A 54482-nucleotide genomic window follows, 5' to 3' on the forward strand; every position below is an offset into this window, starting at 1 on the left:
CACGGCCGACACCGGCCGTCTTAAGAGGGGTTACGAGCCCCAAGACCGGCCCGTTACGTCCGGTCTCGATGCAACCATAGGGCAAGTGGGGGCGAGAGGAAATTGCTATTTTTAGCATGTGGCGCTTCTGCTACAGCCAGCGCCCGAGCGACTGACGAGCTGCTCAGAGACGGACATTGATGCCTGTGGCACAAGGGATCAACGCCTGTGGCATGAAGGGTAAGCCCGAGCGGCAATGACGATATTGTGAGCGCCATGCTCCGCTTGCAACTGGACGAGGGCCGACCCTTGACGCATCCTGCGCGCACTCGTCTCGTTCCCGGGAGTGGTGCTGATGCTTCGCATGTTCATGCTCGCATTATCGATGCTTTCGCTGGCCGCAGCCGCATCTGCCCAGCAAGCGCCGCCCCGTCCTTCCGCCAACCGCCCGCCGATCAGCCAGTGTCAGGCGGTTGCGCAGGCCGTGCCGGGTGTGACCTTTGCCCGCTTTGATCCTTCAGGCGTTCAACTGGCGCAGGCAAGTTCGAAGGAAGAGGTGCAGATACAATATATCGGGCATTCGACCTTTCTGATCACGTCGCCCGAAGGCGTAACCATCGCAACCGACTATAATGGCATTTATCGTCCGTCCATGACGCCTGACGTGGTAACGATGAACAACGCCCATTCCACCCATTATACTGCGCATCCCGACCCGGCGATCAAGCATGTGCTGCATGGCTGGAGCGATGTTCCCGGCGAAAAGGCTGACCACAAGATACAGGTAGGCGACGTCTATATCCGCAACGTTACATCCGATATCCGCAACCGCTGGGGAGGGGGCGGGCTGTTGCAGAAGGATGGCAATTCCATCTTTATCTTCGAGGTTGCCGGGCTGTGCATCGGGCATCTCGGCCATCTGCATTACGAGCTGACGGAAAGCCAATATGCCGAAATTGGCAGGCTCGATGTGCTGATGGTGCCGGTGGATGGTGGATTGACGATGGGGACGGACAGCATGAGCAGGATCGTCAAACGCCTGCGTTCTGCGCTGATCCTGCCAATGCACCAGCCCCATGCGCTTGAGCAGTTTCTGGTGGCCTTCGGGCCGCAATTCAAGATTGGCTATGCGTCTGACCCCGTCATCCGGGTGTCGATGAGAAACCTCCCCCGCCAGCCACAGATACTCGTGCCACAAGGCATGTAAGGGCTGACGGGGGAGGGGATAGGATCAGGCGAAAGACAGGTGCTGGCGCACGCCGACATCGGGCATCTTCTCGTCCGACATGTTGGCCTTGGCAATTTCCCAGCCAAACTTCAACGTGTTGTCGGTGGAGGCCCAGATTTCCGCATCATCCACATGCAGAGCCAGCATGGTCAGCTGCGGATCGCTCTTGCCGTGCTCGTACCATGCGGCGGTAACCGAGTTCCAGTATTCGTCGATCTTGGTCTTGTCATCGCGCACTTCGAGCTTGCCTGACAGGCAGGCGTGGTAATCGTGATCCTTGCCGATGACACAGAAATGGGCGCGCGAGCCCGACTTCAGCGTCTGGACCAGATGGGAATCCTTCTTCGAGAAAAACCAGATGGTGTTCGTCTTGGGATCGGCGTGAGGCGCCATCGGCTGCATATGAGCGTGCAAGCCTTCGAGGCCAAGCATGCCAGCGTGTACGGAATTGATTTCGTCCCAAAGCTGACGTGCGGGGGCATCGCGTGCTTCACTCAGACTGACCATGAATGTCTCTCCTTCGGTTGTCGTCTTCTTCCACGATAACCGGGCATGGATGCCCGCTTTCGCACTCGTACCCAAACGAAGACGACAGATTTCAGTTCCTTGATCAGTTGAGAGAAGAGTGTGTCTTGCGGGCTTGAACAGCCGGGCTATCGCACATATAAGGCCCCAATTCCGAACAAGAGATATGATCAGGGGTGCCATGGCTGGCCATTCACAGTTCAAGAACATCATGCATCGCAAGGGAAAACAGGATTCGATCCGTTCGAAGATGTTTTCCAAGCTCGCACGTGAAATCACCGTTGCCGCCAAATCCGGTCTGCCGGACCCGGCCATGAACGCTGCCTTGCGTCTGGCAATCCAGAACGCCAAGGCGCAGTCCATGCCGAAGGACAATATCGACCGCGCCATCAAGAAGGCGTCGGGAGCGGACGCGGAAAACTATGATTACGTGCGCTATGAAGGCTACGGCCCCGGCGGCACGGCAGTCATCGTTGAAGCGCTGACCGACAACCGCAACCGCACGGCCTCCAACGTTCGCTCCATCTTCACCAAGGCTGGCGGCGCGCTGGGCGAAACCGGATCGGTTTCCTTCTCCTTCGATCGCGTGGGTGAAATCACCTACAAGGCTTCCGTTGGCGACGCCGACAAGGTGATGGAAGCGGCAATCGAAGCCGGTGCCGACGACGTGGAAAGCAGCGAAGAAGGCCACACCGTCATCTGCGGTTTCGAAGAAATGAACGAGGTTTCCAAGGCGCTTGAAGCGGTTCTTGGTGAAGCCGACAGCGTCAAGTCGATCTGGAAGCCGCAAAACACGGTGCCTGTCGATGAAGAAAAGGCGCAATCGCTGATGAAGCTCATCGGCAACCTGGAAGACGATGACGACGTACAGAACGTCTATTCGAACTTCGAAGTCTCCGAAGAGATCATGGCCAAGCTTTCGGCTTGATATCCATATGAGCGATATCGTCACCCCGAGCCTCGATGCGGGCTTCGGGGTGATGACGAAAGACCCCAGCGCACCGCCGACGCGGTGCTGCGGGATCCGGCTCAGGGCCGGAATGACGGAGGGGGCTTGTGCAGAACCGGCTTCAGGCTCCGACTTACAGTTTAGCCCAATGTTTTACGTCGTCATCCCGGACTTGATCCGGGATCCAGTGTGATCAAGTCCTTGGTCACGAAAGAGTCTTGCGCACCGCAGACGCAGCGCTGCTGGATTCCGGCTCAAGGCCGGAATGACGGAGGGGGCGTTGGGGAGGCCGTGGCCCCGGCAGCGGATGCGCCGGGGCTTTTTGTTTTCCAACGATACCTCAACAGCGCCTTGCTCAAAGGCGGTTTTGCCCGCCAACACTAACCGTCATCCCGGACTTGATCCGGGATTTAGTGTGATCAAGTCCTTGATCACGAGAGAGTCTTGCGCACCGCAGACGCGGCGCTGCTGGATTCCGGCTCAAGGCCGGAATGACGGAGGGGGGCGTTCGGGAGGCTGTGGCCCCGGCAGCGGATGCGCCGGGGTTTCTATCGAGATCAGATCAAGCCGCGAGCTTCAGCCCACCACGGACATCGGCAAAGACTTCTACGGAGCGCAGACGCTTCTCGATGCTGTGGACGGGCATGGAAATGATCAGTTCATCTGCTCCGGTTTCCGACAGGAAATCCGCCAGTTTGCGCTCGACCGTGGCGTGAGAACCGACGACGGCGTATCTGAGCGTGTGATCTACCGTCATGCGCTCCATGTCGCTCCAGAGGCCATCCATGCTTTTTACCGGCAGGGGGAACTGGGTGCGGACATTCTTGCGCAGATTGACGAATTGCTGCTGGGCGGAGGTGAAGAGGTAATTGGCTTCCTCATCCGTATCCGCGCCCACGCCCATCACGCCGACCATGACATAGGGCTTTTGCAACGTGGCTGATGGCTGGAAGCGTTCGCGGTAAATGGCGATGGCGTCCATCAACATATCCGGCGCAAAATGCGAGGCGAAGGAATATGGCAGGCCAAGGGCTGCTGCCAGATGCGCGCTGTAGACGCTGGAGCCCAGCAGCCAGATCGGCACATTGCTGTCTATGCCGGGGACGGACAGGATGGCCTGATCCGGCTCCGGCGCGCCGAGATAGCGCTGCAATTCCACGATGTCATGCGGGAAGTTCTCTGCGCCTGAATCTAGGCTGCGGCGCAGGGCACGCGCGGTGCGCATATCTGTTCCCGGTGCGCGGCCAAGGCCAAGGTCTACACGGCCCGGCAAAAGGGCTGCCAGCGTGCCGAACTGTTCGGCAATGACAAGCGGCGAATGGTTGGGCAGCATGATGCCGCCCGAGCCAACGCGGATGTGTTTGGTTGCAGCGCCGACATGGGCAATGACGAGTGCGGTTGCGGCACTGGCGATGCCGGGCATACCGTGATGCTCTGCCAGCCAAATCCGTTCAAAGCCCTGTTCTTCTGCCTTCACCGCCATAAGGCGTGAATTCTCAAGAGCAGTGCTGACGCTCTCGCCTTCACCAATGGGCGACAGATCGAGTATGGAAAAAGGGATCATCGGACGCTCCTATTGGAATTTCAGCTTTTCCCCGATGTAAGTTCTGCAGCGACGTTTGCCAGTCCAGTCGCGTCGAATTGATGCAAGGATCAGAAAAACTGTAGCGACGCGCCATTGGCCGCAGACTGGCGCGGAGCGGGATAAATCTGTGATGTTGTCGTTTTGTTCACTTATCGCTGGCAGGTTTCGCTGCTCAAGGATAGGGTAAACCATGCAGAATGCGATTCGAATTATCGGGATTGATCCAGGGCTGAGGCGAATGGGCTGGGGCATCATAGAAACCATGGGCAATAGCCTGCGTTTCGTTGCCTCCGGCACTGTCACGTCAGACGGCGACATGGATCTGGCATCGCGGCTTTGCCAGCTGCATGACGGGCTTTCCGAGATCGTGCACTCCCACCAGCCGCATGAGGCCGCTGTCGAGCAGACCTTCGTCAATAAGGACGCCGTGGCGACGCTGAAACTCGGCCAGGCGCGCGGCATTGCCATGCTGGTTCCCGCGCGTGCCGGGCTGCCGGTTGCCGAATATGCGCCCAATGCCGTCAAGAAGGCGGTGATCGGTGTGGGACACGGCGAAAAGCAGCAAATCCACATGATGCTGAAGATTTTGATGCCGAAGGCCGAATTCAAGGGCAATGATGCGGCGGACGCTCTTGCCATTGCCATCTGCCACGCCCACAACCGGGCAGGCGAGCGTATGCGGCGCGTGCTGGCGGCGGGCTGATTTTCTCTTTTTACGGACGTTACGATGATCGGAAAACTCAAGGGCACCATCGATGAAATCGGCGATGACTATGTTCTCGTCGATGTGCATGGCGTGTGTTACGTGGCGCATTGCTCGGCCCGCACGCTGTCTCGGCTGGGATCGGTCGGCGAGGCGGTGGTTCTCTTTATCGAAACCTATGTGCGCGAGGACCAGCTGAAGCTTTTCGGCTTCATGAGCGCGCTGGAGCGGGAATGGTTCAACCTGCTGCAGAGCGTGCAGGGCGTGGGCTCCAAAGTGGCGCTGGCGGTGCTGTCGACCCTGTCCCCGTCAGAGCTTGCCAATGCGATCGCGCTTCAGGACAAGGTCGTCGTATCGCGCGCGCCGGGCGTGGGGCCAAAGGTGGCGGTGCGTATCGTCACCGAACTGCGCAACAAGGCGCCCGCCTTTGCCGGTGAAGCCTCCGCCTCCATCGGTCTCAAGCAGGAACTGGGCGAGGGCGTTGCATCAGCCCCCGTCGCCGATGCCGTTTCGGCGCTGACCAATCTTGGCTACTCGCGCGACCAGGCGGCCAATGCCGTTGCTGCGGCGCTGAAGAATGGCGGCGAGGGCGGTGATAGCGCCAAGCTCATCCGGCTGGGCCTGAAGGAGCTTTCACGGTGATGACGCCAATGCTATTTTCGACCGGATTTTAAAAGGTGAGAGCGCTTTTTCGCCATAGTGTTTCGGAAGACCGTGACGTCAAGGTGATCAGCAAGATGTCTGCAACGGCTGACACAATGGAATGCCACATGATGGAATGTCTGACATGAGCGACGCGGCACGGTTGATTTCTTCAGAAAAGCGCGGCGAGGATATCGACACGACGTTGCGGCCACAGACGCTGGATGATTTTACCGGCCAGGCTGAGGCGCGCGCCAATCTGAAGATTTTCATCGAAGCGGCAAAGAACCGTGGCGAGGCGCTGGACCATGTGCTGTTCGTCGGCCCGCCCGGTCTCGGAAAGACGACGCTGGCGCAGATCATGGCCAAGGAACTGGGCGTGAATTTCAAGTCCACGTCAGGGCCGGTCATCGCCAAGGCGGGAGATCTGGCCGCGCTTCTGACCAATCTGGAAGAGCGCGATGTTCTGTTCATCGACGAAATCCACCGGCTAAGCCCCGCCGTCGAGGAAATTCTCTACCCGGCAATGGAAGATTTCCAGCTGGACCTCATCATCGGTGAAGGCCCTGCGGCGCGCTCGGTGAAGATCGATCTGTCGAAATTCACGCTGGTTGCCGCCACCACGCGGCTTGGGCTTCTGACCAACCCGTTGCGGGACCGCTTCGGCATTCCGGTTCGACTGTCTTTCTACACCGTCGATGAGCTTGAGCTGATCGTGCGGCGCGGTGCGCGCATCATGGGCTTGCCGATGACGGAGGAGGGTGCGCGCGAAATCGCCCGTCGTTCGCGTGGCACGCCGCGCATCGCCGGACGGCTGTTGCGCCGGGTGCGCGACTTTGCCGAAGTGGCGAGGGCAGAATCGGTGACGCGCCAGATCGCGGATGAGGCGCTGACGCGCCTGCTGGTCGACAATATGGGGCTCGACCAGCTCGACATGCGCTATCTGATGATGATTGCCGTCAATTTCGGCGGTGGGCCGGTGGGTATCGAAACCATCGCGGCGGGTCTTTCGGAACCACGCGACGCCATCGAGGATATCATCGAGCCATACATGATCCAGCAGGGCTTCATCCAGCGCACACCGCGCGGACGCATCCTGACCGCAACGGCGTGGAAGCATCTTGGAATGCAGCCGCCGAAAGATATCGATGCTGCGCAGTTTCGCCTGACGCTTGAGGACGACTGACGTGATCACCCGGCGCGCACTGCTCAAGACAGCCGCGACCATGGCGGCGGGGCTGGTCTCTCTGGGTGCCTATGCCGGAGGTATCGAGCCGCTGGCGAGACTGTCCACCACGCGCTACCGCTTCAATCCGCCGGGCTGGCCCAGGGGGCAGAGCCTGCGTCTGGTGGTGCTGGCGGATTTTCATGCCTGCGAACCCTGGATGCCCGCCGCGCGGATCGCGCGGATCTGCGACTATGCCAATACGCTGGGCGGCGATGCGATCCTGCTGATGGGCGATTACATGTCCGGCATGAAGCTGGTGACGGGCGTCGTTCCACCCGCGGAATGGGCCAAGGCGCTGTCAGTCCTCAAGGCGCCCTACGGCGTTCATGCTGTCTGCGGCAATCATGACTGGTGGCAGGACCCGGAGGCCCAGCGATTGCGGCTCAAGGAAACCGTGGCGCACCAGGCCCTGCGCTCGGTGGGCATCGAGGTTCACTCGAACCGGGCCGTGCGCTGTGGCACCGACGCCCAGCCATTCTGGATCGCGGGTCTGGAAGACCAGTGGGCCTATCTGACGGGACGCCGCACGAGCGGGCTCGATGACCTCCCGGGAACGCTGGCACAGGTGACCGACGATGCCCCGGTCATCCTGCTCGCGCACGAGCCGGATATTTTCGTATCCGTGCCATCACGCGTTTCCCTCACGCTTTCGGGCCATACGCATGGCGGGCAGGTCAATCTGTTCGGTTGGCGCCCGGCCGTTCCGTCGCGCTTTGGGGAACGTTTCGTCTACGGTCATGTGGTGGAAGATGACCGGCACCTCATCGTTTCCGGCGGTCTTGGCTGCTCCATCGCACCGGTTCGCTTCATGTCGCCGCCCGAAGTCGTCGTCATCGAACTGGGGAGCGCCTAGGAACCATCCGCGCCGCCGCTCATTCCCCGTTTTTTCACGAGGAGAATGGAATGACGAAATTTCGCAAGGGTGCAAAGGTTCAGTGGAAATGGGGCTCCGGCAAGGGTGAGGGCAAGGTGGCCGAGAGCTTTACCGAGGATGTCGAGCGCAAGATCGATGGTTCCACCATCAAGCGCAAGGCAAGCGAGAGCGAACCGGCCTATCTGATCGAGCAGGAAGACGGCGGACGCGTTCTGAAAAGTCATTCCGAGCTTGAAAAGGCCGACTGAAGCAAGGAACATGGACCCCGCGCGCATTCGCAAAAGGGGTGAGACGATGGACTACGATTCGTGCCGCGTGTTCAGAAAGCTGGCGCGCAACAACCGTCTGGCCAATCTGAGACTGCACTCCGCCTGTCTTCAACTATCGCAGGCGGAGTTCGTAGCGCCCCGCAGCGGGTTCTTCCCAACCATCCGCGCAACTCTGAACCATATTTACACCGTCGATCTGTTCTATCTCGACGCCGTGAGAGGTGGAACACTGGGCTATGCCGCCTTTGCGGTGGAGGAGCCTTTTGCTGACATGCCTGCCTTGCAACAGGCCCAGGCAAAGCTTGACGAAGCGCTGATAGAATTCGTGGATGGCGTTCAACCTGAAGATCTTGCCGCCACCGTAGAGGTGCATCGTGATGGACGCATACAGCAAGACCGTTGCGACGATATTCTCAGCCACCTCTTTCAGCATCAGACCCATCACAGGGGGCAGGTGCACGCCATGCTGTCTGGAAGTTCGATCAAGCCACCACAACTGGACGAATTTATTGTCGGGGACGATGCTGGCGTTCGCAAAGTGGAGCTGGACGCGCTAGGCTGGTCGGAACGTGACCTCATGTTTCCGAAAGATAAATCCCATGACTGAAGACACCCGCATCCGCATGAAATTCAAGCCCAAGCGCATTTTCCAGATGCGCGTGGCAGGCATCGCCTTTCGGAATGGTCACGTGCTGGTGCACCGGGCAACGCACGAGAAATTCTGGAGTTTTCCCGGTGGCCGCGCTGAGATGGGCGAGCAATCCCGCGAAACGTTGGCCCGCGAAATGGTCGAGGAGCTCGGTGCCGAGGCTAAGGTGGGGCGGTTGCTGTGGGTGGTCGAGAACTTCTTTCATTACGAAGGCAAGGACTGGCACGAGCTTGGCTTCTATTACCTGATGGAGCTGCCCGAGACATTTCCATTCCATGAGGAAGACATCGTTCACCGGATGCAGGATGGCAAGCACCCGCTGGAGTTTCGCTGGGCAAGGGCGACCACGCAAGCCTTGACGGAGCTCGACATTCCACCCTATTTCATCGCCGGTGAGATCGAAAACCTTCCTGTTTCAACCCAGCATATCGTCTGGGATGATGGCAATCTGGACGACAAATGAACGAAATACTGCCTTTACGGCACATGATCCGGCTGGATCACAAGCCGCAGCTTTTCAACTTCCGTGTCGCGGGTCTTGTGATGCGGAACGACCATCTGCTGGTGCACCGGAGCCTGACCGACAGCTATTGGTCGCTGCCGGGCGGGCGCGCCGAGATCGGGGAAAGCTCGGAAGACACGATCCTGCGGGAGATCAGGGAAGAGCTTGATGTCGATGCGCGGATCGAGCGTCTGTTATGGACGGCGGAGAACTTCTTTTCCGATGATCGCTACGACATCCATGAACTCGGCTTCTATTACCTCATCCATCTCGAAGAGGATTTTCCGTTTCACGAGACTGAGATCGTTCACCGCGCCGTTGATGGTGTCGATATCGAATTCCGATGGATGAAGGCGAAGGCTACGGTGCTGAGCGAAAACGACTTAAGACCCGCCTTCATCGCCCAGCGGATTGAAACGCTGCCGCAGCATTCCGAGCATATCATCGTGCGTGAAGGACCGCGACGTCATGGATGACAGCAGAATATCGCTTTCCGGCGACCTAATAGAGCACGGGCATCGTCTGACGCAGCGTGTCTATTATGAGGACACGGATTTTTCCGGCCTCGTTTATCATGCCCGTTATCTTCATTTTCTTGAGCGCGGCCGCACGGATTATCTGCGCTGCCTAGGCTGCGAACAGAGCGCCCTGTTGACGGCAGATGAAGAGGGGCTGGTCTTTGTCGTTCATCGCATGGAGATCGACTTCAAGTCGCCCGCGCGCATGGACGATGTGTTGACGATATCAACGCTGACGGAGAAGGCGGGGGGCGCGAAGATGGTGCTCAATCAGGAAATCCGGCGAGGAGAAACGCTTCTTGTTGCCGCAAAAGTGATTATTGCCGTCATCAATGCCAAGGGAAGACCGCGACGCCTGCCCGATACCATTGCCGAAAAATTTCTAAAGTAAGAAAAGGCGAATTGCCGAGTGGCTTCTTAAAGTGTCCATTTCGTAACACTCTCTTAACCATAATGTAGTCTTACTTAACCATCCGGTATTTGTAAGCCACACGCCTTCCTTTTACCAAATTTACCGGCAAGTAAGGCGTAATGGCAATATCGGGGCATGGCTCAAGGGGTTTTCGGCGGTCGCTGCAGGATCCCAAGCGTTGATGCGCGTTTAAATCGCCCGGTCATGCACCGGGCGTTTGGATTCGGGGATTGAATATTTATGGAACAGGCAGGTTTGGCAGCGGCAACGCACGACGTAAGTCTCTGGGCTCTGTTCATGCAGGCTGGCCTCATCGTCAAGCTGGTCATGATCGGACTTCTTGCAGCGTCGGTCTGGACATGGGCTATCGTCATCGACAAATACGTCGCTTTCGGTAAGGCCCGGCGGAATTTCGACCAGTTCGAACAGGTTTTCTGGTCGGGTCAGTCGCTGGAAGAGCTGTACCGCACTCTGGCCGAGCGTCAGAACACCGGTCTTGCGGCCATCTTCGTTGCGGCAATGCGCGAATGGAAGAAGTCCTTCGAGCGTGGCGCCCGTTCTCCCATTGGTCTGCAGATGCGTATCGACCGGGCGATGGACGTGACCATGGCGCGTGAAAGCGAAGGTTACGAGGCACGCCTGGGCTCTCTGGCGACAATCGGTTCTGCCGGTCCGTTCATCGGTCTTTTCGGTACGGTCGTGGGTATCATGACGTCGTTCCAGGCCATTGCCGGTTCGAAGTCCACCAACCTTGCCGTCGTTGCACCGGGTATCGCCGAAGCGCTTCTGGCAACGGCCATCGGTCTGGTCGCGGCTATTCCGGCGGTTATCGCCTATAACAAGTTCACAGCCGATGCGGGCAAGCTCTCTTCACGCATGGAAGGCTTTGCGGATGAGTTCTCCGCGATCCTGTCGCGCCAGATTGACGAGAAGCTGCAAACCCGTCAGGCCGCGCAGTAAAAGCGCAGTCTGACCGAGTGGAGTAAATATTATGGGAATGTCAGCAGGTGGTGGCGGCGGCGGTGGTTCCGGTGGACGCCGGGGCCGTGGACGCCGCAAGGGCGGTGCAATCAGCGAAATCAACGTGACGCCGCTGGTCGACGTCATGCTGGTGCTGCTCATCATCTTCATGGTGGCCGCGCCAATGATGACGGTCGGCGTGCCCGTCGATCTTCCGCAGACCTCCGCCAACGCCCTCAATTCCGATACGCAGCCGATCACCATTTCCGTCAATGCGAATGGCGTGATCCATCTGCAGGAAACGCCTATCGAGGCTACGGAAGTGGCCGACAAGCTGCAGGCGATTTCGACCACGGGCTACAATGAACGCATCTTCGTGCGCGCAGACTCGGTTGCCGCCTACGGCATCGTGGCTGACGTCATGGCGCGTATTCAGGCCGCAGGCTTCAAGAATATTGGCCTTGTGACCCAACAGAAACAGGACAATTGATCTAGGCATGAAGGGCAGCGTCACCACATCTGCAATCGTGCACGCCTCGCTGCTGGCCTTTGCCCTCGTGTCTCTTGGGTCGCCGCCGCCGCTGGAGGTGACTGAGGCTGAGTCGATGCCTGTCGACCTCGTGTCGGTGGAAGAAATGACGCAGATCCAGCAGGGCGACAAGAATGCGCCCAAGGCTGAGAAGTCCGCGCCCGTACCAACCACACGCCCCGATATCGTGCCAAACGCCCAGAACATGGGTAACAACATGGCCGATCTGGACGCACCGCCGACGCCGACGGAAAAGCCAAATAACAATGACAGCGCTGCCGCCCCGCCCAAGCAGGAGAAGCCAGCCCCTGTCGTCGATACCAAGCCCAACGATGTGAAAGACATCGTCAAGGAAGAGACATCTGCGCCCAAGCCGCAGGAAACGGCTTCGCTGCCTGTTCCCAAGCCGGAAATCGTGACGCCGCCCAAGCCTGCCGAGCCGCCTGCCCAGCAACAGGCGCAGGAGCCGCCACCGCAAAACCAGGAGCCGGCCGAAATTCCCGTGCCGCCAAATGTGCCGCGCCCGAATTCACGCCCGCAGCCACCTGAGCCGAAGCCGGAGCCGCCAAAGCAGGCAGAGCAGAAGCCTGCCGAACAGAAGCCCGCTGAAAAGCCGGCGGAAAAGAAACCCGAACAGGCGAAGTCGACCGACAAGCCTTCCGACAAGAAACCGGCTGATCGCAAGCAGGAAACGGCAAAATCTGCCGCATCCCAGGCAAGCGAGTTCAATGCCGATGAAATCTCGGCTCTGCTGAACAAGCAGGCACCGTCCGGTGGTGGCGCGAAGCGTTCCACGGAAACGGCGTCGCTGGGCGGCAAGAAGACAATCGGCACGGGTTTGAGTGCCAGTGAAATCGACAGTGTCAGAGGTCAGATCCAGCAGAACTGGGCCATGGCTTCGGGCCTCACCGGCGTTGCCGAGGTTCGGGTGGTCGTTCGCGTGCAGCTGGATCAGTCCGGCAACATTGTCGGACAGCCCGAGGTTACGGCAACAGGTGGACCGGAAGGAACGCGCCGCGCCGTTGAAGGCAGCGCGCGCCGCGCGATCTTCAGGTCTGCCCCGCTGAAAAATCTGCCCGCTGAAAAATACGATGGCGAAAAAGGATGGAACACACTGGTTCTGAACTTTGACCCATCTGAATTTGCGCTTTGAACCGACAGTTTTGGGACCGATGACAACACCCCTACCCAATTCGATGTCCAATTTTTGTATGAAGCTGAAAGGCTTGTCTCAATGATCAAGTTCTCTCTCCTGCGTGCGGCAATGGTTGCCTCCGGCATTCTGTTTTCGTTCGTGGCAGTCACACCGGCCAGTGCTGAAGTCCAGATCAACATCAACAAGGGTAACGTTCAGCCGCTGCCCATCGCGATTACCGATTTCATGTCGAATGACGGCATCGGTGCGCAGGTCTCGCAGGTCATCGCGGCCGATCTCCAGAGGTCCGGGCTGTTTGCGCCGGTCAACAAGAGCGCCTTTATCGAAAAGATCAGCAATCCCGACCAGCAGCCACGTTTCGAGGACTGGAAGGTCATCAACGCGCAGGCGCTGGTGACGGGGCGTGTGACGAAGGAGGCAGATGGCCGTCTTCGCGCCGAGTTCCGCCTGTGGGATACATTTGCCGGTCAGCAGATGAGCGGACAGCAGTTCTTTACCCAGCCTGAAAACTGGCGCCGTGTCGCCCATATCATCGCCGATGCGATCTATGAACGCGTAACCGGTGAAAAGGGCTATTTCGACACCCGCGTCGTCTTCGTGTCCGAAAGCGGACCGAAGACCGCCCGCAAGCGCGCCCTGTCCATCATGGATCAGGACGGCTTCAACGTTCGCAACCTGACCAACACCAACGACCTCGTTCTGACGCCGCGCTTTTCGCCCAGCCGTCAGGAAGTGACCTACATGTCGTTCGAAGGTCAGCAGCCGCGCGTTTACCTGTTGCAGCTGGAAACCGGACAGCGCGAAGTTGTCGGCAATTTCCCCGGCATGACGTTCTCGCCACGCTTCTCGCCCGATGGTCAAAAGGTCATCATGAGCCTGCAGCAGGAAGGCAACGCCAACATCTACACCATGGATCTACGTTCGCGCACCACGACGCGTCTGACCAATACCGGCGCGATCGATACGGCTCCGTCCTATGCGCCGGATGGCCAGCGCATCGCCTTTGAAAGCGACCGCGGCGGACGTCAGCAGATCTACGTCATGAATGCCGATGGCTCCGGCCAGACGCGCATTTCCTTCGGCGATGGTTCCTATTCCACGCCGGTCTGGTCTCCGCGCGGCGATCTGATCGCCTTTACCAAGCAGTCTGGCGGCAAGTTCTCGATCGGCGTGATGAAGCCGGACGGTTCGGGCGAGCGCATTCTGACGACGGGCTTCCACAATGAAGGACCGACATGGGCGCCAAACGGCCGCGTGCTGATGTTCTTCCGCCAGAATGCAGGTTCCGGCGGCCCGCAGCTCTACTCCATCGATCTGACCGGCTATAACGAACAGCTGATCAAGACACCGACATTTGCATCCGACCCGGCTTGGTCGCCGCTGCTGGATTGACAAAACCATTATGGCGGCGCCTAAGAGCGTCGCCATATTTCTAAGCATGTCACATCGGGACTTGGCCTGTTTTCTTGCTGAATATGTAGTGAGGGAGCAAAAAGGCGGGACATTTCCTTTCTGTTAACCATAATTGTTTGGGGGCAATTAACTGCAATCGGTTATTGTCTGGCAACGTTACTGAAATTCTAAGGAGAGACCGGCGATGAGCCGTACACACACCTCGGCACTCGGCCCCATGCAGAAACTCGCCCGTAACCCGGCTATGATCGCTTTGACGCTGGCGCTTGCGCTGGCTGGTTGCGCCAACAAGAAGAACATGCCGAACAGTGCTGGCGAACTGGGCCTTGGCGGCGCAGGTTCTGCTACACCGGGTTCCGCACAGGACTTCACCGTCAATGTCGGCGACCGTATCTTCTTCGACACCGACAGCACATCGATCCGCGCAGACGCACAGCAGACCCTGCAGCGTCAGGCACAGTGGCTGGCTCGTTATCCAAACTACGCCATCACTGTTGAAGGTCACGCCGACGAGCGCGGCACACGTGAATACAACCTTGCTCTGGGCGCACGTCGTGCAGCCGCTACCAAGGAATTTCTCGCCTCGCAGGGCGTTCCTGCAAACCGGATGAAGACGATTTCCTACGGCAAGGAACGTCCGGTTGCCGTTTGCGACGACATTTCCTGCTGGTCGCAGAACCGCCGTGCAGTCACCGTTCTGGGTGGCGCAGGCATGTAATCGCCTCGCAGCGACGTGATGAGAATTGTAAGGCGGCCTCCGGGCCGCCTTTACTTTTTTCCATAGTTTGGCCGAACTTAAGTTGCTTTTTGACGCCAGATGGAAAAAATCCGGTTTTGCGTCGTTGGGGCGCAAATCAACCAGACAGGACGCAACATGAAGAAACTTGTCGTGGCGGGAATGCTGGGGCTTGCAGCCTGCACCGGCCTGAGCGGCACTGCCGTTTCAGGACCGTTGTTCGGCTGGGCGGGGGGCTCTAGTACAAGCAGCGGAAATCACCCACCTGTTGTCAACGTTCAGGCGAACGATACATATCGCGTGCAGCAACTCGAAGAACAGATCCGTCAGTTGAACGGACGTATCGAGGAAATGAGTTTCCAGCTGCTGCAGATGCAGGAAACCATTCGCAAGGCCCAGGAAGACAACGAGTTCCGTTTCCAGGAGCTTGAAGGCGGAAAGGCTGCCGCACCGGCTGCACCGAAGAAAAAGGCCGAGGCCGACATTCCTTCGGCAACGGGCGCCGAAGATGACGTCGCAACCATCATTGAAACGCCGTCCCAGGGCGGCGCTTCAATGGGCGGTGGCGCTACGGGCACCGGCCAGATGGCGACCGCGCCGCGCAGCAATGCTGCTCCCGGCGAAACGACGCTGGGCTCCATCGAGCTCGATTCCCGCGGTCTGCCCGTGGGCGGTTCGCTCAATCCGAACGTCAACAATTCCGCAGGAAGCCTGCCTGGCGTGGAAACCGGCCGGACATCCAGCCCGGACCCCGTCAACACGGCGGCACTGACCAGCGAGAACGACATCTATCAGGCGGCCTATGGCCACGTGCTCTCAGGCGATTACAAGGCTGCGGAAAAGGGTTTCGAGCAATATATCCAGGGATACCCCAAGGGCTCGAAGGCTGCAGACGCGAATTTCTGGCTGGGCGAAGCGCAGTATAGCCAGGGCAAGTTCACTGATGCCGCAAAGACATTCCTCAACGCCCACCAGAGCTACAGCAAATCGCCCAAGGCGCCTGAAATGCTGTTGAAGCTCGGCATGTCGCTTGCCGCACTCGACAACAAGGAAACCGCTTGCGCCACATTGCGCGAAGTGCCGAAGAGATATCCAAGCGCCTCCAAGACCGTTCTCGGCAAGGTGACGAGTGAACAGAAGCGCCTGAGCTGCTGACAGACGGGCTGGACGGCTATGACATCAGGTCGTTCCCGATGACGCCGCTTGCGCCCCTTGAGGCTGCGCGGCAATTTATCACAAGAATTTCAAAGCCCGCCCGGATCCTCGTCGCGATCTCCGGCGGCAGCGATTCCACCGGCCTGCTGCTGGCCCTGCACCGGGTTGTTGGAGAGTTAGGCAGAACTGATATCGCGCTTGCGGCGGTTACCATCGATCATGCGCTGCGCGCCGAATCTGCGCAGGAAGCGATTGGCGTTGCGGCCATGTGCCGCAAACTGGACATTCCCCACCATATACGCCGGTGGAATGAGGCAAAGCCCGCAACGGGTGTTTCCGCAGCAGCGCGGCTTGCGCGCTACGCCTTGATCTCGCAGGTCGCAGAGACGATGAAGGCCGACATGATCGTGGTCGGTCATACGCTTGGCGACCAGCAGGAGACCATTGCCATGCGGGGTGCGCGCAGCCTCAGGCCCGACAATCTGGGCCTTGCGGGCATGGCGGACGGCGTTCTCTACCGCTGTAATCACTGGTTCATGCGGCCTTTTCTAAACACGTCACGACAGGCCATCCGCGATTTCCTACAGGATGAAGGATGGAGCTGGTTCGATGATCCCAGCAATATCGACGCCCGATATGAGCGGGTGAGGGCGCGCAACGCCCTGGAACCGGCCTCCACGAAGTCCGGCGAAGGCTTGTCGTTGACTGACCGGTCGGGCGAGCGTGCGGCGCTCTCTGCTGCTGCTGCTGATTTTATCGATACCCATGTCCGGTGCTATCTCGATTGCCTGATCAGGATCAGCCCGGAGGGTCTGTTGCAGGAGCCGCCTGTCCTGCGCGCAGCCCTGTCCGCCATGGCCTGTGTGCTCGGTGGACGACGTTTTGCGATGGCGTCGGACAGCATGGACAGGATCATGGCGCTTGTTGCGTCAGGCCAGCCGGGCAGGGCGACGGCCAGCCGGGTCGTGTTTGATCGCCGCAGGCAAGGGCTCTATCTGATGCGGGAAAACCGCAACATGCCATCGATCACAATTGCCCATGGGCAAAAGGCGGTATGGGATGAGCGGTTCGAGATCGTAAATCTGTCGGAGCGTGAGCTTGTCGTCGGGCCGATGAGCACACACGCGGTTGCCGCGTTGGTGCCGACATTTGCAGCCGATATCCCGCAGGGCGTGGCAAAACGGGCGGCGCAATCCCTTGCCGCAATCTCGCTGGCAGGTCTTGATGAGCCGGTCGCGGCGGATGATCACTTCACCATCCGGCCTGTTCTTGCCCCTTACGATCTCTTTCTGCCACGGTTTGATCTGCCACTCGCCAATGCCATCGCCCGACTTTTTGGCCGCGAAGCCTATCCACAGCCTGCGGTTTAAGGCTGCTGGCTTTCTCAAATCGATTTTTCTCAGAGTTTTTACCGCAAAACGCATCTGATATCGGTCGCTGCCTTGGCAACGGCTGCTGTCCTCCTTATGTTAGGGGCAACATAATGGCGGACACCAATTTGTCCGTTGGAGTTCGGGGAGTTCGATGAACCCAAATTTTAGAAATTTCGCCTTGTGGGCAGTGATCGCTCTGTTGCTGATCGCCTTGTTCAGCATGTTCCAGACGTCGCCATCCCAATCGGCATCGCGTGAGATTCCCTATTCGCAATTCATTCGCGATGTTGATGCCGGTCGCGTCCGTGACGTGACCGTTACCGGCAACCGGGTTCTCGGCACCTATACGGAAAACGGCACGGCCTTCCAGACCTACTCGCCCGTCATTGACGACGCGCTGATGGAGCGTCTGCAGACCAAGAATGTCAGCATCGTTGCACGTCCCGAAAGCGATGGCTCCTCCGGTTTCCTGAGCTACCTTGGCACGCTGCTGCCGATGTTCCTCATCCTCGGTGTCTGGCTGTTCTTCATGCGCCAGATGCAGGGCGGTTCGCGTGGCGCAATGGGCTTTGGCAAATCCAAGGCAAAGCTTCTGACGGAAGCACATGGCCGCGTGACATTTGACGATGTGGCCGGCGTGGACGAAGCCAAGCAGGATCTGGAGGAAATCGTGGAATTCCTGCGTGATCCGCAGAAGTTCCAGCGCCTGGGCGGCAAGATCCCACGCGGTGTTCTGCTCGTTGGTCCTCCGGGCACTGGTAAGACATTGCTGGCGCGTTCCGTTGCCGGTGAAGCCAACGTTCCCTTCTTCACCATTTCCGGTTCCGACTTCGTTGAAATGTTCGTCGGTGTGGGCGCAAGCCGCGTTCGCGACATGTTCGAACAGGCCAAGAAGAACGCACCCTGCATCATCTTCATCGACGAAATCGACGCCGTTGGCCGCCATCGCGGTGCTGGTCTTGGCGGCGGCAACGATGAGCGTGAACAGACCTTGAACCAGTTGCTGGTCGAGATGGACGGTTTTGAAGCGAATGAGGGCATCATCCTCATTGCGGCCACCAACCGCCCTGATGTTCTTGACCCGGCACTTCTGCGTCCAGGCCGTTTTGACCGTCAGGTTGTCGTTCCGAACCCCGATATTGTCGGTCGCGAGCGCATCCTCAAGGTTCACGCCCGCAACGTGCCTCTGGCACCCAATGTCGACCTCAAGGTTCTGGCACGCGGTACGCCCGGTTTCTCCGGTGCTGACCTCATGAACCTCGTCAACGAAGCCGCCCTGATGGCTGCGCGCCGCAACAAGCGCGTCGTGACCATGGCAGAATTCGAAGACGCCAAGGACAAGATCATGATGGGTGCGGAGCGTCGCTCCTCGGCCATGACCGAAGCCGAAAAGAAGCTGACAGCCTATCACGAAGCCGGACATGCGATTACCGCGCTCAAGGTTGCGGTTGCCGATCCGCTTCACAAGGCAACGATCATTCCGCGCGGTCGTGCGCTTGGCATGGTGATGCAGCTGCCGGAAGGCGACCGCTACTCCATGAGCTACAAGTGGATGGTTTCGCGCCTCATCATTATGATGGGTGGTCGTGTTGCCGAAGAACTGACGTTCGGTAAGGAAAACATCACCTCCGGCGCGTCTTCCGACATCGAGCAGGCCACCAAGCTTGCCCGCGCAATGGTAACGCAGTGGGGCTTTTCAGATGCTCTCGGTCAGGTTTCCTACGGTGAAAACCAGCAGGAAGTCTTCCTTGGCCACTCCGTTTCGCAGTCCAAGAATGTTTCCGAAGCCACCGCACAGACGATCGATACCGAAGTTCGTCGCCTGATCGATGAAGCCTATACGGAAGCGCGGCGTATTCTGACCGAAAATCACGATGGCTTTGTCGCCATTGCCGAAGGTCTGCTGGAATATGAAACGCTGACCGGCGAAGAGATCAAGGCTTTGATCCGTGGTGAGAAGCCTGCCCGCGATCTCGGCGACGATTCGCCTAACAGCCGTGGCTCTGCTGTGCCAAAGGCTGGCACCAAGAAAGATGGCCCTAACGAAGCCAAGGGTGACGGTGAAGCAGAAGGTGGCATGGAGCCGCAGCCTCACTGACCCCACGACAAAATCTGACAAGAGGCCGTCCACTTCCCGGGCGGCCTTTTTGCATGTGTGGTTGCGTGCAAAGCGCGCCCTTGCAGGCCAACTGCCTGCTTCATTCCTCAGGGATAGTGGGCGATAGTAACAAGATATATTGCCTATTCGCGGTAATTTACGTGCCGTTTCATGTGTTTTATGGCATTTACCGTCTGGAGAGCCGTGGCCCGTCCGGGTAAGGACTTACCACGCGCGTTTAATTTCTGGAGTTCACATGACACGTCGCTATTTCGGAACAGATGGCATCCGCGGGCAATCCAACGTCTTTCCGATGACGCCGGACCTGGCGATGCGCGTCGGGATTGCCGTTGGCACAATTTTCCGTCGTGGCCACCATCGCCACCGCGTCGTCATCGGCAAGGATACGCGTCTTTCAGGCTACATGCTGGAAAATGCGCTGGTTGCCGGTTTTACCGCAGCGGGGCTCGACGTCTTCCTGCTGGGCCCCATTCCGACGCCCGCCGTTGCGATGCTGACGCGCTCACTGCGTGCCGATATTGGCGTGATGATTTCTGCCTCGCACAATCCCTTTGCCGATAATGGCATCAAGCTTTTCGGTCCCGATGGATACAAGCTGTCGGATGAGCTAGAGCTTGAGATCGAGGATCTTCTCGACAAGGACATCTATTCGCAGCTGGCCAAGCCGCATGAAATCGGACGGGCCAAGCGCGTCGATGGCGATATCTACCGCTATATCGAGTTCGTAAAGCGCACATTGCCGCGTGATGTAACGCTGAGCGGCCTGCGGATTGCCATCGATTGCGCCAATGGCGCGGCCTATAAAGTAGCGCCTGCGGCACTGTGGGAACTTGGCGCTGAGGTTGTGACCATCGGCAACGAGCCAAACGGCACCAACATCAATTTCGAGTGCGGCTCTACCCATCCGGATGCGCTTCAGAAAAAGGTGCATGAAGTGCGGGCCGATATCGGCATTGCGCTGGACGGCGACGCTGACCGCGTGATCATTGTGGACGAACGCGGCCAGATCGTCGATGGCGATCAGCTTATGGCAACGATTGCTGCCAGCTGGGCAGACGACAATCTGCTGCGCGGCGGCGGTATCGTGGCGACTGTCATGTCCAATCTCGGACTGGAGCGTTTTCTCGGTGACAAGGGTCTGACGCTTGCCCGCACCAAGGTCGGCGACCGCTATGTTGTCGAGCATATGCGCAACAATGATTTCAACGTTGGCGGCGAGCAATCCGGTCATATCGTCCTTTCGGACTACGGCACGACGGGCGACGGTCTGGTGGCGGCCCTTCAGGTTCTGGCGCGCGTCAAGCGGTCCGGTCGCACGGTGAGCGAAGTCTGCCGCAAGTTCGAGCCCGTGCCTCAGCTCTTGAAGAATGTCCGCATTTCCGGCGGCAAGCCGCTGGAAAATCCTGTCGTGAAACAGGCAATTGCCGATGCGGAAAGCGCCTTGGCCAATAATGGCCGCCTGGTCATCCGCCCATCGGGCACGGAGCCGCTGATCCGCGTGATGGCGGAGGGCGACGACAGCGCCCAGGTGGAGCGCATCGTCAATGATCTCGTTGGCGTGATTTCCAACGCCCGGACCGCAGCCTGAACCGAACCCGGCAGACCCTTTTATGGGTCCTGCTGTGCAATTCATTGTTCACGGGCTAAACGGCGTAAGAAGAGGCGGGGCGCTTAGCGGCACCCGCCTTTTTTATTGTCATGTAGCAGGCTCAGCCGTTTGAAAGCCTGGAGCCCAAGGCCTGCTCCTCATCCTGAAGGAACCGTAAAATGGCCGTCTCACCCATGGGGGGCGAGAAAAGATAGCCCTGGAAGAAGTTGCCGCCGAGCTGCGTGATGAGCGAAAGCTCCTGCTGTGTTTCAACGCCTTCGACAATGGCATCGAGACCCATTTCGCGGCCAAGGGTCAGGACTGAGCGGACAATCTTTTCGCTGGCGGGATTATCCTGGATCTGATTGACGAAACTCTGGTCGATCTTGATCTTTGTCAGCGGAAGCGAGTGCAGGGCCGTCAAGCTGGAATAGCCGGTGCCGAAATCATCGAGCGAAATGCCGCAGCCGATTTTTCGAAGCATCTCCACCGATTGTTTCGCTTGCCGCGTATCATGAATAAACGCCGTTTCTGTAATTTCGAGATCGAGCCGCTCAGCGTCGAATGGGCTGTTCTCGATGATGGCGATGACCGCCATGACAGCTTCGGGACTGTTCAGATCCTGTGCGGACAGATTGAATGAAAGCCTCATCTGGTCTGGCCAGGTGCCTGCGGCGTGCAGGGCCTTCTTGAGAAGTGTTCTTGTCAGGCCGCCAATGATCCCGGCACGTTCTGCGATGGGAATGAACTGGGCGGGGGACACGGGGCCGAGCGTCGGGCTGTTCCAGCGCGCAAGCGCCTCGAAGCCTACCGTGCGGTTCTGGAAGCCGTCCACGATCGGCTGAAAGACGACGGACATTTCGCTTGGAAAATCCGCCTGTTTCAACGTCTGCTCGATGCGCGCATCCCGATGAATTTCCTCGACATGATGGACCGTAAAAAGCGTGCTGTTTCCGCGCTTCTGGCGCTTGCCATGGTAGAGCGCATAATCTGCCCGGTCGAAGAGCTCTTCCTGTGACGAGGCCAGATCAGGATAAACGGCGATGCCGATGGAGCCTGAGATGATGATGGTGGCATCCGGCAGGATGAAGGGAGAATGCATATAGGCACACATGCGGTTGCCTTCAGCGACGACATCCCGCTGTGGCGCGACATTGGAAATGACGAAAGCGAACTCGTCTCCTCCAAGCCTTGCCAGAAACATTTCCTTGGACGCGAAATAGAGCGTGAGGCGATTGGCGACCTCCATCAACAGACGGTCGCCGGAGGAGTGGCCGTAGAGATCATTGACGGGTTTGAAGCCATCGAGATCGATGACCCCGACCGCCAGGCGGGTGCCCTGCAATGTCGCTGCTTCAAATGCCTCTGACAGGTGTTTGAAAAATGCGCGGCGATTCGGCAGGCCCGTCAGGCTGTCGATATTGGCGAGGCGAAGATTTTCGTTGCTGAGTGCTTCCGTCTGTTGCTGGGCAACGATCATGCGTTCGAAATTGCCATAATTGACCATCAGCACCGCCAACATGCCGAAGCTGACAAGCAGGATGTTGATGGCAATCGCAATGAATGTCGCATGGCCAGAGGCCATGAAGAAGACGACGAAGGCGCCGTTGACAATGATGGCCACGGCAAAGGCTGCCACTCGGACATGCATCATGCAAAAGATGCACGAGATGACTGTGATCGCCATGTAAAAGGCGATGTGGGATTGTTGATATGCATCCCCGTAAGGGTAGAGCATGAATGACCAGGCCGTGAACGCCACGGAAATCACCACGGCGAGACGTTGCGTTCGCTGCAGGGCCGAGAATGTCTCTTCTGCCGTGGGTGTGCGGTCTCGCGATTTCCACCAGAACACGACACGCACGGCGCTGATGACGGTAAACAGGCTGGGGACGATCAAAGTAAGCCACGCGGGCGCGACCGACATGTGTGTGGCAGCCAAAGCCCAGGTACTTGACATCAAGATGAAGTACATCACGGGCATCTGTCTGCAGAATGCGCGATACTTTGCCTTCAGCAGTTCCGGATTGTGAACTGGAATTCGGGTGAATTCGATAATTTTCTTCAACTCTAGGCCCAAGGAACACAAACCCTTGTCAAGTTTTTTGCCAAACTCCGGCATCTGCGCCAAGAGGTCGGGCGGGACTGGATTTCCCTTAAGACCAGCGCCTCATGGCTGATCGATATGCCATCTGCAGGTGTGCAGTTATCACCTATACTGACGTTACAAGAGGTCCGTTGAAATAAGGACAATAATATTAGCTAACAAAATATTATTATAGTCGGATATATTCTTGAAACGGGAAGAGCGGTCGCCGATATATACCCGCATATCGGGCGTTTACTGCAATATCACCGATTGCGCGAATATTATGCGTTTAACAGTGTTAACCAATTTTGTTAGTAAATTGCGCCAAGTATTTCCGATTTTAATCGCTGTTTAACCATTTTCCTTCAGGCTTCGTAAATGAAGAAGATCACGAGTATCTGCCGCTAATCGCGCACATACCGCTTATGGAGCCGCAATCATGAAAAAGAGCCTGATCGGTGTCGTTGCCGCTTTGATGGCAAGTCAAACCGCATTCGCAGCCGATGTATATCAGGCTGAACCACCAGCTTTTCCGGACCAGGCACCTGAGGTTCAGGTGCAGGAAGCAAGCGGTTGGTACCTGCGCGGCGATGTCGGATACTCGTTCAACAAATCGCGTGGCGTAAGCTTCGACCGCGCGGCCGCTGGTCCCTCGATCGAGGAGCTGAGCTTCACCACCACGAACCTGAAGGACAGCGTTCTCTTCGGCGGTGGTGTCGGTTACCAGATCAACAACTATCTGCGCACGGATCTGACGCTGGACTACATGGCGAAATCCAAGTTCAGTGGCGTTGCACCGCAGCTCAACGGTGCAAACTCTTCCATGCGCGCTTTCGCCGTGATGGCCAATGCCTATGTCGATCTGGGAACCTATGGCCGGATCACCCCGTATATCGGTGCGGGTATCGGTGGTGCTCACGTCAAGTGGAGCAAGCTGACGACCTGCGGCAACTGCGAAATCGAAGGTGAAGACAACTGGCGCTTTGCTTACGGCCTGATGGCCGGTGCCTCCATCGACGTGACCTGCAACCTGAAGGCCGATGTTGGCTATCGCTTCCGCCAGATTGGCAGCGGCTCCATGTTCGGCACCAGCGACTCAGGCCAGACCTCGGGCGGTCGTGACAAGGGCGTGACGTCGCATGAAGTGCGAGTCGGTGGCCGTTATGTCTTCAATGGCTGCGATACTGCGCAATATATTCCTCCAGCGGACATTCCGCTGCAGCCTGCCGTTTACAAGTAAGAATTGCCGGGTAACCGACTGGACACGCCCCCGCATCGATCATGCGGGGGCGTGTTTTGTATTTTAGAAGTGCTTCTTGAATAGCCATCTGTCCAGCGAGCAATACCCACCGCCAAAGGCCGCAAAAAGTGCTGCTCCACCTGTCCAGAACAGCGATGTGATCTCAGCCTTAGACTGGACCAGCTCCAGAAATGCCGTGCCCCCATCGGCGAGGCGGCGCACACCTGCCGGTGTAAACATGGTCTGATCCGCCGTTTTCAGCGCCTGAATGCCCGCCTCGGTCAGAAACGCGTGGCCGTAGGGATCGATGAAGTGGAACCACAGCGTAATGGCCAGCATGAAAGCATTGGCGAGCGCTACAGGCCGGGTGAACAATCCCAAAGCGATTAATATTCCGCCGAAGAACTGCATGGCAGCCAGCGTCGGAGACCACAGCCAGCCGGGGTGGAACCCGATCTTTTCAAGGAAACCGATCTGCGCGAAGGGAGCCATGATCTTCGGATAGCCCTCGAAGGCCAGCATGCCGCCGATGGCGACGCGAAAGGCCGTCCAGGCGAGGGGCTGAGCGAATTTCTCATAGAAGCCCGAGAGAAAAGGAAGGATCAAAACATTACGGTCGTTCGAAAAAGGTGCGTCGTTACTCATAATAACATCTCTTGCGGTTGATGATCATCAACCTGCACCGCGCCACGCGTGTTTGGTTTGACCTGCATCAAGAGGATGAGAAAAGCCTTTTTGGGGGCACCGGCAGGCCACCTGACCCCAGGGGAGCGATGACGCAATCCGACCAAAATTGTTTTTGCGTGCGACACATTCCGCTTGACTGCGACAGGCGAGAAGAATAGCAACGAGGGCAGGACACCTCTCCCTAACGAGAGGCGCCTATCTGAAAGGGTAGTCAAATGACAGATATAGTGAAGCCGGACACCCGTCCGGGCAATACGCATTTCTCTTCTGGTCCCTGCTCGAAGCGTCCCGGTTGGTCGCTTGAAGCTCTCGCCGATGCACCGCTCGGTCGCTCGCATCGCGCCAAGGTTGGCAAAGCCAAGCTGAAGCAGGCCATCGATCTTACCCGCGAAGTTCTTAACGTTCCCGCTGATTATCGCATCGGCATCGTTCCCGCATCCGACACAGGCGCCGTCGAAATGGCCCTATGGTCGCTGCTTGGTGAGCGTGGCGTCGATATGGTTGCCTGGGAAAGCTTCGGTGCCGGTTGGGTAACCGACGTCGTCAAGCAGCTCAAGCTGAAGGACGTTCGCAAAATTGAAGCCGATTACGGCCTTCTCCCAGACCTTTCCACCATCGATTTCGATCGTGACGTGGTCTTCACCTGGAACGGCACAACATCGGGTGTTCGCGTTCCAAACGCCGATTTCATTCCAACAGATCGCAAGGGCCTGACCATTTGCGATGCGACATCTGCCGCATTCGCGCAGGACATGGACTTCTCCAAGCTCGACGTCGTGACCTTCTCCTGGCAGAAGGTTCTGGGTGGCGAGGGCGGTCACGGTGTCATCATCCTGTCGCCACGCGCTGTCGAGCGTCTGACGAGCTACGTACCTGCGTGGCCGCTGCCAAAGATTTTCCGCATGACCTCGGGCGGCAAGCTGATTGAAGGTATCTTCACCGGCGAAACCATCAACACGCCATCCATGCTCTGCGTCGAAGACTATATCGATGCGCTGCTGTGGGCAAAGAACCTCGGCGGCCTCAAGGCCCTGATGGCGCGCGCCGATGCCAATGCCAAGGTCATCTTCGACTTCGTGGCTGAAAACAACTGGATTGCCAATCTGGCTGTTGTGGACGAGACGCGCTCCAACACCTCCGTCTGCCTCAAGATCGTGTGCAAAGACGTTTCCGCACTTGATGCCGCCGCGCAGGCCGATTTCGCCAAGGGCATGGTTGCCCTTCTCGAAAAGGAAAACGTGGCACTCGATATCGGTGCTTACCGCGATGCGCCATCCGGTCTTCGCATCTGGGCCGGTGCGACCATCGAGACGGCCGATATGAAGGCCGTCATGCCCTGGTTGAAGTGGGCATTTGAAACGCAGAAGGCTGCGACCTTCAAGGCTGCTGCCTGATCCATTCCGGCCCTGCCACGGCAGGGCCGCGCATTTTCGCTTTCAAGACTGAACCCTTTTCAAGGAGCCCACACAATGGCACCTCGCGTACTCGTATCTGACGAACTGTCGGAAACCGCCGTCCAGATTTTCCGCGATCGCGGCGTAGAAGTTGATTTCCAGCCAAAGCTTGGCAAGGACAAGGACAAGCTGGCCGAAATCATCGGCAATTATGATGGTCTGGCCATCCGTTCCGCCACCAAGGCAACGGAAAAGCTGATCGAAGCCGCCACCAACCTCAAGGTCATCGGTCGCGCCGGTATCGGCGTGGATAACGTTGACATTCCAGCGGCATCGCGTCGCGGTATCATCGTCATGAATACGCCTTTCGGCAACTCCATCACAACAGCCGAACATGCCATCGCGCTGATGTTTGCCGTTGCTCGCCAGCTGCCAGCTGCTGACGCCTCCACGCAGGCCGGGAAGTGGGAAAAATCCAAATTCATGGGCGTCGAAATCACCGGCAAGACGCTGGGTGTTATCGGTGCAGGCAACATTGGCGGCATCGTCTGCTCGCGCGCACTTGGCCTGAAGATGAATGTTCTGGCCTATGACCCCTTCCTTTCGCCAGAGCGTGCGCAGGAAATGGGCGTGACGAAGGTTGAACTGGATGAGTTGCTTGCTCAGTCCGATTTCATCACGCTGCATGTTCCTATGACGGACAAGACGCGCGGCATTCTGGGCGCTGAAAACCTTGCCAAGACCAAGCCCGGCGTTCGCATCATCAACTGTGCCCGTGGTGGTCTGGTGGATGAGGCGGCTCTTGCCGCCGCCATCAAGTCCGGCCATGTTGCCGGTGCCGGTTTCGATGTGTTCGAGGTTGAGCCCGCAACTGAAAGCCCGCTGTTTGGCCTGCCAAACGTTGTCTGCACGCCGCATCTGGGTGCATCCACCACGGAAGCGCAGGAGAATGTGGCCCTTCAGGTTGCCGAGCAGATGTCGGATTACCTCGTGAAGGGTGCCGTTTCCAACGCCATCAACATGCCGTCGATCACGGCTGACGAAGCGCCTCGCCTGAAGCCCTTCATCAAGCTGGCAGATGTTCTGGGTTCTTTCGTGGGTCAGGTGCAGGAAAGCGCGACCAAGGAAATCGAAATCCTTTATGACGGCGCAACCGCCAGCATGAACACCAAGGCTTTGACATCGGCGTTGCTGGCCGGTCTCATTCGCCCGCAGGTTTCCGATGTGAACATGGTTTCGGCCCCCATCATGATCAAGGAAAAGGGCATCATCCTTTCCGAAGTCAAGCGGGACAAGACCGGAGTTTACGACGGCTTCATCAAGCTGACGGTGAAGACTGAAAACCAGATCCGCTCTGTTGCAGGCACGGTTTTTTCGGACGGCAAGGCCCGTTTCATTCAGATCAAGAACATCAATATGGATGCCGATGTCGGTCAGCACATGATCTACATCACCAACACCGACGTTCCCGGCATGATCGGCTTTATGGGCACGACACTGGGTGAAGCGGGCGTTAACATCGCCAACTTCCAGCTCGGTCGCGAAAAGGAAAGCGGCGACGCTATTGCGCTGCTCTATGTCGACGGCCCCGTCTCTGAGGACGTTCTGGACAAGCTGCGTGCCAATCCGGCCATTCGTCAGGTCAAGTCGTTGTCGTTCAACATCGACTGATCCCGCGCAACCACGCGTGGATGATATTTCCGCCCGGCACAGGAGAAACCCTGTGCCGGGTTTTTGCTTTAGCAGCCAATCATTTATCTATGGTTGTATATCACGAAAAATTTTATGCCATGTCCCTAAAAATGATGATCCATAGTTGCTATATCGACATTCAAGAGCCGCTCAATGGGAGGGCGGCGCAACAGGAGATCACGATGTTTGCTGCCATCAGGCGCTTTAGGGGTTTGTTTGCGGTCGCCGCACTTGGAATTGCCGTATCCTTCATTGCCGTTGACATGGCTGAAGCCCGGCGCGCCAGCGGCGGTTTCGGTAGCCGTGGGACGAGAACCTTTTCGGCGCCGCCTGCCACCAGCACGACGCCTGGCCAGGCCGCACCCATTAATCGCGGCATGACGCCCAACACGAACCAGGCAACCCCTGGTGCAGCACAGCCCGCGCGCCCTGCCGCCGCACAGGCGCCACAGCAGAGCCGTGGCATGTTCGGTGGAATGATGGGCGGCCTTATGGGCGGTCTTTTGATGGGTGGCCTGTTTGGTATGCTGATGGGCGGTGGCTTCGGTGGCATGGCTGGCTTCTTCGGAATGCTGATGCAGATCCTGCTGATTGGCGGTCTCGTGATGCTAGCGATGCGCTTCTTCGCCTCGCGTCGTCAGGGTCAGCCCGCCTATGGTGGTGCCAATGCAGCCCGTAAAGACCATTCTGCGCCGCAGGGTGGCTCCAACATGACCGGTGGCTTCAAGATCCCGCAGATGGGCTCGAAGGCGGGCGGTTTTGGAGCCGCAGCGGGTGCTGCCGCAGCCGCGCCCGTTGCGCCCAAGCCGGTACCGCACGAAAATGCGATGTCTGAGGGCGATGAGATTGGCGTAACGCAGGCTGATCTTGAGACGTTCCAGTCCGCGCTTGAAAAGGTACAGGCGGCCTATGCCGCAGAGGATTACGGCACACTTCGCAAGCTGACGACACCGGAAGCCATGTCCTATCTTGCTGAAGAACTGAGCGACCATGCCACCAGCGGCGTGAAAAACGATGTTCGCGATGTCAAGCTTCTGCAGGGCGATGTTGCCGAAGCCTGGCATGAGGAAGGCAAGGACTACGCCACTGTCGCCATGCGCTATTCCGCAATCGATGTGATGCGCGACCGCAGCACCGGAAAGATCGTTGAAGGCAACGAAAATGAGCCGGAAGAATCAACCGAGTTGTGGACATTCGTTCGCCAGGGTGGCTCCGAATGGCAGGTTGCGGCTATTCAAGCGGCTGCCTGAACGCCTGAAAAATAGTGGATGGAAATGTGGCCGGTGTGGATGAAAATCCCGCCGGCCATTTTCGTTTGCATGGGCCGCAAAGACAGGGTCTACAAGCCCGTTGCGGGTTAAGCCATTGTTCCTGCTTGCCTCATTTCATTCACGCAATCGCCTTTTTTCATTCATCCGGCGTTCAGTCACCCGCCGCTAACCCTGTGCCGCACACACCAATGTGAAATCGACGCGGGTGGTAAAACGCTGCTTCCACCGGAACCGTACCGCCAAAACCGCGTTCACGATCCAAGTTTGGATGGTTGTAAAATACCCATCCTGTCATTCGGATCAGGCAGTCTTTGCTCAAGGGTGCCTGCGAGTATGGAGAGCAAGCAAGATGAAACGCTTCGACCTGATCGATGGAATGCGCGGGTATTTTCTCGTCTTCATGCTTATCAATCACCTCGTATTCGCGGGCGGTCTGTGGCTGATGGAAATCAACCACAGACAGTTTGCATTTGTCGAGGATGCGCAGGGCTTCGTCTTCCTGTCCGGCCTCTTGATCGGCATGGTCTATGCACGCAAGATGCTGAAATATGGCTATGAAGCTGGCCGTGACATGATCTGGAGCCGCGCGCTCGAGCTCTACAAATATGCCATGGGCCTTGTCATCGCGGTGCTGTTCTTCCGAATGGTCATCCCGCACGCGCCCTATATCTGGTACAACTGGCTGGGCATGACGTCCTTTGATGACCCGCTGCGCCTCGCTGCTATCGCGACCTTCCTGTTCCAGCCGACTTTCATGGACATTCTGCCGCAATACATCGTCTACATGGTGTTTGCGCCAATCCTGGTCAAATTGTGCCTGGACGGCAAGTGGGCCTATGTCATGGCCGGTTCGCTTCTGGTGTGGATGGCCGGTCAGCTTGGCTTGCAGCAACTGTTTACCGCCCCAGTCAATGAACTGGTAAAGGGTGCAGACGAACAGGGTATCCGTGTCAGCTTCAACCTGTTTGGCTGGCAGCTGGTGTTCTATTCAGCGCTTGTGATGGGTGCCATGACGGCGCAGAACAAGATTGCGTGGACGAAGATCTTTTCGCCGGAGCGCAGCTGGATTGCCAAGGCGGCGCTTCTGGTCTGCCTGTTCTTCGTGCCTCTGCGCATTGCCACAGCCTGGAACCTGATGCCCGAATTCATGCTGGGCAAGTTTTCGACCATGGAAATCAGGGCGGATTTCGGTCCGGTCTATCTCATCAACTTCCTGGCCGTTGGCGTTGGTCTGACATGGCTGATCATTGCTGGCCCCAAGCATCACAATCCGCTGGTGCAGAAGGCGGCGGCAGGCGTAATCTGGGTTCTGTCTCTGAAGTTCCTGCAGCTTCTTGGTCGCCATTCGCTGCAGGTCTATGTCTGGCACGTCGCAATCGTCTACAGCATCTACTATCTGGATGGCCGCACGGCCGAGCTGAACCAGCTGGAGAAGACGCTGATTGCCCTTGCTGGCGTCGCACTTCTCTCCCTGCCTGCGCTGTGGCGTGAACGGGACAAGTGGATCGGCGATCGCCAGAAGACCGCTGGGGCCTGACGCTTACACAATCTGCATACCGCCGTAAACGGGGTGGCCTTGCCGCCCCGTCTTGCGTGTGAAAGCATTTCTTTCTATATGCACACTTCGAAAATACGACAGGCGGCGGGGCCTTGACCCCCGGTATGACTGACGATTGGAAAAGCTTTGAACACGCTCGACTTTGATAAGAGGCCGGAAGACACCCGGATTGTCGTCGCCATGTCCGGCGGCGTGGACTCCTCCGTGGTGGCGGGAATCCTCAAGCAGGAGGGCTATGACGTCCTCGGCATCACGCTTCAGCTCTACGACCACGGTGCAGCCGTGCATCGCGCCGGATCCTGCTGTGCAGGGCAGGATATCGATGACGCCCGCCGGGTCTGCGAAACGCTCGGCATCCCGCATTACGTGCTGGATTACGAGGCCCGGTTTCGCGAGACGGTCATTAACCCCTTTGCGGAAGCCTATGCGATGGGCGAGACGCCCGTTCCCTGCGTGGCCTGCAACCAGACCGTCAAGTTTGCCGATCTTCTGGCCACGGCACAGGAGCTGGGGGCGGACGCGCTGGCGACCGGCCACTATATCCGTTCACGGCTGAATCCTGTTCCCGGGCATCCCAACCGGCGCGCTCTCTATCGCCCGATCGATAGTGACCGGGACCAGAGCTGGTTTCTGTTTGCGACGACCCAGGAGCAGATCGATTATCTGCGCTTTCCGCTTGGTGGCCTTTCCAAGGCCGAGACACGCCAGCTGGCGGAAGAGATGGGCCTGGTCGTTGCCAAGAAGGCCGACAGCCAGGATATCTGTTTCGTGCCGCAGGGCAAATATACCGATATCATCAACAAGCTGAAGCCGAACGCGGCGCTGGTGGGCGATATCGTTCACCTCGACGGGCGTGTGCTCGGGCGTCATGATGGCATCGTGCACTACACCATCGGCCAGCGCAGGGGCATTGGCGTTGCAACGGGCGAGCCGCTTTATGTGGTGCATCTGGATGCCCGTGGCCGCCGTGTCATCGTCGGCCCTCGCGAGGCGCTGGAAACGCACCGCGTCTATCTGCGCGATGTGAACTGGCTGGGTGATGGCAATCTTGCTGATGACGCGCGCAACGGCTTTAGCTGCTTCGCCAAGGTCCGCTCCACGCGCCCTCCGGGCGAGGCCACACTCCACGCCGATGAGAAGGGCGTCTATGTCGATCTCGCCATTGGTGAGGCCGGTGTGGCGCCAGGACAGGCCTGCGTGCTCTATTCCGCTCCCGGCGCTGACGCACGCGTCTACGGCGGCGGCTTTATCGAGCGGTCGGAACGTTCAAGCGATGCAGAAGCCTCGTTGAAGGCGCTGTTGGAAAAGCCGGTTGCGGCCTGAAAGCATTGAGCTTTTCGATAGCTGACAGAAAGCAACGTTTTTGCGCATCTTGCGCTTGACACTTTGGGGAGCGGCACCTTATAAGCCGCTCATCCTGATGGAACGGGCGGTCACATCGCTGTCACGTTTCCCTGTGGCGGGGTAGCTCAGGTGGTTAGAGCAGCGGAATCATAATCCGCGTGTCGGGGGTTCAAGTCCCTCTCCCGCTACCAAAAAATCTTCAATAAAATCAGATGTTTACTGAGGTAGATGAATTCCGTAGGATGATCCAGATTCTGACAGATTTGCATTTATACCCTGGCCATACCCCGGTTATAGAAAACTCAGGCTATTCCTGGCTTTGTCCACAAATTTTAGAGAGATCATTGGTTGCGGTTGTTGCGCGTCTTCCTGAACACGCGATCTTGCCTGTCTGAGATCGATTGATGCGAACTCGCTAATAGGCCTGTAGTCTGATAATCGTGATTATCATACAGGCGAGGGGTCAACGTGGGTCAGGATATTTGGGGCAGCCGTTTCACAAGGTTACCAGCTTGGCCTTGCGCGTTATGCAGGTCGGGAAGGCTAAAAATGGAGGAAGACAAACCGATTCAACATGAGACGGGCAGATCGGTTTCCGCTCGCGAGAATACGGGTGATCACGATATTTACGAGGGTCGATTTCACGCGATATTGCGATGTGACGACACCATGTGCGGCGAGGTTGCAGTTGTATCGGGTGAGGCCCACCTCTGTACTGAGGGCGACCCGCACATGGATTTTCGGAACTATCAACAGTGGACTATGTACGAAGTCCGCTCGGTAATACCGCCACCGCCAATCATACAGTTGCCGCCAAAGCTGCCCACCGACGTCGAAGCCAGTATTCGGGCTGCGTTCTCCTTATATTGGATCGACTTGGAAGCGTGCGCGAATAAAATTCGGAAGGCCCTTGAGCAGACGCTCACCGAACGGGGCTTCCCTAAGATTCGGAAAAACGAAAATTTACAGGAACGGATACAGCGTTTCGCGCAGAGTAGTGTTGTCGGTGAGGATGCGTCGAAGGTGATGCAAGCGATCCGACATGTCGGCAACTCAGGTTCACACGAGAATAACAAGGGACTGGATCGTCAAGACATTCTAAATGCATTTGCGTTCCTAGAGCACGCAGTCACAGCGATCTATGGTCGACTCGACTTGTCCGAGCGAGTAGACGCGGTTACCGCCAAGCACTCCGCTAAATAGCTGATGGCGACCAGCTTAAGTCAAACCGCCAACGTAAATATGTTCTCAGAGACATATTCAGAAACAAATATGCATCTTGAGTCATAAGTGATTACAACCCACGACGCTGTGCCCGCAACCTATTCCAATTTATTTTAGGTTGCCATAGACTCCCCATATCGTTGACCGGATCAGGTGAGCAGAAGCCGGAGGAAGTGTTGACATGACGGACAATAATCGATGAATGCTACCATCACCCGGCTCACCGTTGCAGATATCGTCGCATCCATTGCTCACAAACGCGGCCTCTCGACCGATCCGGCGGACCTGCTGGCCGATCACCTGAGCATTCTTTGTGAGTATCAAGGTGATGACGTTCTCCGAATGATCGCAGACCTATTGCGCGATGGTGTCCTGACAGCGATCAGGCCAATCATCTGACACTGATGCACGTGCGAGAGCAGTCTTGACTTTACCTAAAACGTGAACGAAACATGAACGGATGCGCCATCGAAGAGGCATCGACCTAACTAGGAGTCCGGACCCGCCGTATGTCGAGCGGCCCCAGGAAGTTGTCGACCTGTACGATATCGCTAATCGTGTGCAGGACCTTTCCGGTTGCACACTCATCGGCGGCCGGTGTGCCAGGTGTGAGCGTGAAGGGTGGATCGACAGGGACTGGCTGGAGGTCAAGTTTCCGAATGCAATTATTATCAACTTGGCTCCGAAACTCCGGTGCAGGAAATGCGGTAACAAAGGCACCAACAGATGGGTCGTCGGCAAGCCGCGTAGGTAAACGTAACAATTCAGGGGAAAATTTCTTTTTTTGCCCCCGATTTGTTACATAACCTATTGAAACGGTACCTTTTTTCGCAGGCTGTTAAACTTTTAATGTTGACAGAAATAGGTTGTTAGGAGCTGGTACCGGAAGTTGTCCTCAGAGATTTTAACCAGGAGAGATACATGGCCCAGCATCGTTCAGTTCCTTGCCCCGCCGCAGCTGTTGCTGGCCAGACCGGTGCAATCTTTTCAGTGTTGGCAGCAGGCGCGGTGAACGCGCATATGAACGGTGTCGCTGCAGCTCGTCAGGCTCGCGAGGATCGCAACTCGCACATCCTGGCTTATCAAGTCCACGAGGCTTCCATGGCGGCGCACGAGTGGGCTGATCTGGCTCGTGCCCAGGCTATCGAGATTGAGCGTCTCAAGGCAGAAAACTCGCGCCTCACGAAGGTGGCAAAGCAGAATTTCGAACTGGCGCAGCGTTTGTCGAAGAAGGCAGCCTAATGTCGGAAGATCGTGAAATGAGCGTCGACATTGCTCTCGGTAAATGGCGTCGACAGGAGTTATCGGAAATCGATGTCTATCGAATGACCGGTCTTCGTTCGGTGGCGCAGCTCGCGGATGCACATATTGAAATGATCGACAACGAACGGACGGCACGAGAGGATATGATGATGACGCCAGAGGAGCATGAAACCGAGGAAATTCTGGCGCAGGCTTACGATTCTTACGGAGATTTGTTGCGCGAAGACCCGGAGCGCCTTCCGGACATCATCAAAGCGATCACAGAAAATCGCCGCCGCCTCGAACTCAAGGCAGCGGCGCAGTTCAATGCTCGTCGTCGTGGTCGGTCAGGCGGCGAGAACGTGATCGCTTTCCCGGGCCGGTAGACGGTTCCTGAAATCCGACATCCGTGTGACCAGCCCAGGGATCGACGCCTTGGGCTTTTCATTCTTAGGAGCATCGAGTCCATCTACTGCCCCATCATGGCCTCCCAGAAGCATTAAAATCTTGCTCTCAGGAGCTTCGGAAATCGACCTCATCGCACGTTCGTTAGTCGAGAGAGCCGCTAGCCATTCTTGCTGCCCTGGTTCGAGAAGTGATAGGTCAGTCATAAAGCGATCATCAGGCTTTGCTGCAGCAAACAGCTTGATTTGCATAGCCTGACTTGTGTTAGCCAGGATGTCGGCCGATCTCTGATGGCCTTCTTCGAGGCTGCGGTCGATTTCGAAAACGTCTTTGCTTGGAAGATCAAGCGGCCGTGGCGTTGCACTTCCACCGCCACCACCTGGCAGCCAGGACCACGCAGTCTGCCAGCACTTGTCCGCAACATTCCACAATCCGACCACGCTACCTTTCGCCAGGTTAGCCATCGCCATTATCAGCGCCATCAAAAATCTCATTTCCTTCATCTCCCATCATTGAGGAACTGAAGGAATCGTGTGTCCAGGGCAAGCAACTCACAAACGTCGCCGACAATAATTACACATCGCAAAAAAATATTACGTTGACCAAACGTTGATATTGCTGAAGCCGTCAACAGACTGATTACACAGGCCATTTGCGCCCACGAAATCTACACCACACGATTTCTTTGCCGGGATATTCCGGCAGGGAGAATTACTTATGGGAAGATATCGATCATTTACCGTGCGGCCTCCGAAGCCGTCTTTTACCAAACGTGCAATCGAGCGCTGGACGGTCCAGCTGATCAGCACCTTTGGCGACCGTTCAGAGCGCCGTGCGGAAGCCGCTGAATGGCTGGGAGTTTCCGCCCGTACCGTTGACGCATGGTGCTCCGCGAGCGATGCACGTGTCATCTCGGCGGAACTCCTGATGGAGCTTGCTGTCGGCGCGACAATAAACGAAGCGCCCATACTGGCAGCTGATCAAATTTACGACGTCGTCAATGACGGCGAGATCATCGCGAGCCTACGCGATGTGGGTCATGCAGCTTACATCGCCGATCTGCGTGGATACGAAGTCGTCCGTCGCGACGGCAAACCTGTGCGGATGACCGAGGAGCAAAACGTCCGGTCAAGATTGCGGAAGATCATCGCATCCGGTCACATGACCCTCAGGCAGATATCGGATGTTACGGGCGGAGACGAGTATGCCGTCGTCGACAAGATCGTCGAGCTGCGGAATCGGACGCATAAAACCTTATACGATTTCACCGTCGACCGAGTGGACCATCAAATTAGGCGGGGCTACGACAGCGAGTGGCCTTGGATAGGGGCCGCAGAATGAAGAGGCCAATCCCTCTCACCGCCTCTACGTCATCCAGTGTGATATCACCTGAACGTGCGCGTTTTTTGGCGTCACTGGATCGAGCGATCAAAAAAATGTTGGCATCAGGGAAGGTAAAAGTCTGGCCTCATTATGACTTCAAGGCGCAACCGCCTCAGCCTCAGCCTCAGCCTCAGCCTCAGCCTCAGCCTCAGCCAGCACCAGTGCCGACACCGACCCCAGTTGTTCAGGCTCCGCCACCTCGACGAGCGCCACCACCAAGGCCAGCGTTCGAGCGGCCATCGGCATTGAAATGAAAATGAGGCTCCGGAAACGGGGCCTTTTTCTTTTGCAAAAAAATATCGATTTCTGATTCGTAACGACAGGGTCCGTCACCTAAATCGCTTCTACCACTAGGAGAAAGGTGAACGAACATGACGAAGCCAACAACGAAACCATCAACGAAACCAGCCACCAAAGCCGAAATCCGTGAGCGCGAGCGCCAACAGGGTATCGCCGAACTGAAGGCCATGGAACAGCGGATTGGTGGCAGTCTCAACGGCATCGCGGCCGCATTTGCTGCCAGCCGTCAACGTCGGAAGCCAGAGTAGATCGCTTAAAAGCCCGGGGTAATACCCGGGCTTTTCATTGCCCCTCAACGATCCTTTTCACCGCATCAAGCTTGGACCGGCAATCGGCACCTGCCTTCGCGACTTGGTCCGCAACTTTCATCAAATCCTTGACCGACACAGTGACCGATCCGCACACCGGCTCAGCCGAACACGTCAGCAATGAGCGTGGCACCTCGATCCGCTGGACCTGGACCTGGGTGATCACCTTTGGCTCCGTCGTCTGGCAGCTTGCCAGGATCGCCACGATCATGAGGAATGATGCAGCCGTCATTGTTCTTCCGAAAACATCTTTCATCGGCTGCCTCCGAAACGCTTGATAAATGGCTTCGACAGGCTCTCCGGAATTTCGATATCGTCGGCTGTTGCAATGTCTTCAGCGAAGGCTCGTGACAGGGCCTCGGCCGCAGCTGTTTCGGTAGCCAGGATTTCCAGTGACGCGATCTGGACCTTGTAGGCAGCTTCCACTTCCTTGGCAGCCGCAGCGTTGTTGTTGGCTGTGGTGATGGCCAGGTCGTTCGCAGCCTTCGAGGCAGCCAAGGCCACGCGCAGGTCTTCGCGGTCGGAAAGGACAGACGTGTAGTGCCAGTAGCCCAGGCCGACGGCGGCAAAGATGGCGATGACGGCACCGATTTTGATGGTGGTCAGGATCGTCATTCCGACTTCCTCCTGCCAAGGATTGCCGAAACCAACGACGAGATGCCGTCCAGGTTTTTCGATATCCGATGATCGAGCACGCCCACGGCTTGTTAGGTGATGAGGAAAACAGCCTGACCGAAAGCCAGCTTCTCGATGAGGTCAGGTGTGGCAGCGTATCCTGTCAGAACGCCAAGGATTGCGATCAGGATGTCTGATCCACCAAAGACCATGGTGGCCTGTTTTGTGAATGTACAGCTGCTCTTTGTGTCGAGTGTCCGGTCGGATGAACGTCTGGTCATGCAGCCTCCCGGAGATTGCTGACATGAGCCTTCATCAGTTCGGGGATCAGCGCATTCATCATCGAGGCCTGAGCCTTCGGGCTCCTGCTGCATCTGCCCGCCAAACATGAATAGCGCGGCGGCCTGCATCCGTTTCAGCTCTTCTACGGTAGGCGTTTAAGGCTGTCCAACCATTAGAGGCTTCCCTTGAACAGCTTCATGGCTTCCGCCAAAGCGCTCAGGCGCAATCTGAGCAGCGGCGGCGACGGGCAGCTTTTCGCCCTTGCTCGTCAGGTCCACCGTAGAACTATCTCCATAGACCTTCGGGTTCCGGCGACCCATGAGCCAGCGGGCGTTCTGGCTGGCCACATTTGCAGCCTTAGGGTCGCACTCGCCAGCCGGTGCCATTTTGGTGATGCGCTCAAGCTCTGCCTCGCCCGCATAGCTGACGGCAAGCCGCGCACGTGCGTATTCCTCCGCCAATTGTTCGTCGGCAGCGACCCACACATAGAACGTGCTTTCCGCTATACCGACTTCGGCACAAGCCTTTTCAACACTGCTTTGGATGATGAGGCCACAGATGCGCTTGATGAGTCCGGACTTGTCTTCGTCCGAGTATTCAGGCGGTCGGCCTACTTTTCCCATGCCGGAATCGTCACACGCCCGAAGCATTTGACAACTATACTGTGGATAAGCAGAAAAATGTGCTGTCACCTCTTGTTGTTGCTCAGTCGTCTACTAAATTGTATTTCAATGCATCTGTGTCCGTGACCCCTGATTTGAGCGTCGGGCTTACATCACTGGCCAGCAACGCAGCCCTTTGCCAACAGAGTTCGGAGTCGGCGGATGCCGGTAGCTCGCTCGCTGTTGGGCTCACATAGGGATGTCAGGAGAGCCGAAGTACAAGGCTGGGCCTGACGCCGATGAAGCGATTAACGGCGGTTGCGTTCCGTTCTATCGACGCGAATCACGAAACCTCAGGGCTTCGTGGCCACGGGGCCTTAGGAGTTTCCCATGTGGAAAAACACCAAGGTCACTATTGAAATCAAGATTCACTTGGCGCCGTGCCTTTTGGCAATTGCCGCTATCCTGAGGGTCTTGATGTGAATGCGAAAGGGTTCGTCACACGGCGGACCCTTTTTGCTGTCTGGGGGCACAAATGTCGGAAAATTCGTTGGATGTAGAGAAAATAAAGCTGCCCGCAAGCTCAAAGCGCATAATGACCGCTGCAGCAGTATTCAGCGTCGCGTGGCTCCTCGCCTCAGGCACTATTGCGTGGATCTACCATTGCGGAAGTCATGCTCCGCTGAAAATCAATGAGTGGGGCGACTATGCCGCTGGCGCTTCTGCCCCTCTCGCATTCCTGTGGCTCGTTGTCGCCGTATTCCTGCAGTCCAGGGAGCTACGAGAGCAGCGGCAAGAGCTGGCGTGGACCCGGAAAGAGTTCAAACACAACAGGACCGTGATGCAAGCGCAAGCGGATGAGGCGAAGAATCAGGCGGCATTCATTGAACAGCAAACTATCATTCTTGCGAATAACCACGCGATCAGAGAGGCAGAAGAGATATACCTAGCGAGCATAGAACTGGTGACGACGCGCCTACGCCAATACACGCACGCATGGGATATAGTCCTCGTGAATAACGATGGGAGCGTTGATACCGGTAGTGGATCACCTTTCCGTATCTCTGCAGAGCTTTATGTCGGCATCAGCGACAGCCTTGTCATCCCAACCACGACAAAAACAATGCGGACGCGCTTGCGGAATTTCAGAGAGCAGTACAAAGACGCGCGGCTGATTGCGAAAGCTCCCATGGATTTCGCCAGGATATGCGCAGCAGTTGTTGAAAGCGCCGACAAAATTGACAACCTACCGGATATTTTCCGGATTAAAGCACGGACGCTGGAGCTTGATACGCTCAAGGCTCAGGTTGTGTTTCTCAAGGAGCGTCTGCCCCCAACGTCGTTCTTTGCATCGTTGATTGATGACTAAACGGCCAGCGGCAACGCGTTATCCATTGCCCAGTATCTCCCGCTTCCGCTCCTTATACGCAGCTACATCATCGGCTTCGGAGAGTGCAATAGCTAAGCGGCTTTCCGTCCCATTGCTCGGGGCGGAGGCAGGGGGTTGCGGCTCAAAATAAGGCATGAAGTAAAAACCCCGGCAATGTTCAGGGCGTCGGCTATAACCCGGTGCAATGATTTCGACATAAACAGATTTACTTCTTGGATTATAGACCCAAGCTTTTGTGCCTTCCCACCCTATAGGAGCATCCTCAGCTTTAACCCACGCAGGCTGTGCAGGTTGCGGCGCTACCGACTGGCGGGCTCCCCATGCTTCAACCAGTTTTAGGACGTGGGATTTTGCTGCATCCACGTCTGCATCACGAACTTTGCATCCAAGTAAAACAGACGCAGATCCGCCGGATTATCAAACTTCGCGATTTCGAGCCGCACGATAACAGTCCCACTCCTGACGTGTTTGACTTCCGCGACCGGCGCGGCCTCTGGAATACCTATCACGTTGGCGATCTTATCGCCGAAAAGTGCCCCTACGGCCAACTAGGCGACCGTCTGTGGGGTCGTGAGACGCGGCGTTCAATCGATTATGAAGGTGTTCCAGAAGGCAGAGGACCGGGAACGCTCTACAAAGCTAGATTGGACAGAACTTCGAGCGGTTTACCGTTTAAGATGCCACGAACCTCGTGGGCTTTAAGTGAAATAGGACGTTCCACATCCCAAGACTTTCTTTGTTTTTGGCTCCCAAGCGTCAATAAATAGCCGGGGATGCGGGCTTGGGTCCGCACCCCTTGCCTTCAGCATGTTTCAGAGCGAACATCGCCGCAACTAAAAGTTATCCCCAACTGGTGGTGCAAAACTTCATGCTGGCATGGATTGGATTTGTCGGGCTTCTTCTGGATTTCGTGGGCGTGGTTATCCTGACGCTCGATATTCTTCCCGAGTTTCGTCTCCACCGCCGTGAGCGGCGCCTCAGGCAGCTCAGGCTAAACTCCCAGCACCTTAACGATGGCGACGGCGCGTATGTGCGAAGAGAAGGCGATGAGGTTCTGAGGACGACCGAGGCTGCCCTTGCAATGGTTCGGGCCAGCAATGCCAGTCTCTATGATCTCCAGCGCTTCGACGCCCTCACCGCTCGCTCAGCACTGAACAGCAGTGCCTATGACTTCGAGGCAATTGACGACCCTCGCATCAAGACAGCCTTGAAAGACCAGCAGTTTTCGCGAAGCAATTTCGAGAGCGCGCTTACTGCACTTGAAGAGAAGGCAGCGGCCGCACAGGCCAACCTTGCAGGGCGACGACGTCCTAATCTATTCTTGGGGGTGGTTTTCGTCCTTCTTGGCTTCGCCTCTCAGGCCTTCGGGGCAATGCCCCCTTACGCTCAACAAGCGACGATAGGCTTTATCATTAACATGCTTGCACCTGCGGCCAAGTGAACTATCCGTAAGACAAAAAAACCCGCCGAAGCGGGTTTTTCCATGCGGCTACTGGCCGATGCAGGATGGGGGAGATTCCGCTCGCCCAACTAGTGCCAATTCCGAAAAGTGTCATCAAAAGTAGGCCGATGCAGTAATTCAGTTTCTTGACTAGTTCAGTACAGCTCTTTCTTCCGGTAGTTTCTGTAGTGTCGTTAGTTTTCATGTCGTTTGCTCCCATTAGTTTATTGGCACCCCAGAGAAGGAGCATCAATATGGGAATCGCCACTAGGAAGACGAGGGGATTCGAACCCAATACTGCCAACAAAGCTCGAAGCCTGTAAATAAGATGACCGTATATAGATTTCAACCCTAGTAAAAGATTAATTTATGATCCTTGGCGGCTTCCCGTTCCTTCATGTTTGCCACATAGAACCTGTCCGGGAGCCAGACGGAAGCCTATACCCGTTGATGCCGCAGGAGAGATACGCCAAGCGTGAACTATATCCGCTCAACAAGTACGGCGCCGGGCCGTTCTGCAAGTTCAGGATACCTGCCACGTTCGCCCATTCCGGCGTCTATGCCATCATGGCGGGCGATGAAATCCGGTATATCGGAGAGACGAACAATCTCTCTCGCCGCTACAACATGGGCTACGGCACCATTTCCCCGAAGAATTGCTACAAGGGCGGTCAGGAAACGAACGTGCGGATGAACAACCTCATTTACCAGTCGGCGTTGGCTGGTGAAGTCCTGTCCCTGTGGTTTCATCAGACAACCGACTTCAAGGATTTGGAATCCGCCTTGCGTCTGGCGCACCGTGCGTCTTGGAATCGCATCTAATCCATCAACGCGTAGTAGATATGCCAGAGCGGGCTGGTGCGCGTTTCTTTGCCTTCCAAGCAGTTGTCCCGTTTGATTTGCATCGCCAAGTCCTTGCCCAAGAATTCCTCGCACATACCGAGCTGCGAAGCATAGTGGTAGTTTTCCAGCCTCGCCAAGGCCCGTCCCATCCAGACATTGAGCGCCAAGGACGCCACCAGCAGTATCAATCCAAGTCTCATCCGCCCGTCCTCCCCGGTTCAAAATTCATCTCACCTTTAACCACCGTTATACCGTGAAGTATACTTTGACGGGAATCCCCGACCGGCGCACCATGCTCCCTGTAAGCACCTAGCTTTCAGGAGACATCCCCATGAAACTTTCGCCAGAGACGTGGGCGCGCCAGCGCCCGCAGCGAGAACGTATGGCCGCAGAGCAGCCTGAACTGCCCGACATGCCGCCGCCCATGACCACCAATCGGTCAAATGACTTTAAGCGCCCGTGCAATCACTGCGCGGTCGAGGAATGCCGCTGCATTGGCTGGATAGCCTTTGACGTGGTTATCCACTCGATGGCCTTGCGATAGACCTCATTCGGATGGACCGTGCCATCGGATAGTGAACCGCTGAAGTCAAACCGCTTCGACGATTGCTGGTACAGGAGATCGATTTCAGCGTCAGTGAATATGCCGCTCATGCCGCCACCCGCTCGACCGCGACAGTGAACGACACCGTCACCTGGTCATTACCATCGTCATCGACAGACACCTCGAAGGCATCATCCGCCCGCGATCCTGCTCTCATCAACCTGGATATAGCGCTTTTCATGCTCTTGGCGATTGCTTCCGAGCTGTAGTCGGACCCGCCAATATGCCAAGAGTATCCGACGAGGGCCTGCACCACATGGCCCAGTTCTATGTATCCGACCGCATCAGGTTTTGTGATCTTCACGTTGCAGTTCATGCTCAATCCTTCAAACCGTATTCGGTTATCTCTATTGTTTGCTGTCGGCGGACTTAATGCAAACGGTAGCCTGAAGGATGGCATCCTCGATGATCTCACGCAGTCTTGGAATATGCGCCACGTCGGTCACGCCGTAGTAGTATTGGTATTGGTGATCATCCAGCATCCTAGATACTGACTGACAGGCGTCGGTGACTATCTCATCCCATGATTGCTGCACGGTTACCCCTTAACGTCAGGAAAACTGACGTTCACGGTCAAAGACCATCCGCGCTCCTCGCATATCCGCGCAAGATTAGCCAAACTACCGGCCACCTGAACGTCTAGAGGGTGGGCCTGGCGATCACGACGATATCTCTTGGTGTCGGCCCAGATCATGTATTCGTCAGGAATGCTGTTGAGTTTTCGGGCAACCGACTCCATCCGCACGATGAGGAACTGGTCGCTCAATGGACCAGTTCCGACAATCTCGACGATGCCGTATTCGTTGATCCCGTATTTCTTCATGCCTTCACCTGCACCTTCACCGACACCGTCTCATCACTGCCCTCGATCTCTTCCTTGCTAACCACCACCATCTCGCGCACATCGAGTGGATGCGGCTGATCATCACGGCGAAACCTGAGAGTGTCAGCCCACACCAGGTATTCGGGCTGCAGGCTGATAAGGTAGGCAAGCACGTCATCCATGCGCACACGCAGGTAGGTGTCGGTCAATGGACCAGGTCCGAGGATTTCCACTGGGCCGTGTTCGTTGCGGTAGGTCGTCATGCCTTCGCCTGCTTTCCAACCAGCTTTATCGCGGCAAAGATAATGTCCTCGTCGGTCATCTCGTCCTCGCAAGAGTATTCGGACTCGGGGTCCATGCAATTTTCATCGTCGTGTATCGTCCAGTTCTCTTTCCGGATATAATGCGGGCCGAAGCAGAATGCGCAGGAAATAATTCTCCTACCGGGATGGTAACGGCCTGGGTGAAATGGCCATCCAGCACCGTAAGGATGAAGTTATTGTGTTCCTCGTCGGTTGTGACCTTGATCATGACGTCGCCTTCTCCCCCTGGCTGACCGTGGATGCGCCTTGAGGGCACGCAGGCGTTCGTGTTGGGTGGCTGTTTTCGGCTTGTCGTCCTTAGTCGGCTCCGGCTCGTCCCATGGCTCGGCCAGCTTACGATTGGCGAGCGATCTCAGGAAAACTGCCTATTCTAGATCGTCTATGAGCTTGGAGACGACGACGTGTTGGGCGCATCGCCAACGGTTCAATTTCTGAGCGTGAGCTGCTTCAATCTCCAACCATCGCTCTCCCCACGGATCAGCTCCATCTTCCTCAGACGTGCACGTAGATGTCCACTGGCCCCAAGCCTGCTCAATCTCAGGTTTAGGGTCTGTGTAACCTTGGCTTCATCGCCGGACACCGTCACTGACCCATCCTGCTCGGCGATGTAGATCGTCCAGCGAGGCCAGCCGTTGCCTACGTCCTCCTGTCTGGCCTCGCTATAAGCTTCGACAATTTTCGGGTGCGTGGCGAGCTTGTCGGCAAACTCCCGGCTGAAGAAGGCGGTGCCGCCGGTGGTCTGGATATCCATTGCGATTACTTCAATATCGGTCGCGATCTTCATGCCGCCATCCTCTTGCGAGCGGCTTTCAGGTTCGCAAAGGCGAATAGTGCAGACCACATAAGACCGTGATCGATATCACCCGCTTTGTTAGTTGACGCGATCAGGCGGTCAATTACTTCGATCATGTCATCGGCGGCGGAAGTCAGATGAGGAGTGACTTCTTCATCTTTATCGTCATTACGGCCTTCGATTTGAAGAATTTCGGCTGCAGAAATAGTGAGGCTAATAAGTCCAGGCGCAGTGCCGTCCTTGCGGTAGAATCGGACGTATCGTTCGTCCAAAATGTCGTACAACCAGTCGCTTCCTTCGAGGATTTGATCTTCGCGGTCATGAAACTTAATGATGAAGGCAGGCATCGCGATCTCCCAAATCGCATATCAATGCTTAAAGTGTTCGCTGTGGGCGGAAATCTGACAAGGCCGAAACCGAAAGAAAGACGAGATAGATGACCAGACCGCCTCCCAAATATTTCGGCTTATCCTCGTCCACCGATCTCTATCTGAAATTGCTCTACGACATCGAGCGACTACGGTCGGCTGTCAGCATCAAGGCTGTGCAGTATGCCGCCTTCGATGCGGCGGTCACTGCTTCTCACATACTCGATTGGGTGCTTGCTGAGCTGAAGCCGGAAGCGCACTTGCGGCTGACAGGTCTGAGAAAGAAACAGAAGGTGAAATGCGAGGAGGGTGATCAGCGGAAAGAGAATCCGATCACGAATTTCATCGAACGAAACCGGGATCAGCTGCCCGATATAGACTACTGCCGTCAGATTTCTAATGCTGTGAAGCACATGAAAATGTCGCTGGGTACTCCGATGAAAGGGATGGGCATCGGATCAACGGCAAAGTTCAAATACACCGGCAAGGAGATGACTGGAGTTCACATCATCGCCTACATCCAGATCAAGCCAGGTGCCGAGAAAAGGGATGCTGTCGGGCTCTTCGAAGCCTCGGCAGAACAGTGGCGGCAGTTTTTGGTGCGAGAACGGTTATGGGTGGAACAACCTCCTGAGAGGGAGGACGAAGCCTAAATTGGCTCGCTAGAAAAGCGGCAATTTCTGCGATAGGACATTGCAACCGGAAGATTAATCGAGCTTGGGAGATGGGATTGTCATTAGTGAGCATGTTGAATGATTTAGTCACCTTGGTGAAGAAGGATGGCACGGTTCAAAAGGAAGGCATAAAGGCCCAGGTATCTACCGGCCTGATCATCACGTCTGACGCGAACCTGCCAATTGAGCCGGGCGATCATTTTATTCGTATCCAACCGAGCGGACTGGCAGAGGATTACATCGTCATTGACCCTGGATTTATGTCCGGCGGCAGAGGTCTCATCCCGCCACATTTCCAATCGAAGGTTCGCCGCAGTGATGCGCCTGTCGCTCCGCCATCGACGATCATCAACAACATCCACAATCACGGCCCGAACAGTAGGGTGAATATCAACTCGGTCGACAATTCGACGAATACGTCGATCAGCATCCAGCCTCTGGAAGTCGCCTCGCTTATCGAAAAGATCAAGCCTCATCTTTCGTCACTGCCTGAAGACACAAGAACGAAGATGGCGGTGCCGATTGAACTGCTCGAAACCGAAATTCGATCCGGCAAGCCGAGTAGCTCGGTTCTGACGGAAGGCCTCAAGTCGATGAAGGTAATTTCGGAAGGCGCAGCAGGAAATTTAGTCGCGGCTGGCATCGGAGCGATGATTGGTCCGATGCTGGGCGGCTAGATTTAGATTATTAAACCTACACGAGCCCAGTTAAGCCAAAAGCGCATCAAATTCCGAGCGCGAGCATCTCCTGCGCCCAGGCATCCATGCCATCCTTGATCAGCGTGTAGACTTTCTCGGCCGATCCGTCGTTGAGCGTGAGCGTCAGGTACGTGAACGGCGTGAGTGACCCGCTCAGGTGCGTCACCCCTACAAAAAATGCGTGACCGACCGATTCATCGGGACGCTGACCGTGCGACACAAAGAGTGCGTTGGGCCGGTCAAGCTGCCCATGCTTGTGGCTGTCGTGGGCATCTCTGATTTTTGCCAGTGCCGGATATCTCTGGCCGAGATCATCACGATACGACCGAGGCTTGCGGCCGATATTATGGGCTACGACTTCAGCGAGGATATCGATTTGCGAGAGCGCATGAATAGCGAGGTGTTTGGACGACTGATTGACCTTCCAATGGTCGACCGAAGGCACGACATACTCGCTCAAAAAGTCTGCTGGATGCATGGAAAACACTCTTAATTTGTCAATTCATGATGCTACAACCGAGTATATTGGCAATACAGAATCTTGCTATAGCAGCATGATCACAAGGGACATGTATGAACAAGATTGTAATCGTCGCGGTCGCCATGGGAATGCTGACCAGTACAACGGTTTTGGCACAAGAAGGATCGATGCCAACGACACAAGGATTGCTGGAAAACATCTGCATTGGCAGTCGTCTTGACGAAAAGCTACTTGAGCCGTTCGTTCAACAGACGGCCACTTTCTTCAAAGCAAAATCGATGAAAATCGAGCCTGAAATGCTGCCATCGGTCAATCCAGATGCGACATCAGGCTGGGTGATCGGAAAAGGTGACAGGTCATTTATTGTAGCGTTCGCCAAGAAGGTTGTAGAGGGCACGCCAAGCATCAGTTGTTCTGTAGCCACGCAAGCGGATGATAACGCGGTTGCGGCTCTGAGGCGGTATATTGAGACGACCTACAACACCCGGAAAATTGCCGATCAGAAACAGGGTGGTACGACCGTTGCTGTTTACCGCGCGGAGTTGCTTGGTTTCTCATCTCCGAAGAAGTTCAGCGTCCAGCAAGTGCACGCCGGTGCTGGTCTGGATGGGATGGTGATGGTGTCTTTCTTCGACAGCTCTCCATGAAAAATCGACGTGATACGATCACCGGGTTCGACAGCCCGATCTTTAAGCTGCCAGCTTTGTCCCTATCATCTTCCGAATAATCCATGTGATTCCGAAAATGACAGTCGACAAGATCAGGACTGCAATAGCAGATACAACCGCGATCCCGCTTGTATTATAAATGGGTTGGCCGAGCACCGTCGGAGGTATGGCGTAAGCAACCCCTGTTATCGTGGTCAAAAGAACTAGGGTCAGACCCGTTGCCACAATACCCTGTCTAAAGACCTGTAAGCCTCGTAGAGCAGAGTATATGACCGTGGTAATCAGCATGATAATTGTCGCTATCATTCCACCAGCATAAGCCAGCGCTCGTGGATGCAAGCGTGCGAAAAGATCAGCGCGTTGTCCATCGGTCAAGTTTGCCAGTTGGCTGCCGGTGAGCTGTCCTGCCTCAAGGTCGGTGAGCAAAAGCATACCTGTTCCGGTTCTATAGGCACTAGTACCCATAAAATGGATCAAAGCCACAATCACGATTATGGCCACCAAAATAGAGATATTCCTGCCGTTTCGATTCAATTCTGTTGCCCCCACTGCATAGCGCGAAGAGGCATCAGAACTCACCCAAAAGTCAATACGTGGGCAGCTGCGACCGGTAGAGCTGCCAGGATGACAGCTCCAATGATTATTGCGAGCCCGATCCACCTAATGACGCCATCCTCATGATGGCCTGCTCGCGCGACATGATCCCGTATGGTGGATCAGGAGGCTCTTCAGATGGTGGTGACCAGCCGAGTTGCTCAAGGGTCTTGCCCGCATCGAACGGGTGGCTGACGACGTTACAGGCGGCATCGAGGGTCTCCTCGTCGAGGACGTTGTCAGGCTCGACAGGCGCATACTTATCAATCCAGGCCAAACTCTGGTGGTCGAGGATGCCGATGTTGTCCTGTGCCCATTGATGGAACGGAGCGGCTGGGTTGACGGCTGATTGGAGCGCATCGACCTCCTGAACCTGGGAAACGTGACCACGCTCAGGCTCGACCCATTCGGCAGTCTTTGTCACTAGATCGGTCGCATAGTCCCTGAGCGTCGTAATCGCCTCATACAGCCGGTTTCTGGAATCGATCATCCTGTCGAACGTGTAGACCCACTTATTTTCATCGGCGGAAGTTGTGACGGCGCGGTGATGAGACATTACCGAGCTTGAAAAGTCCTTGATCAGCTTGGCGTAACGATCCGTCTTCAGATTGCGCTCAAATCTATCGTGCTTTTGAGCGGCGACACGCTGATCCCACAGCGACGGCCCCAGCTCGCGTTTCGATCATCGACTTATGGCCATGCTGGCAGATATCGGCCTTATCAGCGTCCGACGGCAGCTCAATGCCGAGTGCGGCCGATACAGTCGCCAGGATATCGTCGAGGTCATCCGCAGGAACGATATCTTCCAGAGCCATGATCTCGTCGCAAGCTTCTTTAATGGCCTGACGCTCGGCGGGATCGGCACGGTGCCGGGCCGCAATTTGAGCCATTTGGGCGGTGCGCACCGCTTTACCGCCAAAACGGGATGCGGCATTTTCGATAACGTTGATCTGGTCGCGCGCAGCTGTGAGAGAGCCTTAGTCCGCTCAGCTTGATCAATTCTGTCGTAGTAAGCCTGCGCGGCCCTACGGAGGTCGCCGGACTTGCCCCAAGCTACGATCTGCTCGTATTTCACGAGAAACCGAAGCTCACGATCTTCGATGGCGCGGATATCTGAATTCAACGTTTCCTTCATTTTGGACATCCCCTTTTAGGATTTTTGTCTTGATTAAAATGGTTGGGTCAAAAAGATCATGGCGCAGATAGAATCGACATCCGCCGACGAGAATCTTGGCGACGCACCCCGCAGTTGTGTAAGGTCGGTCGTCTAAAGTCGGGGGCGTCATGAATTTCGTGAATTTTACTATCGGATCAGCAGGTCCGGCTCCGCAGACTTGGCTTTCGACAATCTTGCCGGGCCTTACGGTGGCTCTGGTCGCCGGTGTAGTGCTTTTCCTTCTCAACTGGCTGAGGGAGTGGCTGACCGCTCAATGGACCCGTAAATCAGAAGCCGAGGTGCTGGCTTTCAGCTTGGTCACGGAGTTTGACCGGCTCGTTGCCGCATGTTCGGAGGTTGTCGACGACCCACTGCATCAGGACAATCAAGGCGTTTGGGAGACCACGGTCAAAACACCGCGGATCGAGTTTCCGGATACATGGAAATGGGGTTCGTTTCCGACCAAGCTACAGTACAGAATTCGTTCGATTCCCAATAAGATTTATTTGGCCAACCGCAGTGTTAGCAGCCTGTGGGAGTATGGTGACGGCCCACCCGACTATGACGACTCTTTCGAAGAGAGGATATGGCGCTATGCCTGGATCGGGCTTGAGGCCGTCCTGATCAACGACATCCTGGCTAAGGAATATGGCGTACCATTGCTCGACAGAGGTGACTGGGACCCGGAAGAAAGGTTCAAGCGCGAAATCGAAAAGATCAGCAAACGTCGTGAGGACGAGAAGGCAAACCCTTGGCCGACCCCGGACTGGATGTTGCCGGATGTGCCGATTGAAGAATTGCAGGAGCGGTACGCGAAGCTCACGGCAGACCTGGAAGCGGCCTTGAAAAGGCAGGCGGCGCGATGAACGATAAGGTCAAGAGTTTCATTCTGGTCGGCACTGGGCTTTTCTCGGTTTGGATATCGAATGGTCAGCTGGAAGCATTCCATGCGAAGCTGAATAAGGTGTGCTACAAGACAGACCCGACGGGCACATATGGCGATTGAAATTTTGAAAGCAACTTGCTGTTTTTCACCCGTTTGCTGGCCGGGGTCGGCGTCGGCATGCTGGCGCACTACTTCGTCGTCAAAGAACACAAGTGAAAAAGGGCCTGAAGGGCCTTTCGGTCACCGCTTGAACTGGTGGCTCAGGAGATCGGAGGCGGTCTGCAGCCGGTAATCCGACAGGTTCACGACCTTCTTTTGCTTGTCCTTATCGGCCTGAGCCGTGCGGAGGGCTTGCTTTTCTTCGTCAATCGTCGGGTTTTTATCTTCGACCTTACGGATGCGAGCTACGCCAATGATGTTCCGGACTTTCTGGTAGAAATCGCGCACATCGATTAAAGCTTGCATTGCATCGCATCGATCTTTCCGCCTGGCGGTCCATACTTCGACAACAGCTTTTCCAGGTTACCGGCGTTGCCAATGGTAAAATCGTAGCTCGGGCTCTCAGGCTCTACGATCATCGTCTCGCTTGGTCAGCCCCTTGCTCTGGACCCCGACACGGTTTCAGCATCGTTCGAAATCAGGTCGGTACCTTGGAATTGCGCGCTGTCAGCATCACATTCCAACCCCGGGGAGACAACTGCCAGGCGGCATCGTGCAGTGCGGCATTGCCGGTGACCCGGGAAGATTTTACGTCCATGTGGCCGTGCCTAAGTTTGTGTGTGAGCAGGTGCCTCTGCCATGAAACAATACCGCAACGACTATCTTGAAAATAAATCTATTTAGGTCGAATACTTCAGTTGCTTGCAGCCGCAGCGTCTGTGCTCCAGTTGTGAATCATTGAGTTCATTCGGTGTTGCTTCAGATGACATTTAAGCTAGCTATTTCGGTGAAGAGTAAAACGCCAACCCGATGGAAGATAAAGAAGAGAGCAGATGGTGGCAGTTCAGGGAATAGATGAAGATGGTGTTGCGGCGCTCCCTCTTCTTAAGAGCTTTATCACAATGTTCAGTGCGGATTTTGACCTCCAGTTTCTGGATGCGCCGAAAAAGAACGCCAGCCTATATGCCGCTTGCGTGCTCACCCCCCGCAAAGAAATCCAATTAATGTTCGGCCTGACTCAGCCAATCCTGTCAATTTTTTTCGTGGAGGATCACCTTAAGCTTCCCCTTGCGGAGATCGTGGCCCGAGAATACCTGAACGTTAAGAAGGTTTGTGCTGACCCTGATCCTCGCTACATTTTTGTCTGCTCCACCGGCGAGAAAGCATCGCTTGCCAGTGATTTCTTATCAATGTTTTCCGAAGACTTCTTCATTTTTGTACCATTCGTGATCTCTGCGAAATTCAAATTGGATCAAATCAAACATTCCATATTCCGCAACATTGGGATCAAGGACTACTTTGAAAATTCCGATCCCATACGCTCCGATAACATGTTCTTCGGTCGACAGCGCCTTCTGACTAGCGCACTTGGAGCTGCACGCGATGGACAAAACATCGGAATATTTGGCCTCCGCCGGGTTGGGAAGACATCGATTCTGTTTTCCATCCAACGTGCTTTTGATCAACGGAAACTCGGGAAATTTGTGATCTTTTCCCTCGATGATCCATCGCGCGTACAGGCCAGCTGGTACCTCATATTATCACAGCTAGCGGATATCATCCATCCGAACTCGATCAAGGAGCGTTTTGACGAGAGAAACGCGGCCACTATTTTCAAGGGGGTTATCAGAAAGTATCTGGAAGGTAATCCGGGTAAGGGGATTGTAATTGCCTTCGATGAGATAGAACATATCGTTCCAGGGACGGCTAAAGCGAGGTACTGGGAGGAGGGGTATTTTTCTCTCATGGACGTTCTCCGCGCAATCTCGCGAGATTTACCAAAATTTTCGATTATGATTTGCGGTATAAACGCAAAGGCGGTTGAGCAAAGCCATTTTTTTGGAATGCCAAATCCTATTTTTAACGGAATGAGCGTAATTGATGTCCCAATGTTCTCCCTGGACGAAACAAGCCATATGGTCACACGCCTCGGTTGGCACATGGGAATTCAGTTCAGACCGGAAGCGATAGAGCTGATCCAGCGGGAGTATGGCGGGCACCCTCTTCTTGTAAGGCAGTTTTGCAGCAAGATGTTCGCCAAAATGCAGGAGCATGGAGAAAGCTGGCCCTTCACTGCTGGTCGACATGAAGTGGCTGCACAAATGGATGTTCTTCGGCCGCAGCTTCACTATTGGGCAAACTATATATTCTACACCCTAAAAGACTTCTATCCGGACGAATACGACATGTTACGCGTTTTGGCGCAGGGGGATGCTACCTTCTACGCCTCAATGGAAGAGAGCAGCCCGGAGTTCGCGACACATCTGCGAGGCTATGGGCTCGTCATCGGAAAGCCGCCGAAGCTTTCCATGCCCTTTCTTGCTCGGTATCTTTCCAGCCCAGAAAACGGAGTGATCGATGACATTGCTCTGGCGAGCGCCGAGGCATTCACGACACCGACTGATGCAGCGCGTGCTTACGACTATCTCGTCATAGCAGCGCTTGACGAAGAGTTTTCAGCGTTTGTGAAAGCTCTCAACCGCAACAAGCTAGTTGAGCTGAAACTTGAAAATGACATGCCATATACCTTGTATGAGGTCATCCTTGCAGGCGGCACGAGTAAGACGAAGAAGCGCGTCCTGGTGTGCACCCCTGATCGATCAGGACCTTTCACTATGCAGAACCTGGTGCTGCATCTACACTTCAAATTCGACATCAAGCACTACATCTTAATCGGGATATGTGCTGGTTTGCGATCCAAAACGGATATCGGAGATTTAGTCATTGCTGATCAGATAATAGATTATTCACAGGGGAAACTCACCAATGATGGCATGGAGGCGCGCCCTTTGGTATTCCCAGCAGGAGCGTGGCTTCACAATGCAGCCAAACGGTTTAAGCGATTCAAGTGGCCAAGCGGCTTCCTGCCTAAGGAAGTAGGGACGATCCGAGTCGGTAACGTAGCATCTGGTCCGCTTGTCTTCGCAGATAACAACTCGCTGAAACGCATCGCTACAAGCTGGCCGAAGCTCATAGGAGCTGAGATGGAAGCTGCCGGTGTATTACACGCACTTCATAGTATCGGGCAAGGCGACCGCTTGTTAGTAGTAAAAGCAGTCAGTGATTTCGGAGATGCGTCGAAAAACGATAGTGCCCGGAATAAATGCTGTGCTGCATCTGCTGCTTTTGCTCTGCAATTCATTCGCTCTACAGAGCTTTCGGAGGTGGTGCATGGATAAATCCAGAGCCGATTTAGGATTGGAACACTCTGCCCGTTGGTTCGAGTATCATGCTGACCAGCGTCAAGATGTTTTCAAAATGTTTTTGCTGGTTTGCGCCGGTATATTGTCGGCATCAGGTTTTGTGATGCAATACAAGATAAATTTTGCTGTCGTCCCTGTTGGGTTCGTCGCAATCTTCTCGGCCTGCATATTTTATTTTCTAGATCGCCGATCCAGGCGACTGATCGAGATAGGAGAGGAAGCGTACGTTTATTTTTGGAAGACAGGTGGACTACCTGAAGAGCATTGCCCCGTTATTAAGTCGTCCGCAGCTCACCGCTTTGAAATCAGATACAAGCATGCCTATAACGCGATGTTCGCTTCTGTTGGAGGTTTCGGCCTACTTTTCTCGTTATACGGTCTAGTTGGCAACGTTGGCGTCACATTAGCAAATGGGTAGTTGATTGAACCTGTCAACGCTTTGCATGTTAGTTAGCCTAGGCGAGACCTTCATGCATTCCGCAGCTGCAGGGCTCTTCCCGAGGACAGCTGCACAGGTGCGCTGCTGGTTCTCGCGTTGGTTTTTACTGAGCAAGGGCAGGATAGGCCATCAGCGCCATCACCAATATCAAAAGCCATTTCGCCGTTCCTATCTCGCGCCTCTTTGTCGCTCGTCCTGATCACGTCCTACA

64 protein-coding genes and 1 tRNA gene are annotated in these 54482 nt (G+C 56.1%); 44 read left to right on the top strand and 21 right to left on the bottom strand.

Annotated features, from left to right (window positions below; translation table 11 throughout):
- The first annotated feature begins 331 nt into the window (after window positions 1-331).
- Window positions 332-1186, top strand: coding sequence for an MBL fold metallo-hydrolase (locus tag ASF69_RS01285; RefSeq protein WP_200939026.1), 855 nt, complete (start codon window positions 332-334; stop codon window positions 1184-1186).
- A 24-nt stretch (window positions 1187-1210) separates the two neighbouring features.
- On the opposite strand, the gene ASF69_RS01290 is transcribed toward ASF69_RS01285, so the two are convergent.
- A complete protein-coding gene (locus ASF69_RS01290; RefSeq protein WP_062584543.1) occupies window positions 1211-1714 on the bottom strand; it encodes a pyridoxamine 5'-phosphate oxidase family protein in 504 nt (167 codons plus the stop codon).
- 199 nt (window positions 1715-1913) lie between these two features.
- Between ASF69_RS01290 and ASF69_RS01295 the strand changes: the two genes are divergently transcribed.
- Window positions 1914-2660: a YebC/PmpR family DNA-binding transcriptional regulator gene (locus tag ASF69_RS01295; protein WP_062585554.1), complete on the top strand. Its 747-nt coding sequence runs from the start codon at window positions 1914-1916 to the stop codon at window positions 2658-2660.
- A 583-nt stretch (window positions 2661-3243) separates the two neighbouring features.
- Here ASF69_RS01295 and ASF69_RS01305 read toward each other — a convergent pair.
- Complete coding sequence (locus ASF69_RS01305) at window positions 3244-4245, bottom strand: LLM class flavin-dependent oxidoreductase (protein WP_062584547.1); 1002 nt, start codon at window positions 4243-4245, stop codon at window positions 3244-3246.
- A gap of 211 nt (window positions 4246-4456) precedes the next feature.
- Here ASF69_RS01305 and ruvC point away from each other — a divergent pair, with 211 nt between their 5' ends.
- From ruvC to glmM, 18 genes are all read left to right on the top strand, one after another.
- Window positions 4457-4969, top strand: a complete 513-nt coding sequence (gene ruvC, locus ASF69_RS01310) for a crossover junction endodeoxyribonuclease RuvC (RefSeq protein ID WP_062584550.1) — start codon at window positions 4457-4459, stop codon at window positions 4967-4969.
- Between the two features lie 24 nt (window positions 4970-4993).
- Entirely contained in the window at window positions 4994-5611 is a 618-nt protein-coding gene (gene ruvA / locus ASF69_RS01315) for a Holliday junction branch migration protein RuvA (protein ID WP_062584552.1), read from the top strand.
- 145 nt (window positions 5612-5756) lie between these two features.
- Complete coding sequence (gene ruvB, locus ASF69_RS01320) at window positions 5757-6797, top strand: Holliday junction branch migration DNA helicase RuvB (protein WP_062585556.1); 1041 nt, start codon at window positions 5757-5759, stop codon at window positions 6795-6797.
- Between the two features lie 40 nt (window positions 6798-6837).
- A complete protein-coding gene (locus ASF69_RS01325) occupies window positions 6838-7692 on the top strand; it encodes a metallophosphoesterase (protein WP_156461978.1) in 855 nt (284 codons plus the stop codon).
- 50 nt (window positions 7693-7742) lie between these two features.
- Window positions 7743-7961: a DUF2945 domain-containing protein gene (locus tag ASF69_RS01330; protein WP_062584556.1), complete on the top strand. Its 219-nt coding sequence runs from the start codon at window positions 7743-7745 to the stop codon at window positions 7959-7961.
- A 46-nt stretch (window positions 7962-8007) separates the two neighbouring features.
- Window positions 8008-8589: a DinB family protein gene (locus ASF69_RS01335; RefSeq protein ID WP_062585558.1), complete on the top strand. Its 582-nt coding sequence runs from the start codon at window positions 8008-8010 to the stop codon at window positions 8587-8589.
- Window positions 8582-9094: an NUDIX hydrolase gene (locus ASF69_RS01340; protein ID WP_062584558.1), complete on the top strand. Its 513-nt coding sequence runs from the start codon at window positions 8582-8584 to the stop codon at window positions 9092-9094. The genes ASF69_RS01335 and ASF69_RS01340 overlap by 8 nt, the downstream gene beginning before the upstream one ends.
- Window positions 9091-9609, top strand: coding sequence for an NUDIX hydrolase (locus ASF69_RS01345; RefSeq protein WP_062584561.1), 519 nt, complete (start codon window positions 9091-9093; stop codon window positions 9607-9609). Before ASF69_RS01340 ends, ASF69_RS01345 begins: the two co-directional genes overlap by 4 nt.
- Window positions 9602-10042 (top strand): tol-pal system-associated acyl-CoA thioesterase, encoded by a 441-nt coding sequence (gene ybgC / locus ASF69_RS01350; RefSeq protein WP_062584563.1) that lies wholly within the window; start codon window positions 9602-9604, stop codon window positions 10040-10042. Before ASF69_RS01345 ends, ybgC begins: the two co-directional genes overlap by 8 nt.
- A 261-nt stretch (window positions 10043-10303) precedes the next feature.
- Window positions 10304-11023: a protein TolQ gene (gene tolQ, locus ASF69_RS01355; protein ID WP_062584564.1), complete on the top strand. Its 720-nt coding sequence runs from the start codon at window positions 10304-10306 to the stop codon at window positions 11021-11023.
- Window positions 11024-11054: 31 nt separating this feature from the next.
- A complete protein-coding gene (gene tolR, locus ASF69_RS01360) occupies window positions 11055-11513 on the top strand; it encodes a protein TolR (protein WP_062584566.1) in 459 nt (152 codons plus the stop codon).
- A 7-nt stretch (window positions 11514-11520) separates the two neighbouring features.
- Window positions 11521-12705 (top strand): hypothetical protein, encoded by a 1185-nt coding sequence (locus ASF69_RS01365; protein ID WP_062584568.1) that lies wholly within the window; start codon window positions 11521-11523, stop codon window positions 12703-12705.
- 81 nt (window positions 12706-12786) lie between these two features.
- Window positions 12787-14100: a Tol-Pal system beta propeller repeat protein TolB gene (tolB, locus tag ASF69_RS01370; RefSeq protein WP_062584570.1), complete on the top strand. Its 1314-nt coding sequence runs from the start codon at window positions 12787-12789 to the stop codon at window positions 14098-14100.
- A 205-nt stretch (window positions 14101-14305) separates the two neighbouring features.
- Window positions 14306-14839, top strand: a complete 534-nt coding sequence (gene pal / locus ASF69_RS01375) for a peptidoglycan-associated lipoprotein Pal (RefSeq protein ID WP_062452053.1) — start codon at window positions 14306-14308, stop codon at window positions 14837-14839.
- A 156-nt stretch (window positions 14840-14995) separates the two neighbouring features.
- A complete protein-coding gene (gene ybgF / locus ASF69_RS01380) occupies window positions 14996-16012 on the top strand; it encodes a tol-pal system protein YbgF (RefSeq protein WP_062585560.1) in 1017 nt (338 codons plus the stop codon).
- Window positions 16013-16050: 38 nt separating this feature from the next.
- Window positions 16051-17382: a tRNA lysidine(34) synthetase TilS gene (gene tilS, locus ASF69_RS01385; RefSeq protein ID WP_062584572.1), complete on the top strand. Its 1332-nt coding sequence runs from the start codon at window positions 16051-16053 to the stop codon at window positions 17380-17382.
- A gap of 154 nt (window positions 17383-17536) precedes the next feature.
- Window positions 17537-19483, top strand: a complete 1947-nt coding sequence (ftsH, locus tag ASF69_RS01390) for an ATP-dependent zinc metalloprotease FtsH (protein ID WP_062584574.1) — start codon at window positions 17537-17539, stop codon at window positions 19481-19483.
- 256 nt (window positions 19484-19739) lie between these two features.
- On the top strand, window positions 19740-21092 hold the full coding sequence (gene glmM, locus ASF69_RS01395; protein ID WP_062584576.1) for a phosphoglucosamine mutase: 1353 nt from the start codon (window positions 19740-19742) through the stop codon (window positions 21090-21092).
- A 121-nt stretch (window positions 21093-21213) separates the two neighbouring features.
- Here glmM and ASF69_RS01400 read toward each other — a convergent pair whose 3' ends face one another.
- Window positions 21214-23019, bottom strand: a complete 1806-nt coding sequence (locus ASF69_RS01400; RefSeq protein ID WP_244475358.1) for an EAL domain-containing protein — start codon at window positions 23017-23019, stop codon at window positions 21214-21216.
- Between the two features lie 601 nt (window positions 23020-23620).
- On the opposite strand from ASF69_RS01400, the gene ASF69_RS01405 reads away from it, so the two are divergent.
- Entirely contained in the window at window positions 23621-24421 is an 801-nt protein-coding gene (locus ASF69_RS01405; RefSeq protein WP_062584580.1) for an outer membrane protein, read from the top strand.
- A gap of 63 nt (window positions 24422-24484) precedes the next feature.
- Here ASF69_RS01405 and ASF69_RS01410 read toward each other — a convergent pair whose 3' ends face one another.
- Window positions 24485-25066 carry a DoxX family protein gene (locus ASF69_RS01410; RefSeq protein ID WP_062584582.1) on the bottom strand — a complete coding sequence of 194 codons (582 nt, stop codon included), beginning with the start codon at window positions 25064-25066 and terminating at the stop codon, window positions 24485-24487.
- Between the two features lie 257 nt (window positions 25067-25323).
- On the opposite strand from ASF69_RS01410, the gene ASF69_RS01415 reads away from it, so the two are divergent.
- The 10 genes from ASF69_RS01415 to ASF69_RS01465 all read left to right on the top strand — a co-directional run bounded on the left by ASF69_RS01415 (window position 25324) and on the right by ASF69_RS01465 (window position 35219).
- Entirely contained in the window at window positions 25324-26502 is a 1179-nt protein-coding gene (locus ASF69_RS01415) for a phosphoserine transaminase (RefSeq protein ID WP_062584584.1), read from the top strand.
- Between the two features lie 75 nt (window positions 26503-26577).
- On the top strand, window positions 26578-28173 hold the full coding sequence (serA, locus tag ASF69_RS01420) for a phosphoglycerate dehydrogenase (protein WP_062584585.1): 1596 nt from the start codon (window positions 26578-26580) through the stop codon (window positions 28171-28173).
- A gap of 203 nt (window positions 28174-28376) precedes the next feature.
- The gene (locus ASF69_RS01425; RefSeq protein WP_062585562.1) at window positions 28377-29444 is read left to right on the top strand and encodes a Tim44 domain-containing protein; all 1068 of its coding nucleotides are present in this window, start codon (window positions 28377-28379) and stop codon (window positions 29442-29444) included.
- Window positions 29445-29814: 370 nt separating this feature from the next.
- The gene (gene opgC / locus ASF69_RS01430; RefSeq protein ID WP_062584588.1) at window positions 29815-31002 is read left to right on the top strand and encodes an OpgC domain-containing protein; all 1188 of its coding nucleotides are present in this window, start codon (window positions 29815-29817) and stop codon (window positions 31000-31002) included.
- A gap of 147 nt (window positions 31003-31149) precedes the next feature.
- Entirely contained in the window at window positions 31150-32346 is a 1197-nt protein-coding gene (gene mnmA, locus ASF69_RS01435) for a tRNA 2-thiouridine(34) synthase MnmA (RefSeq protein ID WP_062584589.1), read from the top strand.
- A 135-nt stretch (window positions 32347-32481) separates the two neighbouring features.
- A tRNA-Met gene (locus tag ASF69_RS01440) sits at window positions 32482-32558 on the top strand.
- A gap of 358 nt (window positions 32559-32916) precedes the next feature.
- The gene (locus tag ASF69_RS01445) at window positions 32917-33570 is read left to right on the top strand and encodes a DUF4145 domain-containing protein (protein ID WP_062584592.1); all 654 of its coding nucleotides are present in this window, start codon (window positions 32917-32919) and stop codon (window positions 33568-33570) included.
- Window positions 33571-33789: 219 nt separating this feature from the next.
- Window positions 33790-33990 (top strand): hypothetical protein, encoded by a 201-nt coding sequence (locus tag ASF69_RS01450; RefSeq protein ID WP_062584594.1) that lies wholly within the window; start codon window positions 33790-33792, stop codon window positions 33988-33990.
- A 522-nt stretch (window positions 33991-34512) separates the two neighbouring features.
- Window positions 34513-34833, top strand: a complete 321-nt coding sequence (locus tag ASF69_RS01460) for a hypothetical protein (RefSeq protein WP_062584598.1) — start codon at window positions 34513-34515, stop codon at window positions 34831-34833.
- Window positions 34833-35219 (top strand): hypothetical protein, encoded by a 387-nt coding sequence (locus tag ASF69_RS01465; RefSeq protein ID WP_062584600.1) that lies wholly within the window; start codon window positions 34833-34835, stop codon window positions 35217-35219. Before ASF69_RS01460 ends, ASF69_RS01465 begins: the two co-directional genes overlap by 1 nt.
- Here ASF69_RS01465 and ASF69_RS01470 read toward each other — a convergent pair.
- A complete protein-coding gene (locus ASF69_RS01470; protein ID WP_062584602.1) occupies window positions 35181-35732 on the bottom strand; it encodes a hypothetical protein in 552 nt (183 codons plus the stop codon). The genes ASF69_RS01465 and ASF69_RS01470 overlap by 39 nt on opposite strands.
- Window positions 35733-35955: 223 nt before the next feature.
- Between ASF69_RS01470 and ASF69_RS01475 the strand changes: the two genes are divergently transcribed.
- Both ASF69_RS01475 and ASF69_RS22995 read left to right on the top strand, forming a co-directional pair.
- Window positions 35956-36579 (top strand): hypothetical protein, encoded by a 624-nt coding sequence (locus ASF69_RS01475; RefSeq protein ID WP_062584604.1) that lies wholly within the window; start codon window positions 35956-35958, stop codon window positions 36577-36579.
- Window positions 36580-36992: 413 nt separating this feature from the next.
- A complete protein-coding gene (locus ASF69_RS22995; RefSeq protein WP_156461947.1) occupies window positions 36993-37169 on the top strand; it encodes a hypothetical protein in 177 nt (58 codons plus the stop codon).
- A gap of 34 nt (window positions 37170-37203) precedes the next feature.
- Here the strand turns inward: ASF69_RS22995 and ASF69_RS01480 are convergent, their stop codons facing one another.
- From ASF69_RS01480 to ASF69_RS01495, 4 genes are all read right to left on the bottom strand, one after another.
- Window positions 37204-37461, bottom strand: coding sequence for a hypothetical protein (locus ASF69_RS01480; RefSeq protein WP_156461948.1), 258 nt, complete (start codon window positions 37459-37461; stop codon window positions 37204-37206).
- A gap of 20 nt (window positions 37462-37481) precedes the next feature.
- The gene (locus ASF69_RS01485) at window positions 37482-37844 is read right to left on the bottom strand and encodes a hypothetical protein (RefSeq protein WP_062584607.1); all 363 of its coding nucleotides are present in this window, start codon (window positions 37842-37844) and stop codon (window positions 37482-37484) included.
- 92 nt (window positions 37845-37936) lie between these two features.
- Window positions 37937-38125 (bottom strand): hypothetical protein, encoded by a 189-nt coding sequence (locus ASF69_RS23000; protein ID WP_156461949.1) that lies wholly within the window; start codon window positions 38123-38125, stop codon window positions 37937-37939.
- A gap of 156 nt (window positions 38126-38281) precedes the next feature.
- On the bottom strand, window positions 38282-38749 hold the full coding sequence (locus ASF69_RS01495; RefSeq protein ID WP_062584610.1) for a hypothetical protein: 468 nt from the start codon (window positions 38747-38749) through the stop codon (window positions 38282-38284).
- 514 nt (window positions 38750-39263) lie between these two features.
- Here ASF69_RS01495 and ASF69_RS01500 point away from each other — a divergent pair.
- Window positions 39264-40097, top strand: a complete 834-nt coding sequence (locus ASF69_RS01500; protein WP_156461950.1) for a hypothetical protein — start codon at window positions 39264-39266, stop codon at window positions 40095-40097.
- Window positions 40098-40453: 356 nt separating this feature from the next.
- Here ASF69_RS01500 and ASF69_RS01505 read toward each other — a convergent pair whose 3' ends face one another.
- Entirely contained in the window at window positions 40454-40666 is a 213-nt protein-coding gene (locus ASF69_RS01505; RefSeq protein ID WP_062584615.1) for a hypothetical protein, read from the bottom strand.
- A 233-nt stretch (window positions 40667-40899) separates the two neighbouring features.
- Here ASF69_RS01505 and ASF69_RS01510 point away from each other — a divergent pair, with 233 nt between their 5' ends.
- Together ASF69_RS01510 and ASF69_RS01515 are read left to right on the top strand one after the other, a co-directional pair.
- Window positions 40900-41559 (top strand): hypothetical protein, encoded by a 660-nt coding sequence (locus ASF69_RS01510; protein ID WP_156461951.1) that lies wholly within the window; start codon window positions 40900-40902, stop codon window positions 41557-41559.
- A 450-nt stretch (window positions 41560-42009) separates the two neighbouring features.
- Complete coding sequence (locus ASF69_RS01515) at window positions 42010-42381, top strand: hypothetical protein (protein ID WP_062584619.1); 372 nt, start codon at window positions 42010-42012, stop codon at window positions 42379-42381.
- Here ASF69_RS01515 and ASF69_RS01520 read toward each other — a convergent pair.
- The 7 genes from ASF69_RS01520 to ASF69_RS01550 all read right to left on the bottom strand — a co-directional run bounded on the left by ASF69_RS01520 (window position 42378) and on the right by ASF69_RS01550 (window position 45292).
- Window positions 42378-42602 carry a hypothetical protein gene (locus ASF69_RS01520; protein WP_062584621.1) on the bottom strand — a complete coding sequence of 75 codons (225 nt, stop codon included), beginning with the start codon at window positions 42600-42602 and terminating at the stop codon, window positions 42378-42380. The two genes, ASF69_RS01515 and ASF69_RS01520, sit on opposite strands and share 4 nt — an antisense overlap.
- 265 nt (window positions 42603-42867) lie before the next feature.
- The gene (locus tag ASF69_RS23005) at window positions 42868-43056 is read right to left on the bottom strand and encodes a hypothetical protein (protein ID WP_062584623.1); all 189 of its coding nucleotides are present in this window, start codon (window positions 43054-43056) and stop codon (window positions 42868-42870) included.
- Window positions 43053-43322, bottom strand: a complete 270-nt coding sequence (locus ASF69_RS01530) for a hypothetical protein (RefSeq protein WP_062584625.1) — start codon at window positions 43320-43322, stop codon at window positions 43053-43055. The genes ASF69_RS23005 and ASF69_RS01530 overlap by 4 nt, the downstream gene beginning before the upstream one ends.
- A 222-nt stretch (window positions 43323-43544) precedes the next feature.
- On the bottom strand, window positions 43545-43829 hold the full coding sequence (locus tag ASF69_RS01535; RefSeq protein ID WP_062584627.1) for a hypothetical protein: 285 nt from the start codon (window positions 43827-43829) through the stop codon (window positions 43545-43547).
- On the bottom strand, window positions 43826-44092 hold the full coding sequence (locus ASF69_RS01540; protein ID WP_062584629.1) for a hypothetical protein: 267 nt from the start codon (window positions 44090-44092) through the stop codon (window positions 43826-43828). The genes ASF69_RS01535 and ASF69_RS01540 overlap by 4 nt, the downstream gene beginning before the upstream one ends.
- Before the next feature lie 484 nt (window positions 44093-44576).
- The gene (locus ASF69_RS01545; protein ID WP_062584631.1) at window positions 44577-44936 is read right to left on the bottom strand and encodes a hypothetical protein; all 360 of its coding nucleotides are present in this window, start codon (window positions 44934-44936) and stop codon (window positions 44577-44579) included.
- Window positions 44933-45292 carry a hypothetical protein gene (locus ASF69_RS01550; protein WP_062584633.1) on the bottom strand — a complete coding sequence of 120 codons (360 nt, stop codon included), beginning with the start codon at window positions 45290-45292 and terminating at the stop codon, window positions 44933-44935. The genes ASF69_RS01545 and ASF69_RS01550 overlap by 4 nt, the downstream gene beginning before the upstream one ends.
- An 89-nt stretch (window positions 45293-45381) precedes the next feature.
- On the opposite strand from ASF69_RS01550, the gene ASF69_RS01555 reads away from it, so the two are divergent.
- Both ASF69_RS01555 and ASF69_RS01560 read left to right on the top strand, forming a co-directional pair.
- Window positions 45382-45966 (top strand): hypothetical protein, encoded by a 585-nt coding sequence (locus tag ASF69_RS01555; RefSeq protein WP_062584635.1) that lies wholly within the window; start codon window positions 45382-45384, stop codon window positions 45964-45966.
- 71 nt (window positions 45967-46037) lie between these two features.
- Complete coding sequence (locus ASF69_RS01560; RefSeq protein WP_244475360.1) at window positions 46038-46664, top strand: hypothetical protein; 627 nt, start codon at window positions 46038-46040, stop codon at window positions 46662-46664.
- Window positions 46665-46710: 46 nt separating this feature from the next.
- Here ASF69_RS01560 and ASF69_RS01565 read toward each other — a convergent pair whose 3' ends face one another.
- Complete coding sequence (locus ASF69_RS01565; RefSeq protein ID WP_062585566.1) at window positions 46711-47163, bottom strand: hypothetical protein; 453 nt, start codon at window positions 47161-47163, stop codon at window positions 46711-46713.
- 95 nt (window positions 47164-47258) lie between these two features.
- On the opposite strand from ASF69_RS01565, the gene ASF69_RS01570 reads away from it, so the two are divergent.
- Entirely contained in the window at window positions 47259-47813 is a 555-nt protein-coding gene (locus tag ASF69_RS01570) for a hypothetical protein (RefSeq protein ID WP_062584637.1), read from the top strand.
- Between the two features lie 42 nt (window positions 47814-47855).
- Here the strand turns inward: ASF69_RS01570 and ASF69_RS01575 are convergent, their stop codons facing one another.
- Complete coding sequence (locus ASF69_RS01575; protein WP_156461952.1) at window positions 47856-48413, bottom strand: hypothetical protein; 558 nt, start codon at window positions 48411-48413, stop codon at window positions 47856-47858.
- A 61-nt stretch (window positions 48414-48474) separates the two neighbouring features.
- Complete coding sequence (locus ASF69_RS01580) at window positions 48475-48984, bottom strand: hypothetical protein (protein WP_062584641.1); 510 nt, start codon at window positions 48982-48984, stop codon at window positions 48475-48477.
- A 142-nt stretch (window positions 48985-49126) separates the two neighbouring features.
- Here ASF69_RS01580 and ASF69_RS01585 point away from each other — a divergent pair, with 142 nt between their 5' ends.
- The 3 genes from ASF69_RS01585 (at window position 49127) to ASF69_RS23010 (ending at window position 50590) form a co-directional block, all read left to right on the top strand.
- Entirely contained in the window at window positions 49127-49423 is a 297-nt protein-coding gene (locus tag ASF69_RS01585) for a hypothetical protein (protein ID WP_210173788.1), read from the top strand.
- Window positions 49424-49712: 289 nt separating this feature from the next.
- Entirely contained in the window at window positions 49713-50450 is a 738-nt protein-coding gene (locus ASF69_RS01590) for a hypothetical protein (RefSeq protein WP_062584644.1), read from the top strand.
- Window positions 50447-50590 (top strand): hypothetical protein, encoded by a 144-nt coding sequence (locus tag ASF69_RS23010; RefSeq protein ID WP_156461953.1) that lies wholly within the window; start codon window positions 50447-50449, stop codon window positions 50588-50590. The genes ASF69_RS01590 and ASF69_RS23010 overlap by 4 nt, the downstream gene beginning before the upstream one ends.
- A 120-nt stretch (window positions 50591-50710) precedes the next feature.
- Here ASF69_RS23010 and ASF69_RS01595 read toward each other — a convergent pair whose 3' ends face one another.
- Window positions 50711-50935 carry a hypothetical protein gene (locus ASF69_RS01595; RefSeq protein WP_062584651.1) on the bottom strand — a complete coding sequence of 75 codons (225 nt, stop codon included), beginning with the start codon at window positions 50933-50935 and terminating at the stop codon, window positions 50711-50713.
- Window positions 50936-51462: 527 nt separating this feature from the next.
- Here ASF69_RS01595 and ASF69_RS01600 point away from each other — a divergent pair.
- Together ASF69_RS01600 and ASF69_RS01605 are read left to right on the top strand one after the other, a co-directional pair.
- Complete coding sequence (locus ASF69_RS01600) at window positions 51463-53808, top strand: hypothetical protein (RefSeq protein WP_062584652.1); 2346 nt, start codon at window positions 51463-51465, stop codon at window positions 53806-53808.
- Window positions 53801-54250 carry a hypothetical protein gene (locus ASF69_RS01605; RefSeq protein ID WP_062584655.1) on the top strand — a complete coding sequence of 150 codons (450 nt, stop codon included), beginning with the start codon at window positions 53801-53803 and terminating at the stop codon, window positions 54248-54250. The genes ASF69_RS01600 and ASF69_RS01605 overlap by 8 nt, the downstream gene beginning before the upstream one ends.
- Window positions 54251-54482: the final 232 nt, after the last annotated feature.

It is taken from the genome of Rhizobium sp. Leaf311 (assembly GCF_001423445.1).
Classification (GTDB): domain Bacteria; phylum Pseudomonadota; class Alphaproteobacteria; order Rhizobiales; family Rhizobiaceae; genus Agrobacterium.

Coding starts and splice junctions, on each gene's coding strand:
- ASF69_RS01535 (WP_062584627.1), bottom strand. CDS start 43,829: ATGAAGAAATACGGGATCAACGAATACGGCATCGTCGAGATTGTCGGA.
- ASF69_RS01570 (WP_062584637.1), top strand. CDS start 47,259: ATGAACAAGATTGTAATCGTCGCGGTCGCCATGGGAATGCTGACCAGT.
- ASF69_RS23010 (WP_156461953.1), top strand. CDS start 50,447: ATGAACGATAAGGTCAAGAGTTTCATTCTGGTCGGCACTGGGCTTTTC.
- ASF69_RS23000 (WP_156461949.1), bottom strand. CDS start 38,125: ATGACCAGACGTTCATCCGACCGGACACTCGACACAAAGAGCAGCTGT.
- ASF69_RS01500 (WP_156461950.1), top strand. CDS start 39,264: ATGTCGGAAAATTCGTTGGATGTAGAGAAAATAAAGCTGCCCGCAAGC.
- tolQ (WP_062584564.1), top strand. CDS start 10,304: ATGGAACAGGCAGGTTTGGCAGCGGCAACGCACGACGTAAGTCTCTGG.
- ASF69_RS01365 (WP_062584568.1), top strand. CDS start 11,521: ATGAAGGGCAGCGTCACCACATCTGCAATCGTGCACGCCTCGCTGCTG.
- ASF69_RS01590 (WP_062584644.1), top strand. CDS start 49,713: ATGAATTTCGTGAATTTTACTATCGGATCAGCAGGTCCGGCTCCGCAG.
- ASF69_RS01465 (WP_062584600.1), top strand. CDS start 34,833: ATGTCGGAAGATCGTGAAATGAGCGTCGACATTGCTCTCGGTAAATGG.
- ybgC (WP_062584563.1), top strand. CDS start 9,602: ATGGATGACAGCAGAATATCGCTTTCCGGCGACCTAATAGAGCACGGG.
- ASF69_RS01305 (WP_062584547.1), bottom strand. CDS start 4,245: ATGATCCCTTTTTCCATACTCGATCTGTCGCCCATTGGTGAAGGCGAG.
- opgC (WP_062584588.1), top strand. CDS start 29,815: ATGAAACGCTTCGACCTGATCGATGGAATGCGCGGGTATTTTCTCGTC.
- ASF69_RS01580 (WP_062584641.1), bottom strand. CDS start 48,984: ATGTCTCATCACCGCGCCGTCACAACTTCCGCCGATGAAAATAAGTGG.
- ASF69_RS01425 (WP_062585562.1), top strand. CDS start 28,377: ATGTTTGCTGCCATCAGGCGCTTTAGGGGTTTGTTTGCGGTCGCCGCA.
- ASF69_RS01325 (WP_156461978.1), top strand. CDS start 6,838: ATGGCGGCGGGGCTGGTCTCTCTGGGTGCCTATGCCGGAGGTATCGAG.
- tilS (WP_062584572.1), top strand. CDS start 16,051: ATGACGCCGCTTGCGCCCCTTGAGGCTGCGCGGCAATTTATCACAAGA.
- ASF69_RS01595 (WP_062584651.1), bottom strand. CDS start 50,935: ATGCAAGCTTTAATCGATGTGCGCGATTTCTACCAGAAAGTCCGGAAC.
- ASF69_RS01545 (WP_062584631.1), bottom strand. CDS start 44,936: ATGAAGATCGCGACCGATATTGAAGTAATCGCAATGGATATCCAGACC.
- ASF69_RS01410 (WP_062584582.1), bottom strand. CDS start 25,066: ATGAGTAACGACGCACCTTTTTCGAACGACCGTAATGTTTTGATCCTT.
- serA (WP_062584585.1), top strand. CDS start 26,578: ATGGCACCTCGCGTACTCGTATCTGACGAACTGTCGGAAACCGCCGTC.
- ASF69_RS01450 (WP_062584594.1), top strand. CDS start 33,790: ATGAATGCTACCATCACCCGGCTCACCGTTGCAGATATCGTCGCATCC.
- ybgF (WP_062585560.1), top strand. CDS start 14,996: ATGAAGAAACTTGTCGTGGCGGGAATGCTGGGGCTTGCAGCCTGCACC.
- ASF69_RS01560 (WP_244475360.1), top strand. CDS start 46,038: ATGGGATTGTCATTAGTGAGCATGTTGAATGATTTAGTCACCTTGGTG.
- ruvC (WP_062584550.1), top strand. CDS start 4,457: ATGCAGAATGCGATTCGAATTATCGGGATTGATCCAGGGCTGAGGCGA.
- ASF69_RS01470 (WP_062584602.1), bottom strand. CDS start 35,732: ATGAGATTTTTGATGGCGCTGATAATGGCGATGGCTAACCTGGCGAAA.
- ASF69_RS01550 (WP_062584633.1), bottom strand. CDS start 45,292: ATGCCTGCCTTCATCATTAAGTTTCATGACCGCGAAGATCAAATCCTC.
- ASF69_RS22995 (WP_156461947.1), top strand. CDS start 36,993: ATGACGAAGCCAACAACGAAACCATCAACGAAACCAGCCACCAAAGCC.
- ASF69_RS01445 (WP_062584592.1), top strand. CDS start 32,917: ATGGAGGAAGACAAACCGATTCAACATGAGACGGGCAGATCGGTTTCC.
- ASF69_RS01415 (WP_062584584.1), top strand. CDS start 25,324: ATGACAGATATAGTGAAGCCGGACACCCGTCCGGGCAATACGCATTTC.
- ASF69_RS01515 (WP_062584619.1), top strand. CDS start 42,010: ATGCCGCAGGAGAGATACGCCAAGCGTGAACTATATCCGCTCAACAAG.
- tolB (WP_062584570.1), top strand. CDS start 12,787: ATGATCAAGTTCTCTCTCCTGCGTGCGGCAATGGTTGCCTCCGGCATT.
- tolR (WP_062584566.1), top strand. CDS start 11,055: ATGGGAATGTCAGCAGGTGGTGGCGGCGGCGGTGGTTCCGGTGGACGC.
- ASF69_RS01585 (WP_210173788.1), top strand. CDS start 49,127: ATGCTGGCAGATATCGGCCTTATCAGCGTCCGACGGCAGCTCAATGCC.
- ASF69_RS01460 (WP_062584598.1), top strand. CDS start 34,513: ATGGCCCAGCATCGTTCAGTTCCTTGCCCCGCCGCAGCTGTTGCTGGC.
- ASF69_RS01475 (WP_062584604.1), top strand. CDS start 35,956: ATGGGAAGATATCGATCATTTACCGTGCGGCCTCCGAAGCCGTCTTTT.
- ASF69_RS01485 (WP_062584607.1), bottom strand. CDS start 37,844: ATGACGATCCTGACCACCATCAAAATCGGTGCCGTCATCGCCATCTTT.
- ruvA (WP_062584552.1), top strand. CDS start 4,994: ATGATCGGAAAACTCAAGGGCACCATCGATGAAATCGGCGATGACTAT.
- ASF69_RS01600 (WP_062584652.1), top strand. CDS start 51,463: ATGGTGGCAGTTCAGGGAATAGATGAAGATGGTGTTGCGGCGCTCCCT.
- ftsH (WP_062584574.1), top strand. CDS start 17,537: ATGAACCCAAATTTTAGAAATTTCGCCTTGTGGGCAGTGATCGCTCTG.
- ASF69_RS01555 (WP_062584635.1), top strand. CDS start 45,382: ATGACCAGACCGCCTCCCAAATATTTCGGCTTATCCTCGTCCACCGAT.
- ASF69_RS23005 (WP_062584623.1), bottom strand. CDS start 43,056: ATGAGCGGCATATTCACTGACGCTGAAATCGATCTCCTGTACCAGCAA.
- ASF69_RS01400 (WP_244475358.1), bottom strand. CDS start 23,019: ATGTCGGTCGCGCCCGCGTGGCTTACTTTGATCGTCCCCAGCCTGTTT.
- ASF69_RS01290 (WP_062584543.1), bottom strand. CDS start 1,714: ATGGTCAGTCTGAGTGAAGCACGCGATGCCCCCGCACGTCAGCTTTGG.
- glmM (WP_062584576.1), top strand. CDS start 19,740: ATGACACGTCGCTATTTCGGAACAGATGGCATCCGCGGGCAATCCAAC.
- ASF69_RS01480 (WP_156461948.1), bottom strand. CDS start 37,461: ATGACGGCTGCATCATTCCTCATGATCGTGGCGATCCTGGCAAGCTGC.
- ASF69_RS01345 (WP_062584561.1), top strand. CDS start 9,091: ATGAACGAAATACTGCCTTTACGGCACATGATCCGGCTGGATCACAAG.
- ASF69_RS01605 (WP_062584655.1), top strand. CDS start 53,801: ATGGATAAATCCAGAGCCGATTTAGGATTGGAACACTCTGCCCGTTGG.
- ASF69_RS01340 (WP_062584558.1), top strand. CDS start 8,582: ATGACTGAAGACACCCGCATCCGCATGAAATTCAAGCCCAAGCGCATT.
- ASF69_RS01540 (WP_062584629.1), bottom strand. CDS start 44,092: ATGACGACCTACCGCAACGAACACGGCCCAGTGGAAATCCTCGGACCT.
- pal (WP_062452053.1), top strand. CDS start 14,306: ATGAGCCGTACACACACCTCGGCACTCGGCCCCATGCAGAAACTCGCC.
- ASF69_RS01405 (WP_062584580.1), top strand. CDS start 23,621: ATGAAAAAGAGCCTGATCGGTGTCGTTGCCGCTTTGATGGCAAGTCAA.
- ASF69_RS01330 (WP_062584556.1), top strand. CDS start 7,743: ATGACGAAATTTCGCAAGGGTGCAAAGGTTCAGTGGAAATGGGGCTCC.
- ASF69_RS01530 (WP_062584625.1), bottom strand. CDS start 43,322: ATGAACTGCAACGTGAAGATCACAAAACCTGATGCGGTCGGATACATA.
- ASF69_RS01520 (WP_062584621.1), bottom strand. CDS start 42,602: ATGAGACTTGGATTGATACTGCTGGTGGCGTCCTTGGCGCTCAATGTC.
- ruvB (WP_062585556.1), top strand. CDS start 5,757: ATGAGCGACGCGGCACGGTTGATTTCTTCAGAAAAGCGCGGCGAGGAT.
- ASF69_RS01295 (WP_062585554.1), top strand. CDS start 1,914: ATGGCTGGCCATTCACAGTTCAAGAACATCATGCATCGCAAGGGAAAA.
- ASF69_RS01335 (WP_062585558.1), top strand. CDS start 8,008: ATGGACTACGATTCGTGCCGCGTGTTCAGAAAGCTGGCGCGCAACAAC.
- ASF69_RS01495 (WP_062584610.1), bottom strand. CDS start 38,749: ATGGGAAAAGTAGGCCGACCGCCTGAATACTCGGACGAAGACAAGTCC.
- ASF69_RS01565 (WP_062585566.1), bottom strand. CDS start 47,163: ATGCATCCAGCAGACTTTTTGAGCGAGTATGTCGTGCCTTCGGTCGAC.